The organism is Streptomyces sp. NPDC005784, assembly GCF_042871525.1.
Classification (GTDB): domain Bacteria; phylum Actinomycetota; class Actinomycetes; order Streptomycetales; family Streptomycetaceae; genus Streptomyces.
The window spans coordinates 9,118-66,788 of the sequence record NZ_JBIAIQ010000027.1; the positions used below are offsets into that span (position 1 = coordinate 9,118).

A 57,671-nucleotide genomic window follows, 5' to 3' on the forward strand; every position below is an offset into this window, starting at 1 on the left:
GGGCGGGTGCGTCGCGGGGGGGGGGTTGTTTGGTTGTTGGGGGGGGGGGGGGGGGGGGGGGGGGGGCGCGCCCCCCCCCCCCCCACCACACTGTGGGGACGGGGTTTGCGGAGCCGACGGGGCACAAGGACTCGTGCTGTCACGCGGGGCTGTGGTTCCGTGGCCGACTCATGCGTGGTCTGGCTGAGCGCTCGTTCCGCTCCGCGCCCAGGCGGGCGAAATAGGCGAGCAGGTCGGGGTTGTCGACCGCCGCGGGGTTCAGGACCTGCTCGGCGGGGACACCCTGGAGCAGGCGCTTGACGGGAACCTCGAGCTTCTTGCCGGTCTTGGTGTGCGGGAGAGCCGGTACGGCGATGATCTCGTCGGGGACGTGGCGGGGTGAGGCGCCGGCGCGGATGGTTTCGCGGATCTTCTCGCGCAGGGAATCGTCCAGGCGGACCCCGTCGGCGAGGACCACGAAGAGCGGCATCCAGTAGCCGCCGTCGGGTTCCTCCGCGCCGATGACAAGGGCCTCGGTGATCTCGGGGAGGCGTTCGACGACGTCATGGATGTCGGCACTGCCCAGGCGCACGCCGTTGCGGTTGAGGGTGGCGTCGGAGCGACCGTGGACGATCACCGAGCCGTGCGAGGTGCAAGTGATCCAGTCGCCGTGCCGCCACACGCCCGGGTAGGCGCCGAAGTAGGCGTCGTGATAGCGGCTGCCGTCGGCGTCGTTCCAGAAGTGCAGCGGCATGGACGGCATGGGGCGGGTGACGACCAGTTCGCCGACCTGGTCGAGGACAGGGGTGCCGTCGGCGCCGTACGCAGCCAGGGCCACACCCAGGTTGGGGGCGGACAGCTCCCCCGCCCAGACGGGGGTCGTGGAGGCGCTGCCGGCGAAGCCGGAGACAACGTCCGTGCCGCCGCTGGTGGAGGCCAGCTGGATGCCTGCGCCCACGTGGTCGCGGACCCAGGGGTAGGCGGAGGCGGGCAGGGCGGAGCCGGTGCAGCCGATGACGCGGACGGCCGACAGGTCGTGTGCGGAGGGTTCGATGCCCAGCTTGGCCATGGCCAGCAGGTATTGCGGGCTGGTGCCGAAGACGGTGACCTTGTGGCGGGCCGCCAGCTCCCACAGGAGGTCCGGACGCGTCTGCGGTGCCGGGCTGCCGTCGTAGGTGCAGGTGGTGGCACCGGTCAGCAAGGTGGAGACGACCAGGTTCCACATCATCCAGTGGGTGGTGGTGTACCACAGCAGGCGGTCCCCGGTACCCAGATCGGTGTGCAGGCCGAGGGCCTTGAGGTGTTCGAGCAGGACCCCGCCGTGCCCGTGGACGATGCCCTTGGGCAGTCCGGTGGTACCGGAGGAGAAGACAACCCACAGAGGGTGGTCGAACGGCACCGGGGCGATGGTGAGGTACGCGACGCGGGTGGCCGCGTCCTCCCAGGGCACCGTCAACCTGGTGTGCCTGTCCTCAGCCCGGCCAAGGCCCACGTGGTCCACGAGCACCGTGGCCTTCAGCGTCGGCAGGGCGGCGGCGAGTTCGAGCGAGGCGGCGCGGCGGTCGTGGGTGGTGCCGTTGAAGAGGTAACCGTCCGCGGTGATCAGAACCGTGGGTTCGAGCTGGGCAAAGCGATCGGCGGCGGCCTTGGGTGCGTAGTCCTGCCCGCACACCGACCACACCGCACCCAGGCTTGCGGTGGCGAGGAAGGCGATGACGGCGTGCGGGATGTTGGGCAGATAGCCCACCACCCGGTCGCCCTGTCCGACGCCCAGGTCGCGCAGGCTGGCAGCTACGGAGGCGACCCGGGCGCGCAGCTCCCGGCCCGTGATCTCATAGCCCGCTCCGGTCTCGTCCAGGGCGGTGATCGCGGGAGCGTCGGGCTGCAGGTGGCGCAGCGCGTGATGGGCGTAGTTGAGGGTGGCGCCGGGGAACCAGCGAGCGCCGGGCATGGTCCCCTCGGCCAGCACCTCCTCGTACGGAGTCGTCGCGTCGATGTCGTAGTAGTCCCACACCGCGGCCCAGAACCCTTCGAGGTCGGTGATGGACCACTGGTACAGGGTTCGGTAGTCCGTGGGGTCCTGGATCCCTTCTGCGCCCCGGTGCTGGGCCGCCCATCGGGCGAAGTCCGCAATGCGGCTGTGGGCGGCGGACTTCGGGTCGGGAGTGAAGAAGGGTTCCGGATACGGCGCGGGTTGCGGGGTGGTCATGGTGTGGTGCTCCTCGTCAGGCGGGCCGGGCGTCGGTGGTACGGCGGGCCGTGTGCAGCAGGGGGGCCCAGGCGACGGTGTCCGTGAAGTCGCCGGTGCCGGCCGGGACGGTGTCCATCACGACGCGGTCGGGGCGCAGCAGGACGGCGTCCGACCGGCCGCGTGCCAGCCAGGCGGCCAGGGTGCCGTCGTCGCTCAGGTCGTCGACGTGGATCGTCGGGGCGCCCAGTGCCGTGGCCACGGCCGTCATCTGCGATGTGGCCGGCACAGCCGTCAGGATGGCGAAGGAGTCCCCGAGGACCTCGTCGAGGCGCACTCGCCTGCCGTCGTGCCGCACCCAGGGCTGCGGGCAGAAGGTGCCGGCCAGCACGCGGCCGGTCAGCCTGGGGCGGCGTCGTACGAGTGGACCGGCGGTCAGGGCGGGGCTGAGGTCACGGCTCACCGCCGCGGTCACGCCGGGGATGCGACAGGCCGTGCCCACGACGGCCCGGCGGAGCGCCGCACTGCGGTCCTGTCCGCCGGTCATGGCCCAGCCGACGGCGACCGCGACGCGGATCACGTGGCGGGCGTGCGGCTTGCGCTCGCGTTCGTAGGTGTCCAGTAGCCCCTCGTGTGCGCCCTGTTGGAGCACGCGGGCGAGTTTCCAGGTGAGGTTCTGTGCGTCGCGCAAGCCCGCACACAGGCCCTGCCCGACGAAGGGCGGGGTGAGGTGGGCGGCGTCGCCCAGCAGGAAGACGCGCCCCTGACGCCACCGGTCGGCGAGGCGGGCCCGGAAGGTGTACTGGGCCTGCCGGATCACCTCGAAGTCGTCGGGCGGCGAGGCGGCGTCGGGCGGCAGGTCCACCCAGGGGGCGACCAGCTCGCGCAGGCGCTCCTGCCCGTCCGGGCCGTCCAGGTTTTGATCCTCGGGCAGCCGGAACTCCCAGCGGTAGCGGTCCTCGCCGAGGCGCATGAAGGTGGCCGGCCGGTTGGGGCAGCAGATCTGCTCGGCGCCTTCCCAGCTGCGCACCTGGCGGGTGGTGCGCACGTCGATGACTCTCCAGCTCTCCTGGAAGTGCAGGTCCTCCAGCACGGCGCCGATGGAGTCACGGGTGAGGCTGCCCGCGCCGTCGCAGCCGAGGACTGCATCGGCCCACACGTGCTCCTCCTCGTCGCTGCCGTCGCGGCGGAAGGTGACCCGGACCGGACCCGTCGGATCGTTCGGCCCGTCGGTGGCCTGGGTGACGGACACGACCTCCACCCCGACCTGCAGCTGGCACTCCGGGCGGCGCGCCAGGGCGTCGCGCAGCAGGCGTTCCAGCTCGGGCTGGTCGAACATGCTGGTCTCCGGGAAGCCGTGGTGTCCGTGCGAGGAGCGCGGGAACTCGGCGATCACGCGGTGCTCGGCATCGAGCAGCCGTAGTCCGCGCGCCGGGCGGGCGAGGGCGGCGAACTCCTCGTGGACGCCGACACTCTGCAGGGCTCGGCGGATTTCGTCATCCACGACGACGGCACGCGGCAGGTGGTAGATGCCATGGTGGCGTTCCAGGACGAGGCTGGGCACGCCGCGCTGGGCGAGCATGAGGGCAGCCATGACCCCGACGGGTCCCGCACCGATGATCACCACTGGTCTCGAGGATGCCCTCTTCATGATGCGTCCGTAACGGGGGTCTGCTGCTCGCCGAGGTCGATCCGCCCGTCCGCGGTGGCGATCGTGGCCGTGATGAGATCACCCTTGCGCAGGTAACGCGGGTTCTTGGCCTGGCCCTTGAAGAACGCCTTCCACTTCAGTGCGGGCGGCAGCAGCGCACCGATCTTCTCGGCCGGCTTGGGCGGGGCCTTCAGGGCCGTTCCGCCGGGAGTGCCGGTCAGCAGCAGGTCGCCCGGGACGAGGGTCTGGAAACGGGCGAGCAGGGTGAGCGCCTGTGCGGGCCGCACGATCATGTCGGCAAGCGTGCGGTCCTGGCGTGACACGCCGTTGACCGACAGCCGCAGCCTCAGGTCGAGCAGACGGTCGAAGTCCTCGGGCTCCAGCAGGGCCAGGTACGGCCCCGTCGGTGTGAAGGTTGGGTAGGACTTGCTCTCGTAGAACTGGGTCTTGGTCAGCTGGACGTCGCGGGCGCTGACGTCGTTGGTGAGGACCAGCCCAGCAACGTATGACGGCAGGTCCCGCTCCTCCACGACGGTGCCCACCGGCAAGGGGGCACCCATGACGAGGCCGAGTTCCACCTCGTAGTCGAGAAACTTCACGTGTGCGGGGCGGATGATCGTGTCATGGGGGCCGCTGACCGAGCCGGAGGCTTTGCGGAAGAAGGTGGGCGGGATGTCGCCGGTGAAGCCCGAATCCTTGGCGTGGCTTCGGTAGTTGACCATCTGGGCGACCACCCGGCATGGGGTGGTGATCGGAGGCAACGCCACCAGGTCGGCGACGGGCGTGCCGGTCTCGGCGGAGGCGGCGGCCTTGCGGACCGCGTCCCGGTCGGCGAGCAGTTCGGCGGTGGTGACGGCCTTGGTCTCGATGCGGACGGCGCGTTCGTCCCGGACGACCCACCAGCGTCCCCCACTCTCGGCTTCTCCCCCAGTGGTGCGCAGAACGTTGGTGCTCATGAGCTCATCGCTTTCATCAGGCCCAGCAGGCGTGCGGGGTCGAGTTCGTTGTCGCCACGCAGGGCCGTCATGACCTCGCGCAGCTTGGCGGGGGACGGGTTGGCGCCCAGGAAGTCGCGGGTGACCGGCGGGCCCCACTGGGCCAGGCCGCTCGCCGACATCGGCGCCCAGCCAGGCTCCAGATCGCAGGAGAACAGGTCACCGTCGGCGAAGTGCTCCAGCATGAAGTGGTCGGGGTCGCGCCAGTAGTCGAAGAGCTGACTGCCCTGGATGTGTCGGCCGATGCCCCAGCTGCGCTTGTAGCCGCGCTCGGCGAGATACTCCCCACCGGCGGCGATCGTGTCGAGGTCGGTGACCTGGTAGGCCGAGTGGACGTAGCCGGTTCCGGGCCCAAGGTGCAGGGCCAGCGTGTGGTGATCGACGGCTACGCTCCCCTGGTCGCACCGGATGAATGCCATCGTTGGGCCGCGCCCGCGCTGCCCGTCGAGGAACAGGAAGTCGGACACGATCATCCCGAGGGTGTCCAGGTACCAGTCCAGAGTGCGGGCGAACACCCGTGTCTCCAGCACCACATGGCCCAGCCGCTGGATACGGGACGGCTCACGGGGTGGACGCTGGGTGGCGTTCGTACGCCGGTGATCGGTACCGAAGTTGAGGATCAGCGGCTCCTGCTCGGGCAGGGCGGGCAGCTGCTCGGCGCAGTGCACGACCCGGACCGGCAGGCCCGAGGGATCGAGCAGGGCGACCGACTGACCACCGCCCGGTACGCCGATGCCCCGGACGGTACTGCCGGTGGCGCTGGCCAGCCGGTCCAGGTCGGCCCGCTCGGCCGCGCGGAACGCCGGCCCGATGAACCGGGACGCACGCCCCCGCCGGATGACCATGCAGGGTGAGCCCGCGAAGCTGCCTCGCAGCCACAGCTCCCCCTCGGTGCGGGCGGCGATCGCGAACCCGAAGTCACGCGCGAAGACCTCGGCCCGGTCCAGGTCCGGCTTCTCGAACTCAAGCCAGGCCAGATCCGCCACCTTGATCACGGGATTCCCGGAACGTCCGGGGTGATCTCCACGCAGGGCGCCCTGCTGGCTGTGGAGGTCTTGGTGGGGCGTCTGGGGAGCGGCCCTGTTGACGGGGGTGTGGGACATGGTGTCCTCCAAGCAACACTGCTGTAATGAGGAAATCATCAACTTTGCCGATACTCATCGTCAATAGAGTGGACCCAAATAATTGATAATCTCATCAGTAATGGCAGACTCATCGCGACGGTTGTTACACTCTCCGTATGCCGACGTCAGCCCTGCCCAGGAACCGCTTCGAACGGCGCCGCGCCGAGACCCGTCAGGCGCTCGTCCGTGCGGCCCGGCAGATCCTCGCGGAGACCGGGGACACCAGCGCCAGCATCCAGGCGATCGCCGAGCGTGCGGACGTCGGCTTCGGCTCCTTCTACAACCACTTCGAGTCCAAGACGGAGCTGTTCGACGCCGCGGTGGCGGACGCGCTGGAGGAGTTCGGTCAAGTCATCGACGAGCATGTGGAAGGGGTCGAGGACCCCGCCGAGCTCGTCGCGGCAGGGTTCCGGCTCACCGGCCGGATGGCCGACTCCCACCCCGAACTCATGCGGATCCTGCGCGATCGCGGTCTGGCCCACATCCACTCCGAGAGCGGCTTGTCCGCGCGAGCGCGCCGCGACGTGGAACGCGGCATCGCCTCGGGCCGCTTCACCAGCACCGATCCGACCACGGCCGTGTCCGCTTTGGGCGGAACCCTGCTGTCCCTGGTGGCGCTGAGGCTGGCCCGCCCCGACCTCGACGGCGACGAGGCCGCCTCCGACCTGGCCGAGATGGTCCTGCGCATGCTGGGCCTTCCCCCGGACGACGCGCACGAGGTCACCCGGCGCCCGCTGCCCGACCTCGCCGAACCGTCAACGCCCCTCTGACTCACGCAAAACGGCTCGAACCCGGAGCGCAGCTGTCTGGGGTGCTACGCCGGCCGCAATGAGGAACGCGGTCGCCGCAGCCTCACCCATGGGGTCCTCCCAGGTGGACGCCTCGTTCTGCTGGGCGAGGGCCAGCATCAGTGCTTCCAGCGCTGGGGCGAGAACAGGCGCAGGGACGTGCTCCGCGAACACGCCTGCACGCTGACCACGTCGTAGGGTCGCGATGGCCTCTTCGCGGACTGGTGCCAAAGTGGCGCGGATCGCCACCTCTCCCAGATGGCGGCGGCCCAAGGAGACGAGCATGCGGTACTGGTCGCCCGCCGCCCATGCCGCCAGGGCCATCCGCGCCATCGCCTCCAGCGGATCGACGCCCGGGATACGGGTTGCGGCGAACGCCTGTTGAAGCGCTCGGGCTGCTTCCTGCGTCAGGTCGGCGACCAGCGCCTGCCTGCTGGAAAAGTGTCCGTACAGGGTACGCCGCGCGACACCGGCCGCCAGAGCGACGCTGTCGAGACTCGCGTCGGGGTCGTCCCGCAGTTTCTGCCGAGCGATCGCGAGTATGCGTCGGCGGTTCGAACGAGCATCCCTGCGCTGCGGGGTGCGGCCCAGGGTATCGGTCGTCTGCATGGCTCCCTCTCCACGAGTTCTGGCTGCCGAGAGCCGTGGGCGCCGGCGCTCCCTCAAAACACCGGCGCCCTCACACCCCTGCCCAGGGTGGCTTGATGTCCTGTTGACAGGTGTCAGGGGACGAGGATGAGGCGAATCGGGTCGCCGATCTTGTTCTCCAGACGGTTGACCGCGTCGGCCGCGTCGACGAGCGGAATGTGGTCCGTGATGGAGGGGGCCAGGTCGAGGCGTCCGGCTGCGCTCAGCCGTACCAGCTCGGAGACGGACTCGGGGAAGCCGCCGTAGTGGCCGCGCACCTGCTTGCTCAGGTAGTTGAAGGTCAGGCCCTCGCTGATGGTGAGCGGGTGCGGCGTGATGCCCACGAGGATCAGGGAACCGCCCAGGCCGAGCACGGAGGCGGCCTGCTCGCGGACGGTGGGCACACCGGCGCAGTCGAAGGCGAAGTCCAGGCCTCGTCCGTCGGTGGCCGCGCGGACCTGGTCGGCGAAGTCGGGAGAGGCCGGGTCCAGGGCCAGGTCCGCGCCGAAGGCCAGGGCTCGCTCCCGGGCGCTGGGCAGCGGGTCGACGGCGATGATCGGGGCGGCGCCGACCAGGCGGGCGAGGCGCACGTTGTGTGCGCCCACTCCGCCCACGCCCCAGACGCCGACGGACTGTGCGGGACGGACACCCGCGGTGGCTACGACGGCTGCGTAGGGGGTGGACACCGCGTCGGGGATGATCGCGGCCTGGTCGAAGGGGAGGCTGTCGGGGATGGGGATGAGCGTGTCCTCGCGGGCGATCACGTACTCGGCCCAGCCTCCGTCGTAGTCGATGCCGGCGGTGAGCATCTGGGTGCAGGGTCGGCGACGCACGCAACCGGCGCACTGGCCGCAGGTCTTGCCGGCCTCCAGGGTGACGCGAGTGCCGGGGGCAAGACCGCGCTTGAGGTCGGGGCCGAGGGTGTGGATCACGCCGGAGACCTCGTGGCCGACAGTGACCGTGTCTGAGGTGGCGAACAGCGGAATGAGGGAGCCGTCGAGGAGGTGGACGTCGGAGAGACAGACGCCTGCGGCCTTGACCTCGATGAGTACCTCGCCCGGGCCGGGCACGGGGATGGGGACCTCTTCCACGGCGAACTTCCTGCTGTCCAGGTGGAAGCGTCCGGCGAGCATGGTGTCCATGGTGGTCTGCCTTCTTCGAGCGGCACCGCCCGGTGGTTCGGGCCTCTGGGTGCCATGTGCGATCTGCTGGGCTTGTGGTGGCCGGGAGGCGTGCGGAGTGTCAGGACGGGGCCGCACGTCTCCCGGCGTCGGGGGCACACGCCTTGCGGCGTGCGACGGTCAGGCGAAGACGTCCTGCTGGTAGCGCTCGTCGGCCTCGAGTTGGGCGAGCCACTGCTGGGCGCTCTCGTCGTCGCTGCCGGTCCCCCGGCGGTAGATGGCAGCGAGGGCCTCGCGGACGGCGGGTGCCATACGGCGGCCGTCACCACAGACGTAGATGGACGCGCCGTCCTCGATGGCCTGCCACACCATGTCGGCGGCGTTGGCTATGGCGTTCTGCACGAACCGGGCCGGGTGGCCGGTCACCGCGGAGAAGGCGGTGTGGATCTGTGCGATGCCGGCCTGCTCCCAGTCCTGCATCTCCTGCTTGTAGAAGTAGTCGTGCTCGGGGTGGCGGCAGCCGACGAAGACCTGCGACAGGCCGACCTGCGTGCCGTTTGCGTGCTGACGTGCCCGCTCCTCCAGGAAGCCGCGGAGCGGCGCGATGCCGGTGCCGGGGCCGATGAGGATCAGCGGCGTGGCGGGGTCTGCCGGCGGGGCGAACGTCGGGGAGGGCACACGGACGTAGCCGTAGATGACATCACCGGGCTCGAGGCCTGCCATGTAGGAGGAGCAGGTGCCGTGGTACTGGCCGTCGCCGGACAGGGCCGGCCCCTCCAGCAGACCGACGGTCAGGCGTACGTGCTGCGGGTTGCCCAGCGGGGCGGAGGAGATGGAGTAGAAGCGGGGTCGGATCGGGCCCATCATCTCGAGGAAGACCGCCAGCGGCAGCTCGACCGCGGGGAAGCGCTCCAGCAGGCCCAGCACCGAGATGCGCGTGCCGAGGATCTCCTTCTGGTAGCGCTCTTCGGCCTCCTCGGTGTCGGCCGTGTAGGCCTGCAGCTGCGGCCGGGTCCACGGGCACTGGGTGTACTCGGCGAGCGTCTGGATCTGGGAGCGGGTGGCCACATCTTGCAGCTCCAGGAACTCGCTGAGCAGCAGACCGGCGGTGACCGGGGTGCCCACCGGCAGGTGGGTGCGGCCACCGGCCGGCTGGTTCAGGCGCAGAACCTGGTCGCGGTCGACGCCGAGGCGGGCGAGGGCGCGGTCTACCAGCGCGGGCTCGTTCTTGGCGAAGACGGCCAGGTGGTTGCCGGTGTCGTAGGTGACACCCTCGGGGAGTTCGATGGTGATGGACTTCGCTGACGGGCGCGGCGGCTCGAGGCTGAAGTCCCACAGGCCGGTCGCGTCGGCCACGAGTTCCTCGTTGGCCACCACCGTGAGGGGGTAGGCCTGCTCGGAGACGATGGCGGGGCGCACGTCCGCCTCGGTGAGCAGCTGGACCTGGTAGCGCGGGCCGCTCGCCTGGGAGGTGTCGGCGGCGTACTCCTCGGCCAGAGTGGTCCACAGGGTGTTCATCCAGCGGGTGGCCATGCCATCGAAGTCACCGGCGGCGTCAGCGATGCCGCGTTTGATGACAGGGGTGGCGCCGGCTGCCAACAGGCCTTCCTCGATCCGCTGGGGGAAGGCCTGGTAAGTGGCCACCCACTGGGTGTTGCCGGCGCCCAGCAGGGCGAACCGCACATTGGACAGTGAGCCCGGGGGCAGCCCGGCGGCAAGCAGGTCGTCGAAGCGCTGGGCGTTGTCGGGGGCCCTGCCGTTGTAGCTGGCGGCGGCGACGACGAGCAGGCCCTCGGTGGGTAGGTTGTCACCCAGCTCGTCCAGGCTCATCAGCGTGGTGCCGAAGCCGGAGCGCTCGCCGCGGTCGGCGATGGTACGCGCCAGGTCCTCGCACGAACCCAGGCTCGAGCCGTAGGCGACGGTGAGGTTCACCCCGACGCCGCTGACCGAGGCCTGCGCCTGTGTGTCGTCGGTCTGCAGGTCCGCGGCGCCGAACACGGTCCGCTCGTGCTCCTGACGACGGCGGACGATCAGTTCGAAGTTGCCGGGCTTACGCGTCAGCGCCTCGCGCACGTCCATCTTGTAGTCGTTGGTGTCGGAGAGCTTGAACTTCTGCAGAACCAGCGCAAGCGCCAGGCGGGCCTCGGTGAGCGCGAACTGCCGACCGATGCAGGCACGCACGCCGTTGCCGAACGGCTTGTAAGCGTGCGGGTGCTGCTTGGCACGGTTCTCCGGCAGCCACCGGTCGATGTCGAACTCGTCCGGCCGCTCCCACGCCTTGGGATGGGTATGCAGCGGGCCCTCGAGGATGTTGACCCGCGTGCCCTTCTTCAGCTGGTAGCGGCCGCCGAGGACGGTGTCCTCCAGCGGAGCCTTGCCGAACGCCGGGATGGGAGCCCACAGGCGCAGCGTCTCGTCCAGGATCCGCGGGATGACGTCCAGCTGCATGATCGTGTCGTAGTCCGGGACGGTGTCGCCGGGCAGCAGGCGGTCCACCTCGGCGTAGGCCTGGGCGAGGACGTGCGGGTTGCGCATCAGCGAGTAGGTGGCGAACGAGAGCAGGCCGCTGGTGGTCTCGTGGCCGGCGATCAGGAACGTCAGCACCTGGTCGCGGACGTTGTCGTCGGCCAGAAGCTTGCCGGTGTCCGGGTCGGTAGCCTCCAGCATCAGACCCAGCAGGTCCTCCTCACCGGTGCTCTTCCCCCCGCGACGCTCCTTGATCACGCTCTCGACCAGGTCCTGCATCAGCCGGATGTTGTCGCGGTACTTCCTGTCGTCCGCCTTGCGGAACCTGGTCATCATCGGCAGTTCCTGCGAGCGCCGCAGCGACTCCACCAGTGCGCCCAGCAGCGCGTTGAGGAAGGGGTGCAGCTCCTCCTTGTCGAAGGACCGGAACCGGTAGCCGAACCCCGACAGGGCGATGGTGTCCAGGGTCAGGCGGGTGTAGTCATCGGTGATGTTGACCGGCTGACCCTCCCGGCGCTCCCACTTGCCCGCCAGATTCTGGGCGATCTCCAGCATCTGCCCGTAGTAGGCCTTCATGGCCCGCTGGCTGAACGCCGGCAACAGGACACGGTGCGCCATGCCCCATTCCTCTTCGTGCTGGTGGGCCGTAAAAAGGCCCGCGCCGGCGAAGTCCCGGACGTGGTGCAGCGGTGTCTTCTCGATCTGCTTGAAGAACCGGGTCTCGTCGCAGACCTCGGCCACCAGGTCCGGGTCGTAGACGAAGACCTGCTCGATACCGGCGATGTCCATGGCGTATATGCCCTCGGGGAACTGCTTGGACAGCTCACCGAAGTACGCCACCGGGTTGGTGTCGGGGATCTGCGGCGTGTGGCCGAGGAGGGGGATCCCCCGCGGTGACCGGATGGGACGCAGGTCGGTCACGGGTTGCGTGGCCATGGCTTGCTCCTTCGTGCGGAGAGTGTCGGACGGGGCAAGGGCACCGGGCATGGCGGTGAAGCCGTTGACGGGCAGCGAGACCGCCGTTTTCCATACGCTGTATGGAACTACTTCCAGTGATACCATACGCCGTATGGAAACTCCAAAGAAGGCTCCCCGGGGGACGAGGAAGAGGGACGTACCACTCACCAAGGACGGCATCTGCACCAAGGCACTGGAACTCATCGACGCCGACGGGGTCGATGCACTGACCATGCGTAGACTCGCGGCGGCGCTGGACGCGAACCCGATGTCGCTGTACCACCACGTGCCGAACAAGGACGCCGTGCTGCGCGGCGTGACCGAACGCGTCGGCTCGCAGTTCCGCACGCCGGAGCGGGAGGATGCCCCCTGGCAGGACCGGCTACGTCAACTGGCACTGGACTTCCGCACTCTGGCGCACCGTCACCCCAAGCTGATGGGGTATTCCTTCGGGCGCGCCGACTTCATCCAGCCGGACGACCCGTTCTGGCGTGGACTCACCGACGCACTCGCCGCCGCCGAACTGCCCGCCCCGGAAATCTCGCGCGTCGCCGCCACCCTGCGTGCCGTGTTCACGGGTCTGCTGGCCAGCGAACTGACAGGAGCGCTGCAACGGTGGAGCACCTTCCCGCCAGCAGCGGCCAGCCCCAGCGGGGGTGAGGCACCCACACCCTCGAACGACGTGATCGACACAATGTTCAGCGGTGCGCTGGACGCCGTGATCGCGGGCGTGGAAGCCCACCCAGCGCGAACCCACGCAGAGGGATGACAGAGGAGAGGCAGCCGCGTGGCTCGGAGGGCATGGGCTCCTGCAGAACGAGTTCACCGGCACTACTTGTCGCTGGTGTCTCTCCGCATTGAAGGTGATCTCTGAGCGCACGCTACCTGTCAGCGGGATTCTGGGCGAGGCGGGCTCGAGCCGCTCCCCGCACGTCCACTGGCGTCGCACTCCTCCATGGGATGGGACAGGATGAGACATCTTCCCGCAGGTGGACAAGGGAATGCCGCGGAATCGAATGATCCGGACATCGACCGCTGCCCCACGTCGGGAAGGCTCGTCGCGAACTGCACCGAAGCCATGACGGGGTACACGACCGTCGGCCCCGTAGTTTCGGCTGGATCTGCCGGCGGGTGTGTCCGGACTGGCTGGCCACCCCGAGCCCTCGGAGCGACATGGAGCTTGGGGAGGCAACCCGATGGCCCACACAGAGAAAGTGCCCTCCGCCTGGAGTTCCGGGCCAGGAAGGCACTTTCACGCTTCTGTGTCGGCAACGGCCGCGCCCGAACGAGACAGTGAGGCTATGGGCGCTGCTTCATCCGGTCGACGATCGCCCAGTCCACCACGTGTGACAGCTGGATGTACGTCTTGTCGCCGGACGCCGAAGTGCGTTCGTCGCGGAAGCCCAGGAATTCATAGGATTCCGGGTCGAAGATGAGGTACTTGCCCTCCGCGAACGGACTCTTGGGACAGGAAATCCCCACCCCGGTGCGCCCGGCGGAGTCCTTCACTCCCGAAATCGCCTCGACACCGGGCACCAGGGCCAGCGCCTTGTACGCGGCGGGACGCAGCCCCTGGGGCAGGACCGGCCACTTCAGGAGCTCACCGAGCATGAAGTAGGCGTTGAACCAGTCCTGTGCGGTGAAGTCGCTGGTCGACCTGCTGGACGGTCCGCTGTCGACGATGTCCGGGATGAGTTTCTTCGGGTCGGTGGGCAGCTTCTTCAGTTTGCTCCACTCCCGAGGCGGCCACACGCTCTCGCCCTTCTTCAAGGGCTCCTCCCAGATCACCCGGCCGAGTTCCATGGTCAAGGAGCGCTTGGAGCCGTCCACCGAGTCCCAGTTCACGTCCTCGTAGGTCTTGACCGCGCCGGTCCTGCGTTCCGTCTCCTTGATGATCCGCTTCGAGTAGATGAACTGGTCGTCGCGCGGCGCCACCGGCTTCTCGTGCCTGCCCGTCTGCGCTGCCGCCCCGTTCAGCACGGTCACGGCGCTGACGTTTTCCATCCTCGGCGTCGCCCTGCCCGGTACGCGGTCGGAGTGGTCGCCCCCGTCGGCACCGCCCTCGGTGATCAGTACCGCCGTTCCCGTAACCGCCACGGCGACCACCGCAGCTGTCGCGAGGCGGAGCGCGTGGCGCCGGCTGGGGGCCACGGCGGGGGGCTGTTGCGCGCGCGCGATCGTGTTGAGCAGTCGGTGGCGGGCCTTCGCCCGGGCCGGGTCGGTGAGCGGGGCAGCGTCCGTGTCCCAGTCCCGCAGGAGTTCGAGTTCGTCAGTCATGGCCGGGTACCTCTCGCAGTGTCGTCGGATCGGATCCGCCCAACGCTTCGCGTAGCTTGCCGCGAGCCCGGTGCAGCCGTGACCTGACCGTGCCGATGGGGACACCGAGGGCCTGGGCCACCTCCTCGTAGCCGAGACCGCCCCACGCCACCAGCAGCAACACGTTCCGGTGCCGTGCGGGCAGTGCGGCCAGTGCCGCTGCCAGTTCACGGCGTACGGCCTGTGCCCCCACCCTGGCCGCGGCACGGTCGGCCAGCGGCTCCTCGTGATCGGCCGGAGCCGGGATGCGGGCCATGGCTTTGAAGCGCCGGCCCTCGGCCCGCCGGTGCCGGCCGACCAGGTTGGTCGCTATGCCGAGCAACCAGGGCCGGGCGCCGTCGCCCGTGGCCCGCGAGGGGTCGTACCGGTGCCGCTGCTGGAAAGCGGTGGTGAAGGTCTCCGCCATGAGGTCGTCGGCCGGCTCGCCACCGAGCCTACGGGCCAGATAGCGATGCACCTCATCCGCGTATCGGTCGAAAAGCGCGGCGAATGCTTCGGGCTCATCCCGGGACCGCGCAATCACCGAGGCATCGCTCTCCGCCCCCGTGCGGACGCCTGGCTCGACGGTCATCGGGGCTCCTCTCGTTCAAGGCAACGTGCTTCGAAGGCTTGGGCTTTCATCTCTCCTTCGCCGCTCGCCCCCGGCGAGTTCCCTCGGGCCCCTCGTGAATCGAAAGCAGGCCTCCGGCACTGCCGCGCGGTCAGAGGCCTGCTCCTTGTGTGCGCTTCGCCGATCTGCTGCGTGCCCGGCACTACGCGCCGGAGGCGGCCGCGACGAGGCCACCTGCCCAACTCCTTCCCGGTCCCGAACTGCCCTGCTCGGCACAGGAGGAGAGTCGCTGCCCCGGCCGGAATGAGAAGAGGCCGTTTCATGAGTGCGGAGGTCCGCACCCCGATTGTTCGGAGTGCGGACCTCGACGGGCGCTGCGGGGCAGGTGACCGCTAGCTCCCGGACGGGGTGGCGGAGGTGCGGGACCCGGAGTGGCCCGGCTTCGACGGGGCCCATGTGGGCTTGGCCGTTGCCTCGGCCGGGTCGGGCTCGGCGAGGGTGAGTCCCCAGGCGTCGTCGTCCTCTCCTATGCGGGCCTCGATCTCCTTGATCTGGCCGCTCTTGGCGAAGTAGAGGACCACGACCTGCCGTACGGAACCCTCGTCGTAGAAGTCCGCTGTCACGTCTCCCTTGGCGGCGGTGCCGAAGGCTTTGACCCAGTTGCGGGCCGTGGCGTCGGCGTGCGTGTCGTCGACGGCGAGCGCGGCCAGTCCGTCGACGTCGCCGTCGGCGAGCCGCCACACGGCCTTCTGCACCGTCTCGAGACTTCCCGTGGAGGGGTAGCCGACGACCCGCAGCGGTCGGTGATTGCTGTAGTCCGTCTGATACGTCAGGGCCTCGTCGTGCGACGTGCAGCCCGTCAGGAGCCCGCCCGCGACAGCGGCGGCCAGTGCGAAGCGGGTGAGCGTTGCCTTCCGTGCCATGGTCAGGACCTCGCCTCCGGGCGGAGGATGATGACCCGCTCGATGTAGTTGGGCTTGCCGCGGTACCGCAGGCTGGCAGCCGCGAGGCTGGTCCTGTTCGAGCTGCCGTGCTGGATCAGCTGGAGCCCGTGCCGCCTGCGCTCGACGATGGCCACGTGGTTGTAGCCCCGTTCCTTCTTCCACTTGAAGTGCACCAGATCTCCCGGCTTGGCGGAGAGGACTGTCACGTACTTCGCCCCGCGGTAGCGGATCATGTGCCGGCGGAAGTTCTCGGCGGCGGCCCACCGTTGCGAGGTAGTGGCGGGTGTTCGGCAGCCGACCTTGCCACCCCGCACCGCCCGGACCCGCCCGGCCGACGTCCTTCCGGGGCGGAACCCCTGATCTCGGGTGTCCGTCACAGCGGATCAAGCCCAGGTCGAGCCTCGCCCGTGTGAGGAGACACGCCCTGACCGTGCTCTCGGAGCGTGGAGAAGAGGGTCTTGCGCGTCTCCTCCGCACGGGGAGAGCCCAGCGCGGTGTACAGGGACAGCGCCTGGTGAAGGTGGTCGATGGCCTGCGTCCGCTCTCCGGTGTCCCGTCGGATGAGGGCCGTACCGATGTGGGCGCGGGCCTGTTCTTCCTGTTCTCCGATTCCACGGGCCACTTCCAGCGCTGCCGCGTGGGCTTCGAGGGCTTCGGTGTGCTGTCCGGTGCCGTACAGGGCCTCGCCCAGGCCGTTGAGCGCGCCCGCCTCTCCGTAGGGTTCTTTCGTCCGGCGGAAGTGGGCCAGGGCCTGGTGCTGGTGCTCGGCGGCTTCCTTGTACCGGCCCTGATGGCAGCGCGCGTCCCCCAGGTTGGACAGCGCGTGGGCTTCTCCACCGGTGTGTCCGAGCCGTCGGAAGAGGGCGAGGGCCCGCTCGAAGCGCTCGGCTGCGGCCGAGTGGTCGCCCAGTCGCGCCAGGACGATCCCCATGTTCCCGAGGGTGCTGGCCTCTCCGAACGCGTGGTCCGTCCGCCGGTACAGCGCCAGCGCCTGCCGGTATCGCTCGACCGAGGCTTGGTAGTCCTCGAGTAGCTCCTGGACGATGCCGAGGTTGTTCAGTACGTCGGCTTCGCCGTGGGCGTCGCCGGCCGTGCGGAACAGGCCGACCGCTCTCTCGTGGTGCTCAACGGCCTCGCGGTACCGGCCCTGCAGCTCGTGCAGTACGCCCACGTTGGTGAGGTGCCGCGCCTCTCCCGCCGGATACCCGGCGCTGCGGCACAGTGCCAGCGCATCCATGTGGTGCTGGTGGGCGCTCTCGTAGTCTCCGAGCCGGCGGTGGACCGCGCCGGCACAGGCAAGGACGTCGACCTCACCGCGGGTGTCTCCCACCTCGCGGGCCGCCCGCAGGGCGTGCGTGTGAAGGGTCAGCGCGTCGGCGAAGTGCCCCGAACGCTCGTAGTGGCGGTGGAGTGTGGTGGCGATCCGTACGGTGTGCCGGGACGGCCCGGGCTCCTCGGTCCGTGAGCACAGTGCCACCAGTGTGGGCTGCGCGGTGCGCAGCCACGCGCGGCATTCGTCGGCCGTACGCAGGGGCGGCAGACCGGTGTCGGGTATCTCGACGGCGGGACGCAGATGCCGTTCGGCGGGATACAGCACATTCATGGCCGCTGCCGACGCCGCCAGGCAGTGGTCCAGCAGGCGGTTCAGTGCGGCGTCACGCTCCGCCGGCCCGTCGTGCCGACTCGCGAGTTCCGCGGCGTAGGCGCGGAGCAGGTCGTGCATGCCATGGCGGTCGGGTCCGATCCGGTGCACCAGGTGCGCGCGGGACAGGGCGTCCAGGGACCGTCGCGTGCGTTCCACGGTGTCGCCGGCCAGAGCGGCGGCCGCGTGGACGTCCGTATCGGGTCCCGGGTGCAGGCCAAGGAGCCTGAACAGGCGTTCCTCGTGCTCGGGAAGGCGGTCGTAGGACCAGGAGAAGACGGACCGAACGGCGGCCCGGGGATCTCCGTCGCCGGAGTCGAGCAGGTCCAAGCGCCGCCGGTGATCGCGCAGTTCCTCCGTCAGGTGGGCCAGGGGGTCCTGGGGACGTGACAGGGCCAGTTCGGCTGCCACCCGCAGGGCCAGGGGCAGGCGCCCGCATTGTTCGGCCAGGGCGGTGGCAGAGGCGTGGTCGGTGTCGACGCGTGCCCCGATCAGGTCACGCAGCAGGGTGTGCGCCTCGTGCGGGGAGAGGACGTCGAGGAGCACTCGGTGCGCGCCGTGCAGCGACACCAGGGAGGACAGCGAGTCCCGGCTGGTGACCACGACCTTGCATGTCGGGCTTCCGGACAGCAACGGGCGTACGTGCGCGGCGGAGGCGGCGTTGTCGAGGAGAATGAGCAGCCGACGTCCGTCGACCGCTGTGCGGTAGCGCGCCGCCCGGTCGTTGAGCCGCGGCGGTATCTCCTGGGCGGGTATTCCCAGGGCGGTGAGGAACCCGGCGAGGGCCTGCGCGGCGGAGACCGGTTCGTCCGGATCGTAGCCGCGGAGATCGACGTAGAGCTGTCCGTCGGGGAATTCCTCCCGCATGTGGTGTGCCCAGCGCACGGCCAGCGCGGTCTTGCCGACGCCCGCGATGCCGGAGACGGCGGAGACGACCGCTGCCGCCGCGCATTGCTCCTCGTCCATGCCGTCTGCGGAGATCAGGCACCTTGTGAGCTCGGCCAGTTGCTCCTCTCTCCCGTTGAAGTGGCTTATGTTCATCGGGAGTTGGGCGGGGATCGGGGCGGGGACCGGGATGCGCGTACGGACAGCGGCCGGGTCGGATCCCACGCCCGGCGGCTCCTGCCGTCCGGTGCAGCTCAACATCTCCTCGTAGGCCGCCTGCAGTTCACGGCCCGGGGCCACGCCGAGTTCCAAGGAGAGCTGCCGGCGAATCCCGGTGTAGGTGTCCACCGCTTCGGCGGTTCTTCCGGCGGTGGCCAGGCTCTGGATCAGCGCCACGGCGAGCGGCTCGCACAGCGGGTGCTCCGCCAGTAAGGGCTGCAGGACAGCGGGTACTTCCTTGTGCCTTTCCTGTCGCGGCAGGGCGTGGGCCCAGGCGAGCGCCGCCTGCAGGCGTTCCTGTGTCCAGGCGGTCCGCGTGCGCTCCGCCCACTCCCCTGCCAGCCCTGCCAACGGCGCACCGCGCCACAGGCGCAGCGCCTCCTCCAGGATGTGTGCGCGGCGGGCGTCGGACAGGTGCGGCTCGCGGCCCTGCAGGACGAGCGAGCGGAAACGGAGCAGGTCGACGGTGTGCTCGTCCGCCTCCAGAATGTATCCACCAGAGGATCGCCGGATGCGAAGCGGTGTCCGGGGCGCCTGTGCCTCGCCCTTGCCCGTCGCGAGTGACGCACCGTCAAAGAGCCGCCGCAGACGGCTGATGTGCGAATAGAGGACCGACCGCGCGCCGTCGGGCGCGGCGGTGCCCCAGACCCGTTCCACCAACGTGCTTATGGGGACCGGCCGGCCGGTGTCGGCCGCCAGCGCTGAGAGGACCGCTCGACGACGTGGCTGCCCGACGTCGACCACGTGCCCCGCGACGTGCAGTTCCACAGGTCCGAGTAGGCGCAGGTTCATCGTGCCTCAGGTGGGGTGGGCGATGGAATGGCCGTCCTGCGACGGGGACTTGGTCCACCCCGAGCGGGAGCCGGGATTCCGAACGGCCCTCCGTCATTGGTTCCGGGGCGGTCCCAGGACAGCCGTCACAAGGTTTTCGCAAGGTTCGCCGTTCATCCTCAACCTACATGCCTTCGGGCGGATCACAGCAAGCGCCGCGGCCGCGGGGAACGCCAACACCGGCTCACGCAGGGCTCCCAGGGACAACCTGGCACCCGCCCTGCCAAAGGTCGGGCGAGGCGCGGCCGAGCCGGCGCAACAAGAGAACGGACCATTTATGCGCAAGATGATTTCCCGAGCAAACCGTACAGCTGTCACTGTCGTTGCAGCCGCCTTCATGGCGTCCGCAGTAGTCGTCGCGGGGGCGACGACCGCCTCCGCGGAAGGCTGCAGGGGCTCCCTGTGCGGCGCGGTGAAGAACAGGACCGGCGAGACGATGCACTACACGATGAGTCTCGGCGAGGGCCCCCACTACTGCGACGTATGGAACTGGGGCGGCGGCACCGACAGCGAGTTCAAGCACGCCAAGTGCAAGCAGCTGTCGTTCGGCAACGGAACGCGGGGCGGCAACGGGACCGGCAATGACGTCGACGCCTTCACGTTCGTCGGCCACGGCTACCACGAGCGGTTCTCGCGGGTCGGTACCTGGCACTGGCGGGCGAAGGGGGTCTGGACGAAGGTCCGGACCGGAGAGATCGGCGACTGCGGTATCGGCGACAACAACGAGGTCTGGTGCACCGTGCTCGTGCAGGCCTGAGAGGGCCCCGCAAGGCGGCGGGCACGTGTGTGCCCGCCGCCTTGCGGCGTGACCGTCGAGTGATCCGCCCAGCGCGGATCCCCGTGCCGCACGCGCGTCCGCTCGCGTCGAGCGTGGCGTCAGCATCCGGCCACGACTGCCACGACCGGTGGTCAGAGACCGGCAGCGCGTCGAGGAGGCCCGGCTGCCGCCCCCGGGGGCGTCGTCCCTTCCCGGAGGGGGTGTCCCATCCCAGGGGCATCCCAGGAAAGGGTCAGGGCCTGCCTGGGCAAGCGGAGCATCAGACGGCGGGTGCCCCAGTTCGTGACGTACAGGTGAGCGTCGAAGTAGCGCTCGACCATGCGGCGTGGATTCCCGCTCGGGTCGCCCCACTGGTAGGTATTAGTGAAGCTGGTGGCGCCGACCGCGACGCCGGAGAACGCCGTACCGTCGCCCTCCGAGGACACGGAACGACAACTCCCCGCGAGCGGCCCGTTTTCCGTCCCGTCGGGGGTACACGGGCGTCGAACCCCACTGGAGAGCGGCGTCAGGAGTGCCATGCGCGTCAAGGTCGGATACTTCAGGACCAGGTCACTCAGGAGACGCCTGCGCCGCTGTGCCCGCGAGGTGTTCGGCTGGGAGAGTCTGCGTCCGTCCCAACTCGCTGCCATGACAGCCGTGATGGAGGGGCGCGACACGATCGTGGTGATGCCGACGGGTGCGGGGAAATCCGCTGTCTACCAGGTGCCGGGTGTGCTGCTCAAGGGGCCGACCGTCGTGGTGTCGCCCCTGATAGCGCTCCAGCGGGACCAGGTCGCCCATCTCGCCCGTATCGAAGGATCCGGCGCCTCGGCCGTCAACTCCGCGCAGCGCGCACGGGACAACGAAGCCGCGTGGGAGCGCGTACGCGAAGGCAGCCTGCACTTTCTGTTCGTCTCGCCCGAGCAGCTCGCGAAGGACGAGGTGGTGGAGCAGATCGCCGCGGCCGCTCCCGCGCTGATGGTGGTCGACGAGGCGCACTGTGTGTCCTCGTGGGGATACGACTTCCGGCCCGACTACCTGTCCCTGTGCCATGTGCGCGAACGCATCGGGCGGCCTCCGCTGCTCGCCCTCACCGCCAGCGCGGCGGCCCCCGTGCGGGCGGACATCGTGGAGCGGCTCGGCATGCACGAGGCGCACGAGGTGGTCGCGGGGTTCGACCGCCCCAACATCACTCTGGAGGTCGTACGGCACCGGGAGAACGCGGGGAAGCGCCGGTGGGTCGTGGAACGGACCGCGGCCGAGGCAAAACCCGGCATCGTCTACGCGGGAACCCGGCGGGAGGCCGAACAGTACGCGCAGGAACTGTCGGCGCTCGGATTCGACAGCGCCGCCTACCACGCGGGGTTGTCGGCGGCTGAGCGCTCCCGGACGCACGACCGCTTCCGGGACGACGAACTCGACGTGGTCGTCGCCACCTCCGCCTTCGGGATGGGCATCGACAAGCCGAACATCCGCTTCGTGCTGCACGCATCGGTGCCGGGTTCCCTCGACACCTACTACCAGGAGATCGGCCGGGCGGGCCGCGACGGACAACCGTCGACGGCGATCCTCGCGTACCGGCCCGAGGACCTCGGCGTGCAGCGGTTCCGGACGGGCGCCCACCCCGACCCGCAGACGCTGGGCGGGCTGATCGACGCGGTGCGCGAGAGCCGGGGACCGGTCACGGCGACTGGTCTGCGCGAGCGCACCGGTCTGTCCCAGACGCCGCTGACGTCGATGCTGCACCTGCTGGAGGAGGCAGGCGCCGTGACGACGGAGAAGCGCGGCGGTGTCCGGGCCGTGCCCGGGGCACGGCGGGACAGCTGCGTCCGCGAGGCGGTGCGGATCGCTTCCGCCCGTGTCGATCTGGAGCGTTCCCGGTTGGAGATGATGCGGGCGTACGCGGAGACGAATGGCTGTCGCCGGCGCCACATGCTCGGATACTTCGGTGAGAGTCTGACAGAAGGCGACTGCGCGGCCTGCGACATCTGCACCCGCGCACGGGAGTCGAAGCACGCCCCCGTCCGGACCGGGGATGTCCTGTCCGGTACGGGCCCTGACCTGCTGGAACCCATGGCGGCCGACGGCGCCTTCCCGCCAGGGATGCGGGTGGGGCACAGCACGTGGGGCGAGGGCGAGGTCATGAGCGAAGAGGGGAACAGGATCACGGTCCTGTTCGAGAGCGTGGGCTATCGCACGCTGTCCCTCCCCGCCGTCCAGGCGCGAGGCCTGCTGACGCCGGTGTCGTCCGCCGCGACGAGGGGCTGACGCCACCTTGGCCTCGTCGACACGCGTGGTCGGGCGACCGTACCCGGCCCGGCCCGCAGAGGACCGGACCGTGGCAGCCGACACCGCGTCACCGGCCGGAGTGACGCCGGGCGGCGCCCCGAGGCCCGTGCAGGTGCCGTTCGGGCCGTCAGCTGTTCTGCAGGGTGCTCCGGCGGTCCTGGTCGGGGAGGCGTAGAAGTGCCGCGCGCCGACCGGGGTCAGGGTGTGCAGGACGGTGCTCGCGTGCCGGTGGCTGGCGATGAGTCCTGAGTCGCGCAGGACCGTGGTGTGGTGGCTGGCGTTGGCCGTGGACACCGACACGGCGCGGGCGATCTCGGAGTTGGTCGCGCCGTGCGTCACCGTGCGCAGTATCGCGGCGCGAGTGCGTCCGAGCAGTGCCGACAATGACGCGTCGGCCGGGCGGAACTGAGGCGCGGGACCGGACGGCGCCGGCGGATAGAGCAGGACGGGCGGCAGGTCCGGGTCGGCGAAGGAGACCGGCTTCTGCCGGCAGAAGTACGAGGGGATCAGGAGGAGTCCGCAGCCGCCCAGGTGCAGATCCCGGTCCAGGCCTCCTCCGTACCCGACCTCCAGGACGGGGGCCTTCCACCGCGAGGCGGGCCTCAGTCCGCCGAGGAGCGCCTCGGCTCCGCCCTGCAGCAGATCGCGTCCTCGGCGGGCGCACTCGGGTCGACGCGGGCCTGCATTCGGTCGACGTAGGGGGCGATGACGGCGTTGTGGTATTTACGCAGGACCGCGACCAGTTCCGTGCGTACGTCGTTGTCGGCCAGGCGGTACATGTCGGCCGGTACGTTCCTGAACTGGGCCAGCAGACCGATCTCGTGGCGGACCCTGGCTGGCGGGGTGCCGAGGATCGCGTCGAGTCCGCTGTCCAGCCCCCGGCTCGCCTCGGCCGGAGTGGGACTTCACAGTTTCCAGGCTTCGTCGATCTGGAACCACACAACGGTTCCACCGAAGCGGCTGGGCCCGGCAGCCCACGAATCCGCGAGGGCGTTGACCAGGCAAAGTCCCCTGCCGTGCGCATCGTTGGCCCTGGGGCTGCGCAGCCGGACATCCGCCGGGAAGCCGGGGTTGTGGACGTCGACCCGCAGGGACTCCCCCAGGCGCGACCACTCGACCCGGACCCGCCACGGTTCTTCGGCCTCCCCGTAGAGGATCGCGTTCGTCACCAGCTCGGAGAGCATCAGGACGCAGTCGTCGATCGGGCAGGCCAGGTTGTACGGGGCGGTGAACTTCCGGAACCATCGCCTCGCCCGAGCTACGGACTCGGGTACGGGATAGAGGGTCATGCCCCCGATCGGAGATGATCCGGCAACCGCGGCTTCGGACTCTTCACGCGCATCCGCCATGAGCGCCACTACTCCCTACCGGTGCCGTCACAGTCGAGACAGCGCCGCTTGGACGTAGCACGAACGCGAGCGTCAGTGGCGGAGAGCGCCAGGGCCGAGCGGGAGCCGACGTGCTTCCACCCTTGCCCCCGGCATCCACGGCAGACCGCTTCCCGCGAGACGTGCCGTAACTCCCCGCACTCCTGGCTCACGTCCGTGCCCCTTCCGGTCAAGTGGCATTAGCCACTCGAAGCCACAAGCAGTTCGCGAAGAGAGCCGCGACTTTCTAGCTGATCGGGTAGCCCTGCTCGAACGCCCAACGCCCGGGCGGGTACGTGGCCTCGGCGAACTCCAGAGGCCGATCCTGCATGTCATAGACCACGTGATGGACAATCAGGACAGCAGCTCCGGACCCGAGTTCAAGGTCAGCGGCCTCGTCCTCGGTCGCCAGCCGGGCACACATCCGGTCTTCGGCATAGCTTCCCTGGCGACCCGTCATGCTCTCGACGTACATGAGCGTCCCCTCCTGAATCCGTTCAGGATCAAGGAGCTTGGGCGCCCGCTCGCCGACATCGACACCGAACCACGATGTCGAGATCGTGATGGGGCCGGACTCGTTCTTGGTCACCCGCCGACGATGAACAGCTCGAGAGCCGGCCGCCAGACTCAGCGCATCGGCTACATAGTCGGGGGCCTCCAGCCAACCCGCGGAGGTGATCACCGCGTACTCGCCCGGCGTGTAGATCTTGCCGGTCTGCTTGGCACGACCGTAGAGCTCCCGAGCGCGCCGATTCACCGCGAGGCCCCGCACGTAGGTGCCCGACCCTTGACGCTTCTCAACCAGGCCTTGGTGACTTAGGGCTTCCAGCGACCTCGCCGCCGTGGGGCGTGAAACGCTCCAGTCCGCGGCCAGTTGGCGCTCCGACGGAACTTCGTCGCCAGGCCTCAAGTCGCCTCGCAGAATCTGATCGCGGATGTGGTGTGCGATCTGGAGGTACTTGGGCTGGGTCTCTTCGATCTGCGGCATCGGAGCCCCTCCCTAAGTGGCTATGACCAGTAGCCACTATAGGGTGAGTGGCCAGCAGGGGAACCCGTACGCTGCGAGGGTGACCCGCTTGATCGTGGCAGCAGGAGGAGGGGGCGACGCAGTCGCCGCCGCAATGCTCGACGCAGCCCTCTACGGAGGCGACGGCAGTCCGGCGGTGATCCTCACGTACGCATGGGACCGCCTCCTGATCGACCCAGTGCCAGGCCCCCGAGGCCCGGCGAACTTCACGGGCCTACGACCCCTCACCCCAAGCGTCTGGACCGTCCCAGCCGACGCGAAGCCCATCGCCCCCGCAGGCTCGACCCTCCCTCGCCTAGCAGGCGAACTCCCCCACACCTTCGCGCTGATCGACCCCATGCACGGCGCCGAGGGCATCACACGCCAACTCGAAGAACTCATCGAGCACCTGGCCCCCGAGTCCATCGACCTCCTGGACGTAGGCGGCGACATCCTCGCCAAGGGCGACGAACCCACCCTCCGCAGTCCTCTCGGCGATGCCCTCACGCTGGCCGCGTGCTGCCAAGCCAACGCACCCGTACGGCTCTTGATTGCTGGCCCCGGTCTGGACGGAGAGCTCCCGGCCGAGCTTCTGGCCAACCGCATGGGCCCAGCAGCTCTGACGCTCACGACTGAGCACGTCGAACCAATCAGCTCAGTTCTTGAATGGCACCCCTCCGAGGCAACGGCGATGTTGGCAGCAACAGCCCGTGGAGTCCGCGGCCTCTGCGAAGTCAGAGACGCCGGCCTACCGGTCCCCCTCACCGACGAAGGCCCCACGGTCCACGAAGCAGACCTGGACGAGGCTCTCACCCGCAACGAGCTCGCGCGCGCCATCCTCGCAACAGAGACCCTTACCGAAGCGGAGCAATACAGCCGCGAAGTCTGCGGATACTCGGAGATCGACTACGAGCGCACCAAAGCCAGTTGGCTCGGCAGCCAGCAGGAACAGAAGCTCGACCCGGAAGCCACGCTTCGCCAGCTCGACCAGTTCGAGACCAAGGCCCGCGACCGCGGCATCACCCACACGACGTTCCGCAGGATCACCGAAGCACTCGGCCTCAACGGCAAGCAGCGCCAAGACCTCAGAGCCCTACTGCTCAGCAGCCGCCCGGAGCAGTACTCCGCCCCCCTGTGGCGCGTCCCAACCGAAGCGCCGGATCCCAGCTGATGTGTCTAGGTTCAGTTGATCCTTGACGGATGTATGTCAGTTGATGCTTGCCGGTTCCCAGTGGCCCGTCTCGCAGCGTTGGCCGGGTAATCGACGTGCTACGCCGATTCCAGGGGCTTACGCAGCCGAGTTCACGCAAGACCGGTGAGGGGGGCACTAGGCTGCCAGGAGACGGGCAGGACAACGTCGATGCCGTCACGGCGCGCCAGGGGCAGCAGTCGGCTCATGGTGGTGTCGAGGTCGTCGAGCAGGTAGGGCATGGGGCGCAGTGGCCGGTCCAGGCCCAAGAAGAAGTCGTCCCAGTGCACCAGGATGACCCGCCTGGCCCCGGTCGCGGCCACCACCTCGTCCCAGTAGGCCTGAAGAAACTCGGCAGGCTGCTTTCCCAGCATGCCGACGCCCAGGTATACAACGTCGGCGTGATGACCGCGCAGCGCACCGAGCCGGTAGTTGGCGCTGGCGTGCAACAGCACGCGGCCGTAGGGGTGGGTGACGAGCACCGAGTAGGCGGTGCCGGTCTTCCACGCACCGGCGCGAGCCGGCGGGACCAAGGGCTGGTCAACGGTACCGGGGTAGTGGTCACCCGGACTGTGCACGGAGTCCAGGAAGGTCAGCGTGAAGCTGCCGTAGCTCACGGTGCCGCCATCGCCGACCACCCGCAAGGACGACTCGGGGACCCCCAGGCCGCGCCCGATGTTGGCGGTGGACTCCGACCCGACCAGGTCGGCGCCGGTCTCCAGCGCCCAGACCGGTGCATCGAGGGCATGGTCGTAGTGGGAATGCGCGCACACCACAGCGGCGAGGTTGTCCACACGCAGCCGCTCGATGGCGGCACGGACCAGCGCGCGGTTCGGGGCGATCTTGCCCATGCCCACGCGCATCATCCCCGGGCGGGTGACGAACCCGTCGCTGAGCACCGAGGTCTGCCCGTCCGACAGCAGTACTGAACTGGTGCCCAAAAAGTGAGCGCTCAGCCCCTCACGATGCGCTGCAGTGCGCTGCTGGTAAGGCAGGTAGGGCCGCAAACTCGGGCGGCCGATCGGCACCTTCATGCGAGCATCCTCGGACCCCCGGTACAGGAGTGCCAGCTCTGGACCTCGTGTGCCCTCTCACAAACGATCGCACAGCCAAGCCGAGCAAGCGGTGTCAAGCATCAGGTGAAGCCGCAGTGTCAGCTATCAACCGAGACAGGACACGATCAATGCCGGATTGGCTGGGTGGAATCGCCTTATACCTACGAGGGCTACAAGCGCTACGGCCTGGCCTCAACCGCTCTCCGGTCTCTGCGCCGCGCGTATCCCGGGCTCCAGTGGCACACGGGGGGCGGGCACTTCAGGGAGTCCGAGCCCTTCTGGGATTCCGTCAGCGTGGACATTCCCGGGGGCTATGCCCGACGGGAAAGGTGTCATCACGTGGAACCGTGGCGAGCACGGTAGGCGTGAGCACGACCTCACGCCAGGGGGTAGAAGGAGCTGCTGATGAAGCAGTTCGGTGACACGAGCCCCACCACAACTGCACCACAACGAGCGGGGAACAGCGGGGAGTCACGGTGAATGCGAGCGTCGCTTACAAGGCCACAGTCCAGCCGTTCGCCCAGGTCAGCGACTGAATCAGCCGCAAATGAGCGCAGCTTCCCAAGCTGAGAGCGCGCGACGCGCATCTAGCGGTTCCATCGCAATGTCAAATTCCCCGCCCCGACGCACCACCACTTGCCTGCGTCGAGCAGGACCTCCGCACGTCCGCGCTCTGCGCGACCATACCGACCGTCATCTGCCCTGAGTCTGCTAACGCAGCCCCGGCGCCCCTGATCCTTCCCGGTCTGCCAGTTTTGTTGTAGTTGGTGGTGTAGTCAGAACCTGGACCGCACGGCAGCATGGGCCACCCAGCGGCCAAGGGGGCCGCGCATGGGACGGGGGTGAGGGCGAGGCATGGGGTTAGGCAGAGAGCTCGGCAAAGACGCGGACAGCTCTGCGGCCATCGGCATCTCGTTGATCAGTGCGCCTGCCATACCACTGGGTAGCGCTAACGGCACGCACGGCCAGGGGTCGGATCAGACGGAGACGACACGGCTGCTGAGTGCGGTGGCGTACTTACGGCCTGACTCCCCCGCGGAGTTCCGTGCATGGCGGAAGAACGAGTGGACCAAGCTCAGGAAGAAGATGACGCCCGTCTTCGTCAAGACGTGGCTGGACAAGAGGCGGGAAGCGGAAAAGGACGCCGACGCGGGGTTGCCCGATAAACCACAGCCGAAGGTAATCATCGGGCCCGACTATGTTCGTTGGGTACGCGACCGCGTGGCCGCTGGCCGCCCCGTCCCGGCCTTCGGCTTCGAACTCACCCCCGTCATCGAACGCTGCGCCGCCGCCGAGCATTTGCTGTACATACGGCGGGCTGTCATGGCTCTTGCCATCCTGGCCGGACTCGCCTGCCTGTACACCTCAGCCGCCGAGTGGGCGCTGGCCGTGGTGACGGCGGGCATTTGGGCCGCCTTCTACCTCGACCGGCTCCTCGCCCACCGCCATTTAATACGAGTGACCGGAGAATCCGACGAAACGAGTACCCAAGCGCGCGGCCTGACCCGGAAGAGCCGCCGTGCTCTAGACGCCGTCAGACAGCTCAAGTTCGGCACGGTCATTCCGTACGTCACCGAAATCCGCGCAGATAGCCCCAGGTACCACTTCGTCGGGGCAGGCAAAGTCTGGTACGAGGCCCAGATCGGCATCGACGTCCTACCTGCGCAGCCAAAGCCCAAGAAGGACGGCGCACCTGGCCCCGTCATTCCGAGTCCCCGGATCGAAGACTTTTTCGCCCCAACCGGGTCAGAACCAACCGGCGTCAAGCACTTTACCCCGGACAACCTGCTTGCCCATGTCGTGAGCCAGCTCAAGCGAGGTATCGCACCCAGCCCCGACTTCCACCCAGACAACCGGCTCGAAGCGTATGGCGTCGCCGCGATCTCTGCAGAGCGCTGGAAAGGCATCACTCCCGAACAGTGGACGTCACTGAACGTCCTGGCCGAACAGGGCCCCCGGGCCGTCGGTGCAGGACGCACTCCGAAGGTGGCCCGCCGGTTCCTGTGCGCCCGAGTCATCTCCTGGGACGGTGAACTGGTCGCTTCGGTCTTCGTTGGCTTCGCCTATGAGGACCACTACCTGCGGGTCACTGTCCGCCCCCACGTGATCAACCCTCTCCACCCCACTCTGCGTACCGCCGACGGCTCGGCCGCTGCCTCGGGCTGGTCCTGGCACCGCCGCGCCTGGCTTGCCTCGGCCGTGGACGTGGTGCTGATGATCGCGCATCTGTTCAATCCCGGTAGGGGCCGCCGGCACCCCGAACTCGACGAGCAGAAGGGTCCAGTGAGCCTGCGCGAGGCATACTCAACCCGATACATGGACGACATGCTCCAGTACGACGACGCGCGCCGCTACATCGAGATGATGCAACGGCGCATCTTCGACTCGGTCGAGCAGTTCCTCGTCGATCACAACGTCGACATCGCCTCCTATCGGGAGCAGACCACGGTCATTCTCCAGAACGCCGGCGTCATCAACTACGGCGAAATGGGCTCCGTACAGAACCAACCCGGAGCAGTCGGCTCCCACATGAACGTCCGGCCACCAACGGCAGGAGGCAAAGCGTGATCCGCAGGAACAGCCAACCCCCAGGTGACAACTCCGGCGTCGTGAATTACGGGGCGATGGGGAACGTCCAGAACCAGCCAGGTGCCACCAACTCCCGCCAGAGCCAGACCAACACCGGCACCGGCCCCGATCAACTGAAGGAATTCAGCGCTCTGCTCGACCGCATCCGACAACAACTGGCGGCTGAACAAGGCCGCGTCAACGACTACCAGCAGTGCGTCGTCCTCTTGGACCTCACCGCCCAGCAACGTCTCGACGACACTGGTGGCCGCTCCACCGCCACGACCATGCTGGAACAAGTCCTGGCCAAATGCGATGGCGTGCCCGGACTCGTATCCCTCCTGACCTCTGCCCTATCCCTGATCGCCACCTTCGCCTGACATCGGCCGACCGACCACCGGACCGTCGGCACGGCCCCGTTGCCGTGCCGGAGCTGCAATCGAACGGTGATCGGATAAACCGTGGACCGCCTCTGGACGAGCCCCGCCTCAACGAGCCCGTGTAGGGCCCTGGCCTGCTGCGTTGCCCGGGCACGAAAGGGCCTCCGGAGTCGTGTGCGGCCGTGCCGTCGGTGCCGGACCAACGCCCCTCGTACACCAGGCCGTTCCGGTCGATCAGGAAGTTGTAGCCGTAGCCTTTGCCGACCGCGTCGTTGCGGTAGATCGCTCGAATCACAGCGGCCGGGTCGGGATCGCTGCTTCCGTCGTCGGTGCGGTGCACGATGAGGGTCTGGACCGAGTAGTACTCGGGCGGCCAGATCTCCGTACCGCCGGATCCCCGGAGTGTCTCGTCCGCGCCCCATGCGTCTCGGGACAGCAGCGTGTACGCGGCGGAGGCCGCCGCCGAGTTCGGGCGGGGCACCTCGCTCGACGCGGCGGCGGCTCCGAGCGCGCCGAGGAACACGCGCCGAGGTACTGGGGACGCCGCGTGGCCTGTCCCCCGGGGGCCCGCGGCATGCGAGTCCGGGTCCGTCATCGCGTGATTCCTCCTACGGGGGCGTCGGCGGCCGGGCTGCCCGCTCCCCGGGACCGGAGGCGGGCGGCCGGTGGAACGGAAGGCCGCTGCTACAGGGCACAGGCGGGCTTGGGGCTGTAGAGGCGGGACCAGGTGCTGGGGCCCACGATGCCGTCGGCGCCACCCGTGGTGCCGTTGCACGTCTGCACGTAGTAGACGCCCTGCGCGGTTGCCTGGCCGTAGTCCCCGTCGACGTCGAGCCAGTCCTGGTACTTGCTGTAGTAGTCGATGAGGCACTGCACCTGGCGGAAGCGAGACAGTGGCAAGTCAGTCCATTACAGGACCGGCTGCTGAGAACCGCTGGCCCGGGGGCCTCTGGTGACCGCACTCCAGCCAGGTGCCGTTGGCGTCACTCACTGTGTACTCCAGGACAATCCTGCCCGGGTCGCCGTCCTCATAGGGCCACACCGTGATGCCTCCCTCCCAGACGACGGTGGAGAACCAGGCATGGGGGTCCCTTCGACTTCAGGCGCAGCAGTGAAGACCTCTCCAGGCTTCAGCCAGTAGTCCTCACCGTACGGCTCAACGAGAGACAGAGATCGCCGTCGCCCGCATTCTCCACAGGCAGCCTGCCGCGTCCCACTCGCACCGCGATCTTCAAGCGGCCCAAGTCCTACAGGCCCTTTGCGAGGCAGCCCTGAGTCAGTACACACGGCGTCAGATGCTGACGAGGCTGATGGTCGGACCGTCGCCGCCTGTGCCATCCGCCACCGAGATGTCGAACTCTCTCTCCGGAAAGGCCTGCCGCGCCGCGCTCCGCCAGATGATGGCGATTTGCGCCGCCAGTTCCGAGAGCGCGGCGTACTCGGCGTCCGAGGTCAGCGTGAAGTGGTCCCACAGGTGTACATGGTTCACCACAGACTCAACGGCGCCCAGGTCGCCGGGCAGCCGCTCAAGCCATTGGTCCACGCCCTCGGGGCTGAACTTGAAGCCCGGGAAGACGCAGCCCTGGTATTCGACGAACTTGGGCCAGTACAACGCCATCAGAGCGGTGGCGTCGGCGACCGTGACATTGGCCGCCATAAAGTCCTGGAGGCTGTACCCGTACTTGTCTACTACCCATTCCATGAGCTGTGGGAGGAGTCTGGGATCCATTACATCAACCTGACTTCCGACTGGTGGTACTCACTCAGCCTCTTCCAGGCCGGCGGTGCCGACCGCCCGTTGGACAGCCCGCGCAGCAATGAAGCTCCTGGCAGACGGGTTCTCGACCAAGATCACCAGTGTCCGCCAGGAACTTCGCGTGGTGTGTACCCGTCGTCGATTGATCTGTCCAGCCACACCTGCAGCCGATCCGGCGGCGGGTGGAGCAGCCGCGGTGATCACCGGCTCGATCAGAGCCCAGCGCCCGTCGGACAAGTCGCTCGGACACCGCTTGCGCCCGCTCCCCCGTTCAGCCCAGCACTCCCAGTGTCAGCGACCAGCCGAATCCGACCAAACCCACACCATCAAGTGACGGCCAACAGCCGCGACATGAGGCTGACGAACTGGCGTCGCTGGGCAGCCGTCAAGGGGGCCAACACAGCCTCTTGCGTCTGGTCGATCACGGCGTCGAGCTCAAGGAGGACGTCCAGGCCCTGAGGCGTCATCGTCACGATGTTTCGACGCTTGTGGTCGGGGTCGACCCTGCGTTCGATGAGGCCGCATGATTCGAGCTCGGTGAGCGCCGCGGTGACGTCGCTTCGGTCGATCCCGGTATCGCGGCCGAGGTCGGCTTGGCTCGCGGGCCCCCACTGTTCGAGTGCGGCGAGCAACCGGTAGTGGTATCCGCGCAGGCCGTTGCCGTTGGCTTCGAATCCGGCGGCGAGCAATGCCGCGGAGCGCGCGTAGGTGCGACTGATGAGCCAGGTCGGGCGGTCCTTGAGCCGATCCGGCGTACGGCCGGGCTGAACGGGATGCGCAGGCATGTCTTCAGATTACCAATTGTGGGGACAGCCAACAACGCTTATGTTGGATAGGCCAACATTGGCCGAGTCAACATAGGAGTGGGCACAGCACGCAACGACCCCCTACTCGCCACGCCCCCGTCACCGGCGGCTACGAACGGCCGGCCGACCTGCAACTCGCCCAGCCGCAGCTCGTAGCCCGGTTTCGAATCCATCCACCAAGGAGATCTGACGATGGACCCCACGCCCACCAACGAACCCGATCGCATCCTCGTGGTCGGCCGCAGCCCCAGCGTCCTTGTCGCCACAGTCGACATCCTGCGCGCCAAGGGCTACACCGCCGACGCGACCAACCAGTTCGACCAGATTCTCGACGACTACGACGTCACCGACCTCGACGTACTGGTCTTCGGCGGGATGGTCCCGGCCGACACCAAGCAGTACCTGCTCGGGGAAGTCTCCAAGCGCAACCCGCGGGTGAGCTTCGTCCAGGGACTCGCCGGCATCGCCGGTCTCATCGCCGCCCAGGTCGAGGCCGTCACCTCCGAGGGGCAACGAGGCCCGGACGGTGCGGAGATCACCTACGACGTCGTCCGCCGGTGCGCGCAGCTGACACTCAAGGAACCCGCGCACGTCGCCGTCGAGGCTCTATGGCACACCTCGTTCACGCCTCCCGAGCCCAAGAGCACCTCGATGCTGGTCTTCGACGGCAATCTCGGTGCCGGGTTCCACGAGATCCCGCTGCCCGACCGGGTGCCGTTCGAAGCCTCCTTCATCGCCGTCGCCGTCGACGACCTGGTCCGCGTGTTCACAGTCGGCGCGATGCCCAGCGTGGTCACACGGATGGTCCCTGCCTCGGCGAACGACAAGCGACTCCCCGAAGTCGGCCAAGTCACCACGAGCAGCAATGACCACTGACGCAAGTGCGGGCGGTTCACGCTCCCGGGCCGAGCCGCGAGCCCGCACGATGCCAGGGCAGCGACTGGTGAACCTGCTGGTCCGTGGCCTGCTGCGAACGCCAGGCCTGTCCCGGATCATCGGCACTCGGCTGGTCACCCTCTACGTTGTGGGCCGCAAGTCGCGAAAGCGCTATTCGGTCCCAGTCGCCTACATTGCTCGAGGTGACGGTCTCCTGATCGGCACCTCCTTTGGATGGGGACGCAACCTGCGCACCGGCGAGCCGGTCGCGATCCGGCTCAGGGGCAAGCGTTGCTGGGCCGATGTGCAGACCTATACCAAGGAGTCTGAAGTCGTCTCGGCCTACGCCCGCATGGCGCGGGTCAACCCGACCTTCGCCAAGTTCAACGGCATCCACGTCGGCGAGGACGGCGAGCCGGACCGGGACGACCTCCAGTTGGTCTGGCAAAGCGGTGCGCGAGCGCTCAGGCTGACCCCGCGATGACAGCCTCCAGGCTCAACGGCCGGCAAAGCGGATATCGAAGCTCGGATCGCCCTCTGACAGTCGTCTAGAAATGCGGTTGCCCCGGCCTGAAGGCGTGGCCACTCTCACCGCTCCGGGCCGATGGCACGGTGCTGCTCGCGCCGGTCACTTCCGCTCCACGGCGGCGAGCCGCAGTTCAAGCTGGTCAACCCTGTGCCGAAGCAGGGTGACCTGGGCTTCCAGGCTGACTTCCCGTTCCGCCCTGCGTTGAATGCGCGGTGATGCGGCGGCGCGCTCGATCACCGCTTCCAGCTGGACCAGGCGCTGCGGTCCGTTCGGGCCGTCCACCAGCCGGGACTGGATCTCGCCATTGCGGTACCAGGACCGCAGGGCCGAGCGGGAAACGCCGGTCTCCGCTTCCGCCTTGGCCAGCGTGACCCAGGGTGTCTCGTCCAGCTGCTCGAACAGCTCCAGCTCGTTCTGCCAGCGCGCGAGCCGGTCCTCCCAGTCCGACGGTGTCTCCATCGACCCTCCTTTCAGCATGGTGACCCTATTAATAACAGTGTATTGACATGGTTGAGACGATGAAGGCATGCCATTTGAACGGTTCACGGTGGAAGCCCGCAAAGTGGTCGTCACGGCTCAGGAGGAGGCGAGGCTGCTCAAGCACAACTACATCGGCACGGAGCACATCCTGTTGGGGCTGCTCGACGCGCCCGACAGCATGGCGGCGAAAGTTCTGCACCAGCTCGGGTACGACAAGGAGACGGCGCAAGTCGATATTGCCGCGGTGGTCAAGCCCGGCACGCAGGAGTTGAGCGGTCATATCCCGTTCGCGCCGCGCGCGAAGAAGACGCTGGACCTCGCCCTGCGCGAGGCGGTGCAGTTGCACCACACCTACATCGGTACGGAACACATCCTGCTTGCCCTTGTCAGGGAAGGTGAGGGCGTCGGCGCGAAGGTACTTGCCGAGCGGATCCATCCGATCAGCAAGATCCGTGCCGCGGTGCTGGCGTCGTCGGAGGGATCGCAGGACGTCGCGGCCAACCCATGGCCGGCCGGTACATCTGCCACCGAGGACACCGTGTCCGCCGCCAGCGCGCTGGCCGGTGGCGCACCGGTCGGCAGCCATCACCTGCTTGAGGCGATGCTGCGGGCGGAGAACAGCATGGCGGCCAAGGTGCTGCGCGAACTCGGGGTCGACCCGGACGCGGTCGCTGCCAAGATCGACGAGCTGGATCCGGAGACGACCACGGACGCGAACCCTGAGGAGGCCGCCGCGCGCAAGATGGAGATCCGGCTGGTCGACGACGAGGTGCACTTGATCCTGCGGGACCCGGCAACGGTCACGATGGCCAAGAAGGTCACCGAGCTGTCCAACGGCCCGATCCAGGGCGTAGGACCGGTGGCCGGCATGTTCGTCCCGCTCTGGCGGTCGACCAACCAGATGCTGCTGCAGATGCAGCGTGTGCTGGAACCGGAACCCGGAGAAGAGGACGGATCCGCCGCGAGCAAAGTGGCCAAGGTCGTGCGCACGATCCTCGCGCCCCGGCTCCGCCGGTGAACCGACTGATCAGCGGGCCGGAACCTGTCGGTTGGAGAGGCGAGGACGGGGGCGTGGCGAGCGACGACGCACCGGCGCCGTTCTCGGCGGCGACGAGGGAGTCGTTCACCAGCGCGTTCGCCGCGCCCACCGAGGCACAGCGCGGCGCCTGCCAAGCCGTCGCCACCGGCCGGCACGCGCTGGTGGTCACGCGCTGGTGGTCACGCGCTGGTGGTCACGCGCTGGTGGTCACGCGCTGGTGGTCACGCGCTGGTGGTCACGCGCTGGTGGTCACGCGTCGCCGAGCCGGCCGAGGCCGGCCGGCTGACCACGTTCCCGGCCGGGCGATCGGCGAGTCCAGGATCGCATTCGGGGCCCCGCCGGTGGTGGCCCACGGGCACCACGGGTCGCTGTCCCGCGAGCAGTCAATACGGTGATTCGGAGGCAGCCATGACCATCACCATCGTCGGAGCCGGCTTGGGCGGCCTGGCCCTTGCCCGTGTGCTGCACGTGAACGGCATCGACGCCGTCGTGTACGAACGGGAATCGTCGCGCGGCGCGCGCGGTCAGGGCGGCATGCTTGATCTGCACTCCGGGACCGGGCAGCGGGCGCTGCGCGAGGCCGGCCTGATCGACCAGTTCCACGCGATTGCCCGTCGTGAAGGCCAGGACCTGCGCCTTCTCGAGCCGGACGGCACCCTGCTGCTGCAGGAGGATACGCCCGACGACGCCCCGCTCGACCGACCTGAGGTCGACCGTGCCGATCTGCGCAACCTGCTGCTGGACTCTCTCCCCGAACACGCGGTGCACTGGGGGCACGCGTTCGAATCCGCCGACAACGGCTTGCTGTATTTCGCCGACGGCAGCAGTGCGACGTACGACCTGCTGGTCGGCGCCGACGGCGCGGACTCCCGGGTCCGCACGCTGCTCACCGACGCCCGACCAGCGCACACCGGTCAAAACGTCGTTGAGCTCGGTATTCCCGACATCGACCGCACCCGCCCCGACCTCGCGGCGATGGTTGGGCGCGGCAACTACTGGGTGCTCGGCAACGGACAATCCCTGTCGGCGCAGCGGAACGGCGACGGCCGGGTACGCATCTACCTCAGCTTCTGCAACAGCGCCGAGGACTGGTTCGCGACCAGTGGGGTCCCGTTCGGCGACCCCGCCGCCGCCCGGGCGCGGCTGATCGACCTGTTCACCGGCTGGGACTCCCGGTTCACCGCACTGATCGCAGCCTGCGACGACACGGTGCTGCCGCGGTCGATCAGTACTCTCCCGGTCGGGCTGACCTGGCCGTCGACGCCGGACGTCACGCTGCTCGGCGATGCCGCGCACCTGATGCCGCCGGTGGGGCAGGGCGCCAACATGGCGCTGCTCGACGGCGCCCGGCTCGGCCTCGCGCTGGCCGCGCATCCGGACGACTTTCCCGCCGCCGTCAAAGAATACGAAGGCGAGATGTTCGAACGCACCAGCGCCGCCGGTCGGCAGTCCGCGCACGTCCAGGAAATCCTGTCGTCGCCGGACGCCGGCCGGAAAATGCTCGCGTTCTTCCAACCGGGCTGAAGGTGACCGGGTACGACCAAGCAACCGGCCGCCCAGCCGGCGCGATCACCCGCGGTTCAGGCCTCGGTTGTCTACGGCCCGGTGGAGGTCTACGGCCGGTGGAGTACGGCAGCGCGTCAGCGGCTGCCGGTAATCCAGTGGCTTCTCCGTGGACGAGCCTCATAGGTTGTGCGCTCGTGGCTGATGACCCGATGGTGCACCCGAATCCGCACGACCTCGGACGAGTGTTCAACGAGGTGCCGGAGCTTTACGACCGGGTTCGGCCGGGGTACCCCGACGAGCTGTTCGCGGACCTTGTCGCCGTCACCGGCATCGACCAGAGGTCGTCGGTGCTGGAGGTGGGCTGCGGTACCGGTCAGGCGACGCGGTCACTGGCAGCCCTCGGATGCTCAGTGACCGCCATCGAGCCGGGCGCAGACATGGCCGCACTCGCTCGCCGGCGGCTCGCCACCTTCCGCAACGTCGAAGTCGAGACGTCGGCCCTTGAGGAGTGGGACGAGCGCGGTCGACGCTTCGATGTTCTCGTGGCTGCGTCGTCGTGGCACTGGGTCGACCCGTCGATCGGCTGGCAGCGAGCACACGACGTGCTCCATCCCGGAGGTTGGACGGCCCTGCTAGGCAACGTCGTTGTCCGCCGGCCGGGAGAGCCCGAGGTGTACGCCGAGACCGCCGATCTCCACGAGCGGTTCTGCCCCGGGAATCCCAGCTGGGGTCATCCGCCGCTGGAGGACGACGTGCGCGCCACCGACGAGGGCTGGGGCCTGGTCGACGATCCCGGAGGGCTGTTCGGCCCGACGATCGTGCGCTGGTACCCAACCGTTCAATGGCTCAGCGGGGACGGCTTCGCCGATCTCCTTCGCTCGACGTCGCTGTATCTAAGGCTCGCCCGCGACGTTCGCGAGCCCCTGCTCGATGCCATCGCCGAGCGCATCCGCACGCGGATGGGCGACCGGGCATCACGCCGTTATCTGAGCGTCCTCCGTATCGGACAGCGCGCCAAGTGAGGCCAGGGACCGCGATACGGGCGATCAGCATCTCCCATTCGGCGTCGATGATGAACATATGCCTTGTCTCGGCAAGGGTCGCGTGCAGGTGGGTCCGGGTAGTCACCGCGATAGCCGCCGTCGGCGATCACCATGGTGTGGCCGACGGCGGCCTTCACGCCTGACAGCTCCCACGCCTTGCAGTCGTTGCGGTTGCCGACCTAAGGACCTGGTGGTTTGTCGAGTACCGGTAGTTCTTCGACTGCTCGGCGATGCTGTGGTCGCGGATGGGGACAGGGTGCCGTCCACGATCAGCACCTTGTCCTTGAGGAACCGCTTGCGTTGCTGCATGCCGGCGCCGGTCCGAGGTGGTTGACCATGCGGTCTGCCGCGGATTTCGATACCCCGAAGAGCGGGGCGAGTTGGCGCAGTGTCAGGTTGGTTCGCCAGTACGCGGCGACCAGCAGTACCCGGTCTTGCAGCGGCAAGCTCCATGGCCTGCCCTTGCGGACTCGGTCTGCGACTTCGCGCCGCAACGCGGTGATCGGTGTGCTGAACTGACGTGGACTCAGCCCGGTGAACGGGACTGTCCAGGACGGCTCCGACACCGTGATCACACCAGACACGCCAAGATCACTGACGCCTGGTCGGTCAGGCTTCTGCGAGGAGCCTCGGGAGTTCGCGCATGTCGTCGAAGACCGTGGTGTTCGGTCCTTCCAGCCATCGCGCGGGTGTGAGTCCCCCGGCGTAGCCAAGGGCGCGCATCCCGGCTGCGCGGGCCGCCTGGATCCCGTATTTGCTGTCCTCGACGACGATGCAGGCCGAGGGGTGGACGCCCATCTGCTTGGCAGCGTGCAGGAACAGGTCGGGAGCCGGTTTGCCGTGGGCGACCTCGCCGGCGCTGAAGATGCGGCCTTCGAAGTACGGGTGGATTCCGGTGCGGCCGAGGGTGTGGCGCATCGTGTCGTGGCCGCCGCCCGATGCGACGCAGGTGGGAAGCGTCAGGTTGTCGAGAACTTCGAGGATGCCGTCGACCGGGGTGAGTCCGGCATCGACGGCCGTGCGGTGGAGTTGCTCGAATCTCTCCTGCCAGAGCGCGGCCCGGTTCGGCCCTACAGCGGAGGCTATTTGTTCGAAGTTGGACATGGGCGACCGGCCGATGAACTTTTCGATCACCTCGGCTTCGGTCAGCGGCCAGCCCAGCTCGGCGCCCAGGGCGACATGGGCGCGGACGGCTATGCCTTCGCTGTCGACGAGCACGCCGTCGCAGTCGAAGATGACGAGTTCGATCGGAGTGACCATCTGGACAGGGTAGGGAGGATGCCCCGCTGGTTGCTGCGGAACTCGGCCAGGACCGGGTCCAGGTCTCGGTGGCTCTCGTACCTGCTGATGCCACACTGAGATCACCGGCGCTGTCGGGTGGCGCCTGAAAGCAGATCGTCATCTGAGCCGGCGCTAGAAGGTCAAAGGCAAGTGCCCTGACGACAGACCGTTGTCTCTAGTGATCCTCGAACTGGCTTGCAGCCGCTGCCAGCAGTGTGTAGGGATTTCCATACGCCGCGTACCGTTCCATCATCCGGCCGACCAGGTCGGCGATGGAACTGCTGCGGGCTACCGCCTTGTCGAAGTCCTCGATGTAGTGCCGACTCTGGTCGAGGATGCGTCGCGCGTCGTCGTCAGGTGCATCCGGGTCCCTGTGACCAGCGATGATTGTTTCCGGTCGGAGAGCCTCGAGAGCGTCGAGCGTGGTGAGCCACTCGGTTCGGGTTTCTGGGGTGGAGCGCCACAGCCACATGTGGATGTTGTTGTAGGCGACGTCGCCCGAGACGACCGTGGCCAGATCCGGAACGTGGACCACGGTGTTGAGGACGCCGTCGCTCCGTCCGAGGGCAAGCGGGCGCACAAGATGGCCGTCGATCTCGAGTTCGCTGGCGGTGAGCGCCGTCGGAATGGCTGCCTTCTCGTCGAACTGCCCCCCGAACCAAGCTCTCCAGCTCTCCAGCGATTGGGCTGACCGCTGCGCGTCGCTCACGACCTCTGGGAGGGCCACCAACTGCGCCTGAGGAAACGCCGCCAGCGTGGGCCCGGCACCGAAGAAGTGGTCCGGGTGCCCGTGCGTGATGTAGACCGTCGAGGGGTTCTTGCCCGAGGCCTGTACCCAGGTGGCCAGTCGCTCGCCCTCGGCCGTGGTGATCAGGGCGTCGACCAGGAGGGCGTCAGTACTGCCGGTGATCAGGGTCGCCGTGGTGGCCGGCCATGTGGCCTGCTGCGGTGCGGTCCACCCGGGTGGGTTCGGAATGGGCTTGTAGCCACTGTTGAACACATCGATGGACACGGGCATGGTGTCTCCCTCGTCTGAGACGTTCGCGCGTGTGCCGAAGCCGGTGCAACTTCGCCGGGGTGACACCTGCCTTGTCCACCTTCAGGACGGCGCTTGGCGATGGGCTTCAGCAGCAGTTGGCGATCAACGGCCTCCTGAACGCTCACGAGACATGGCGAGCGGCCTCGGGGACTCGCACAGAGCGTGATCAGCCAGCCGGACTGCTGCCCAGCAGCCCGGCGCCACGCCGACGATGATCAGCTTTCCCGGGCGGAAAGCTGAACGGTGGGCCGGAATAGTCCTGCCCACGGCCGCCGGCTCGTACGCGGTGACGCAGACCCCTCGCTACCAGCACACCAACATCAGCCCGATCACGCATGTCGAGACAGGTGAGGACCGATGCGGCGGCCTGTCCCTTCACATCAGGTGCTTTGCGCGATGCTCCCAGGTGGGCTCACGCGGCGACCATCACGGTGATCTTGCCGAGGCACGCCTCGTAGAAGCCACTGATCACTGCAGCGGCGTCTTCGTCCGACGAAGCCCCAAATCCTGAAACGCCGAAGTCAGTAATCAAGTGACCGTGTGGCACCGACCTGGCAGGCTCCAGCACGACCCGCCTTCCCCTACCGGGAGACCTACGGATGACTTCTCACCTGCACGCGCTCTGCTTCGATGCGCACGACCCGCTCCGACTCGCGCGCTTCTGGGCGGATTTTCTCTGCTGGGAGATGTCCGAGGACCCCTCCGACGGCATCACGCTGCTGCCCAGCGATGACACCGGGTTCCGGCTCCGCTTCCTTCCGACCCGGGAGCGGAAGACGGGCCAGAACCACATGCACTTCGATCTGACGAGCACGTCCCTCGACGACCAGCAGCACGTGGTGGAGAGGGCGCTCGAACTCGGCGCCCGGCACATCGACATCGGTCAACGTCCGGAGGAGGGGCATGTGGTGCTCGCCGACCCGGAGGGCAACGAGTTCTGTGTCATCGAGCCCGGAAACCGCTTCCTCGCCGAGTGCGGATTCATCGGAGCGCTCGCGGGCGATGGATCGCGGGAGGCCGGGTACTTCTGGAGCCGAGCGCTGGACTGGCCGTTGGTCTGGGACCGGGACCAGGAGACCGCGATCCGCTCACCGCACGGCGGTCCGAAGGTCACGTGGGGTGGTCCACCCCTGATGCCGAAGGCGGGGAAGGAACGGCTGCACTTCGACCTCGCTCCACCGGCCGGCAGTGACCAGCAGGCGGAGGTCGACCGGCTCGTCTCCCTCGGGGCGACGCGCATCGACATCTGCCAAGGGGACGTGGACTGGGTGGTGATGGCCGACCCCGACGGTCACGAGTTCTGTGTGCTGACACCCCGATGAGCCCCGGTCTTCGGTGTTGGTGTGCGCGTCGTACCAAAGGCCGAGTTCGCTGACCCATTCCCGGCGACGTCGGCTCCGGCGGGCCGTCGGCGAGGTCGCCGACCACAGTCAGTTGGTTCTGGATCCGGAGAGCTTAATTCCAGCGGAAGATCAGCCGGGCATCTCAGGTACGGGCCGTGCACCCGCGTCGACCAGTAGTCGCAGTGTGGGCAGCGTGCACCAACTCCGACCGTCCGCACTTCGCTTCGAAGCGCGTCATCGGCCGGCTCCGCTGACGTGGTCGTCACCCGGGCGCGTACAAGAACATTGGGAGCCACCGGGAGTGGTAACCGGGGCCGCCTGCCTGGGGATTTCGTGATCGGCAACGAGTTTCGGAGCCGACCCGATCGGGTGACGTGTGGTCATGTCGGTATGTGGCTGCGGTGCGGGGGCCAAACACCGGTAGCTTTATGGGCCCGGGTCCCCTCGGGCTGTCTCCCTGACAGGCGCGGCTCTGGAGGACCCGGCTCCGTCGGGAACCGGGCGAGGTTCCGGGGAGCGGTCGCCCGCCGTGGATCCGCTCTCGTCGCTACAGCCAGTCGCGCGGTTCGAAGATGAAGTACAGGCTCACGCACACCATGCGCATCAGGCCGGCGCTACCGTCTCGCCACGTCTACCGTCTCGTCGGGCATGAAGATCAGATGAATTGAGCGACGAATTCGCTCGGGACGCAGACCGGCCCCTGGGTCCGCGTGAGCGTTTCGCGCACTCCGCCGGACACACTCCTCCGTCATCGTGCGTACCCCTTCTACGCCACTCGGACCCGGCACCCCGCCCCCACCCCGAGGCGCACGCTCCCGACCTGGACGGCCGCGCGGCTGTCGCGTCAACCGCCACCGCCCTCCGTGCACATGACCTACCAACCTGACGAAACGCCGTCGAGGCCGCATACCACTCCGGGAAACGCAAACGCCATCGTGCGGAAACCTCGGCCTCCGGCCGGCCCACACCCGGGACACTCCCTCACGCATAGTGACGAATCGGCGACGCTCCCCGCCCGGCCGGCACCCCTGTGTACGGTCGCATGCCGTACCGCGTGTCGAGACGGACGTCCGCTGACCGGACACCCGGCCGGGAGCGCACTGACGGTACGCGTTCATGTTCTGGGCGAACACGGCACACCGATAAGCGGACGTCACGGTCGGTATCGACCGCCGGTCACCGCGGGCTGTCGCTCCGCGCCCGGCGTGGTGCTCCGGGAGCGGAGTCGACCGCGCGGCACCGTCACGGAAAAGAACCAGCTCCTCCAGGAAAAGGCGTCCGCTTCACCCTTCGCACGCGCGACAGCGTGAAGACCGAGGGCGCCGGGAGACGCTCACCGGGCGAGCCCTTGCGCTCCTTTCCCGGGCGGCCGTGTCAATCATCATTTCGACACGAGCGTCCTGACTGTCGAACGACGGCGAAGGATACTCGCGCGTACTGCACCGTCATTGCCCGGCGAGCCGACTCGACAGGCGGACAGCCCGCACCAATTGGCCATCGAAATCGGATCTCAACACGCCACCCGCCCCGGCCGCCGCGCGAAAGGCCGACTCTCCCTCTTTCGGGCAGCCCGGCGGTCTGAAATCATCCCGCGCGGAGAGTCCGATTTCACCTCGTAGTTCAGGACATGCCCCACTCCACCAGCCCCAGCCGCGACATGTCCCGGCAACAATGACCAGTTCACAGGGGGTGTTCGAGCGATCCTCAAGGGAGGATCCAGCCAATTGGAACACCCCGCAAACCGCACTTGACGCCTCCCGAGCGAGATGTTAAAAAAGCGGCGGAAAACCTGCGTCGCCGCTGGTGGCAGCAGAAGAGAGACGGGGGCACTTCCTGGGGGAGCACGTACGGGGGTTTCCGGTATTCACTGCCGGATCAAGTGTGAATAAGCAGGTCAATCATTTTGAGGCCAGTTCCTCTGTTGCCTTTCGGCATGTCCGCCGAACCTGACGAAGGCAAGAGGAAGTGCGCCTTTCCTTCGCGCACCCGAAGCGGTTCTTGGCGTGTTCTGTACGCCGTTCCGCCCACTTCGCTTGCCATTTTCGGCCTACTGAAGGTGTAGAACGTGAAAGCATATTTAGCCATCCTGCGCATCGGTGACTACCGACTGCTCTGGTCGGCTCTCGTCCTGAATCTCCTCGGGGATGGCGCCACCTACGCCGCCCTCGCGTGGATCACGCTGGGGAAGGCGGGAGCCGCGGGGCTCGGCGTCCTCGGCGTGTGCCTGACCCTCCCGGTGATCCTGGGTGGGGCCGTCGTCGGACCACTGCTCGACCGGTTCTCCCGGCGCAAGCTCTTCATCTACGACTCGGTGTTCCGCGGCTTCGTCGTCGCCCTGATCCCCCTGCTGGCGATGGCGGACGCGCTCCAGACCTGGCACCTGTACGTAGTGGCGCTGATCTACGGACTGCTCAAGATCATTCCCCTGGCTGGCACACCCGCCGTGCTGCCCGAGCTGGTCCCCGAGGACAAGCTCCAGGCGGCCTCGGGCCTGGAGTCCACGGCGATGGGCGCCGCCAACGTCCTCGGCCCGGCCATCGGCGCGGGCCTGATCACCGCCTTCGGCGCACCCTACGTGCTGGTCCTGGACGCCGTGACCTACCTGGTCTTCGCCTTCCTGATCAGCCGCATCAAGGCCCCGATGGGCCGGCCCGAACCGGTGGCGGCGCCCGGCACCAAGGACGCCAGGCCCGGCTGGACCCCGGTGCTCCGGCTCATCGTGCGCGACCGCTTCCTCCTTGTGCTCACGCTGGCCTTCGGCGCCTTCAATGTCTCGGCGGGCGCGCTGATCGTGGCGCTCCCCTGGCTCGCGAAGTTCGAGTTCGGCGGTGGCCCCGGCATCCTCGGTCTGATGCTGGCTGTCATGGCGGCGGGCGAGCTCATCGGCTCCCTCGTCTCGGGCGCGGTGGAGACCTCCGAGCGGCAGATGCTCCGCATCGGTGTGCTCCAACTCCTCTCCGGTGCCGTGCTGTTCCTGCTCCTGCCGACCGCGCTGCCGTGGATACTCCTCGGCCTCGCGCTGAACGGCATCCTCTCCGCGCCGATGACGGTGCTCGGCGGCGTGGTCCGCATGACCCGGGTGCCCAGCGCGATGCGCGGCCGGGCCATGACGCTGATGCGTACGGTGATGGCCGGTGCCCTGCCCGCCGGTTCCGCGCTCGGTGGTGTGCTCCTGAGCGGCAGCCACTACAGCGCTCTCATCCTGGTGGTCTCCGCGCTCGCCGCGGCTCCCGGCGTGCTCACCGTCCTGCTCTTCCGCCGCACCCCGTTCCGGCTGGGGGTGACAGCAGCCGATGACCAGCACGCCAAGCGGGGCTCCGACCTCGACCCTGACGCCGTTCACGCCGCTTCCTGATCCTCGGACCGACGGGGACGGTGACGCCGTACTCCTGGTCACCGACCGTCCCCGCACCCGGGAGTCCGCGTCCGGTCCCCTCAGCACCCTGCGCGTTCCGGGCGCCGGCGGGCCGACGGCCCTTGCGGCCCTCGCCGTCCTGCTGCACCGGCACACCGGGCAGCGCAGCCTGCTCCTCGACGTCGACACGGCCGAGGACGGGGCGGGCTCCCTGACCCTGACCGTGCACCCGGACGAGCCCGTCGCCGCACTGCTCGCCAGGACGGAGCGGGCGCGACCGCAAGGCCCGCTCACGGGCACGGCCGTACGGTACGCGGACGCCCCGGGCCCCGCGCCCGACGGACCGCACGAGCTGTTCCTGACGCGCGACGGGGACGACCTGCTCCTCGGGTACCGCGCCTCGCTCTTCGAGGACGCCACGGCGGCACGTCTGTCCGAGCAACTCCGTTTGATCAACGCCTTCCTGACGGAACATCCGTTATGCCGCACAGGGGACGTGGAGCTGCTCGCCGAGGGCGAGCGGGACCGGGTCGTCGGCGCCTTCAACGACACCGCTCGCCCCTACCCCGACACGGCCACGATCCACGGCCTGTTCATGGAGCAGGCCCGGCTGACCCCGGGGGCCATGGCCCTCAGCTGGCGCACCGAGAAATTGACCTACCGTCAGTTAGATTTGCTGTCGGACGAGTTGGCGCGACGCGTCGTGGCGTCCGGGGCGGCACCCGGCGACCGGGTGGCGCTGCGCTCCGGGCGCACCCCCGACTTCGTGGTCGGCGCCCTGGGCATCCTCAAGGCGGGCTGCGCCTACCTTCCGCTGGAGCCCGACTATCCCGCCGAACGCGCCGCCTGGCTGCTCGCGGACTCGTCCGTGCGCGTCCTGGTCGCGACCGGTGAGCTGCCGGTGGACCTGACCTTCGACGGGACGGTCCTCGCCCCCAGGTCAGGGGTGGCGGACGAGAACGCCACCTCCGACGCGGTAGCTCACCCGGTGGCCGCTCACGACCTCGCGTACGTCTGCTACACCTCGGGAACCACCGGGAAGCCCAAGGGCGTGGAGGTCGTCCACCGCAACGTGGTGCGGCTGGTGAAGGGCGCGGACTACGTGCGCTTCGGGCCGGACGTCAGGATCCTGCCCACGGGCTCGATCGTCTTCGACGCGAACACCTTCGAAATGTGGGGCGCCCTGCTCAACGGCGGTTCCCTGCGTCTCGTGGACAGCGACGTCGTGCTCGACGCGCCTTCTCTCGGACGGGAGTTGGCCGAGCACGGCATCACCACGATGTGGCTCACCTCGCCCCTGTTCAACCAGCTGGCGGAGCAGGACGCGAGCATCTTCCGCCCGCTGCGCGAACTGGTGGTAGGCGGTGACGCCCTGTCGTCCGTGCACATCGGGAAGGTGATGGCCGCCTGCCCCGACGTGGCCCTGGTCAACGGCTACGGCCCGACGGAGAACACCACGTTCTCCGTGACGCACCGACTGGACCGGTCCGACCTCGGACGCATCCCGATCGGGCGCCCCATCACCAACTCCACCGCGTACGTCCTGGACGAGCGGGGACGCCCGTGCCCGGTCGGGGTGCCCGGCGAGCTGTGCCTCGGCGGAGCCGGGGTCGCCCGGGGCTACCTGGGGCGTCCGGAACTGACGGCCGAACGCTTCGTGGCCGATCCCTTCGGTCCTGAGGGGGGCCGGCTCTACCGCAGCGGCGACCTGGCGCGCTGGCGGCCCGACGGCGTGATCGAGTTCCTGGGGCGGCGTGACTTCCAGGTCAAGGTGCGCGGCTTCCGGGTGGAACCCGCCGAGGTGGAGGCGGCCATGCTCGCCCACCCCGACGTGGCCGAGGCGATCGTCGTGGCGCGGTCCCGTCCGGGCAAGGGCGACAAGTACCTGTGCGGCTACTACGCCGGCCCGCGGCCACCGGAGCCCCGCGACCTGCGCGACCTGCTCGCGGCGGAGCTGCCGGGGCACATGGTCCCGTCGTACCTCGTGCCGCTGGCCTCGCTGCCGCTCAACCACAGCGGCAAGGTGGACAGGTCCCGGCTGCCCGACCCCGACGGCGCGCACCTGCTGTCACTGGCGGACTACGTCGCTCCCTCGACCGAGACCGAGCGGCTCGTGGTCGAGCTCGCCGAACAGGCCCTCGGGATCAGCGGCATCGGTGTCCACCACGACCTGCGCGACCTTGGCGCGGACTCGCTCACGGCCACCCTGATCGCAGTGGGCGTACAGGAACGTCTCGGCCGGCAATGCCCGGTCAGCTCCGTCCTGCGCGGCGGTACACCCGCCCGGCTCGCGGAACTGCTGCGGGAGGCCGCGCCCAGCCTCGGCCACTCCATCCCCACCGCGGCCGAGCAGAAGAGCTACCCGCTGGCCCCGCAACAGCGCCAGCTGTACTTCGAGCAGGCCAAGGACCACCGCGCGGTGCACTACAACGTGCCGCTCAGTCTCGACCTGCCCGCGGACACGGACCCCGAACGGCTTGCGCGAGCCCTGTCCGGGCTGGCCGAGTGCCACGAGGCTCTGCGCACCCGCTTCGTCGTCGAGGGCGGCGAGGTACGTCAGCACGTGGAGCCGCACGTCGACGTCGAGGTGCGGGTGCTGGACGAACCTCCTGGCCCTGTCAAGGAGTTCGTGCGCCCCTTCGACCTGGAGCGAGCCCCCCTGTGGCGGGCGGACGTACACCGCACCCCGTCCGGGGTGACGCTGCGCATGGACCTGCACCACATCGTGGTGGACGGGTTCTCCCTCGCACCGCTCCTGGAGGATCTGGCGAAACTCTACGCGGGTGGATCCCCTCGGCCGCCGACGCCCCGCTACCGGGACTACGCGGTGTGGCTGACCGGCCCGGCCGGGACCGCCCTGCGGGAGGCCCAGGAGCCCTACTGGCAGAAGGTCTTCGCCACACCTCCCGACCGGGCGGACCTGCCGACGGACACCTCACGGCCCACGCTGCGCGAACTCAACGGTGATGTGGTCGAGTTCGAGATCGGTACCGAACTCACCTCAGGATTGCGCCGATTGGCCCGGGAGCACGAGGTCACGCTCTTCGCCGTCCTCGCCTCCGCGTACAGCGTGCTGCTCGCCGCGCTCAAGGGAACCAGCGACGTCACCGTCGGCACGCCCGTCTCGGGCCGCACGGCCCCCGGACTCCACCGTACGGTCGGCATGTTCGCCAACACGGTGGTCCTGCGCGGCACTGCCGAGCCGGGCCTGCCCTTCGACACCTTTCTGCGCCGCCTCGCCGACGCCGCCGAGGACGCCTTCGCGCACCAGGACTTCCCCTTCGAGGACCTGGTCGCCAAAGCGGCACCGGTGCGCGACTACAGCCGCACCCCGCTCTTCGACGCGCTCGTCGCGCTGCACAGCGGGCGCTACCTCGCGGTCGACTTCCAGGGCGCCAGGGTCCCCCTGCGCCTGGAGCAGACCGGACAGGCCGTGTTCGACCTCGATCTACAGGTCTACGAGGTCGCCGGCTCGCTGCGCGTGGCCTGGCGGTACGCCTCCGGGCTGCTGCGCCGGGACACCGTCGGCGCCTGGCGGGACGACTTCGTCCGTCTCTTGGACGCGGTCGTCGCCGACCCCTCGGCCACGCTCGGCACCCTCTTGCCCGCACTCGCCCGCGCGCCCGCGACCCCGCCGACGGCGCCCGGTCCCGACCTCGACTTCGACTTCGACTTCTGACGGTTCACAGCACAGACACACGACATCTGACGGTGCACAGCTCAGTGCAGGAGAAACGCATGCTACTGCTCGACCCTGAGGCCAACCGCTCCGATTCGAACCCGCAGACCGCGTACTGGCGGTCCCAGCTGGCCTCGCTCACGCAGACGCCCGGCTTTCTGCCCGACCTCCGTCCTGACCCGGCCGAGAACGCCCAGGCACACCCGGAGCACGGCACCCACGCCATACGCCTCGGTACCACGCTCACCGAACGGCTCGACCGAATAAGCCGCGACCAGCCGGAGATGCTCTCCGTCGTCCTGACTTCCGCCTTGGTGGCCCTGGTCGGCCGGTACACCGGTGAGGAGGTGGTGGCGATAGCCCAGCCGACGCGGGGCGCCGCGCCCGAGTTCGCCGGCGGCCCGCTGCTGCTGCGCGTCGAAACCGGCGGCTCCCTGCGGGAGTTGCTGGGCCGGGTGGCCGCCTCCGTCCGGGAGGCGGAGAGCCGTCAGGACTGCGCGGTGGCCGCCCTGGCCGCCGAGCTGGGCCACGCCGACGCCTTCGCCACCGCGATGACGCTCGACGGGTTCCACGACGCCCCGGACACGTCCCGCGACGGCGTCCGCTTCACCGCCTCCCGTGACGGCGCGGAACTGGTCGTGACGGTCTCCTACGACACCGCCCGCTACGCCGAGGCGTCGATCGAGCGCATCGGCGCGCACTACGCCCTGCTCCTGGAGCGGGCCGCCGCCTCGCCCGACACGGCCGTCGACGAGATCGACCTGCGCACCTCCGAGGACGAGGCCGTCGTCGCGGCGAGCAACGCGACCGAGCACCCCTTCGACACGGACGCCACCCTGCACGGCCTGTTCGCCGCGCAGGCCGCCCGGACCCCCGACGCGCCCGCCCTGCTGAGCGACGACCGGACGGTGTCGTACGCCGAACTGGACGCGCGGTCGAACCAGTTGGCTCGCACGCTGCGGGAACGCGGGGTCGGCCGGGACTCGATCGTCGCGCTGGTCACGGAGCGGTCGCCCGAGATGATCACGGCGATCCTGGCCGTGCTCAAGGCCGGCGGCACCTACCTCCCCGTCGACCCGTCGTACCCGCAGGCCCGCATCGACTACCTGCTCTCCGACAGCACCACCCAACTCGCGCTCCACCAGGCCCGGTTCGCGTCTCTCCTCGGTGACACTCCCGGCCTCGACCTGGACGACGAGGCGTCGCACGCGGCGGACGGTTCGCCCCTGGAGGCGGTGTCCGGCGCGGGTGACGGGGCCTACGTCATCTACACCTCGGGCTCGACCGGGCGTCCCAAGGGCGTCCTGGTGGAGCACCGCAGCGCGGTCAACCGGCTCGCCTGGATGCAGCGCGCGTACCCCATCGGCCCCGACGACGTGGTGCTCCAGAAGACGTCGATCTCCTTCGACGTGTCGGTGTGGGAGCTGTTCTGGTGGTCGTTCACCGGAGCGGCGCTCGCCCTGCCCGCGCCCGGCGTGGAGAAGGACCCGGCCGCGCTCGTGGCCGCACTGGAGCGGCACAAGGTCACCACCACGCACTTCGTCCCGTCGATGCTGACGATGTTCCTCGGGCATCTGGCCCGGTTCGGTGACGGCACGGGACCGGGCGCCCTGCGCCAGGTCTTCGCGAGCGGCGAGGCCCTGGGCACAGCGCAGGCCGTCAGGTTCGCCGAACTCCTGCCCGGCGCACGGCTGATCAACCTGTACGGGCCGACCGAGGCGACCGTCGACGTCACGCACCAGCCCGTCGAAGGGCTCGGCGACCGGGCGCGGCTGCCCATCGGACGCCCGATCGACAACATCCGCCTGTACGTGCTCGACGCGGACGGGCGCCAGACGCCGGTCGGTGTACCGGGTGAACTCCACATCGCGGGCGTGGGTGTGGCGCGCGGCTATCTGGGCCGCCCGGAGCTGACCGCCGAGAAGTTCGTCTCCGGCGACGCGGTGCGCGCGGCGACAGGCGAAGACCGGCTGTACCGCACGGGCGACCGAGCGCGCTGGCTGCCCGACGGCACGATCGACTACCTGGGCCGGGTCGACCTCCAGGTGAAGGTGCGCGGGTTCCGTGTGGAGCCGGGCGAGATCGAGGAGCGGCTGCGCGCCCACGACGCGGTGGGGGACGCGGCGGTCGTGGCCGTCGACGACGGGTGGCAGACGTCGTTGCGCGGGTTCGTCGTCCTGGACGGCGAGGCGTCCGAGGCGCAGCTCAAGGAGCACGTGCGTGCCGCGCTGCCCGAGTACATGGTGCCGGGCCGGGTCGTGTCCGTGGCCGAGCTGCCGCTCACGCCGAACGGCAAGCTGGATCGGGCCGCGCTGCGCCGTCCCGAGGCGTTGCGCAAGCAGGCCCCGGCGCACGTCGCCCCGCGCAACGGGCGCGAGGAGATCCTCGCGGGGATCTGGAAGGACGTGTTGGGCCGGGAGAAGCTCGGCGTGCACGACAACTTCTTCTCACTGGGCGGCAATTCGATCCACTTCGTGTCGGTGCTCGCCAAGTCCCGTGCCGCGGGGCTCGACTTCACCTTCCAGCAGTTGTTCAAGCATCAGACGATCGCGCTGCTCGCCGAGTCGATCGAGGCGGAGGCGGAGTCGGCGACGGTCGCCGAGGACGTCGCCGCGCGTGGCGCGTTCCAGCCGTTCGAGCTGATTTCGGACGCGGACCGGGCGCTGCTGCCCGCGGACGCGGAGGACGCCTACCCGCTGTCGATGCTCCAGGCGGGCCTGATCTTCCAGACGGAGATCACGGGCGGTCTCGGCCAGTACCACGACGTGCTGAGCTACTCGATCACGGGCGCCTTCGACACGGAGGCGTTCACGGAGGCCGTGCAGCTGCTGACGCTGCGGCACCCGATCCTGCGGACGACGTACCACCTGACGGGCTACAGCGAGTTCCTCCAGATCGTGCACCGGGATGTCCCGCCGCCGTTGACCGCCGCCGACCTGCGCCACCTCGACGGGGCCGGGCAGGAAGCCTGGCACGAGGACTGGCTGGCGCGCGAGAAGGCCCGCCGGTTCGTGTGGGAGGAGGGCGGCCTGGTAACCCTGCACGTCCAGGTGCTCAGCGACGAGTTGTACCGGTACACCGTCAGCCAGCACAACTCGGCTCTCGACGGCTGGTCGATCTCGCTGCTGCACACGCAGCTCTTCGAGCTCTACCACCAGGTGCGCGAGGGCCGGGACACGACGCGGCCCGCGGTCGACAACCACCTGCGCAACTTCGTCGGCCTGGAGACGGAGGCGCTGCGGTCGCCGGCGTCGCGGGACTTCTGGCTGAACGTTCTGGAGGGCGCGACGCCCGCCGACGTCCCGCCGAAGGCGGACGCGGTGGCGACCGACGACTTCCAGGTCGTGCTGCGGGACGTATCGCTGCCCGCGGGGCTCACCGAGCGTGTGGAGGCGACGGCCGAAGCTCTTTCGGTGCCGTTCAAGGACGTGCTGCTGGCCGCGCACATGAAGGTGCTGGGCCTCGTGTCGGGCCAGGACCAGGTGATGACGGGCTACGAGCACAGTGGCCGGCCGGAGCTGCCGGGCGCGGAGACGACCCTGGGTCTGCACCTCAACTCCGTCCCGTTCCAGGTCGATCTGAGCGGGGGCAGTTGGGCGGATCTGATCCGCAGGGTCTACCGCGCGGAGCTGGACCTTCTGCCGCACCGCCGCTACCCGATGGCGAAGATGAAGCAGGACCTCTCCACGCAGCGCACGCTGTTCGAGACGACGTTCAACTTCACCCACTTCTACCTGCTGAAGAACCTCCAGCAGCTGCCCGAGTTCTCGATGCTCGACATGAGGGTCGACTCGGAGACGGAGTTCCCCTTCCGTACGGAGTTCTCCCGGCACTTCTTCGACGACGAGGTGCAGCTCTGCCTGCACTACCACACGCACCTGTACGACGAGGAGCAGATCGACCGCATCGGCGGCTACTTCGTCCGTGTCCTCGAACTGATGGCGAGCGAGCCCGACGCGCCGCACGGCGCTGTGCGGTTGCTGGCGGACGAGGACCTGGCGCTGCTCGGCCGCACTCCGGCCGACGAGGTGGACGTCGTCGCACAGGTGTCCGGCGGAACGGCCACCGAGGCCACCGTCGCCCGGATCCGGGAGGCGTGGCAGAGCGTCCTCGGGCTCACGGCCGAGGACATCGGCGCGGACGACGACTTTTTCGCGCTCGGCGGCAACTCCCTGTCGGCACTGCGGGTCGTGCTGGAACTCGACGGCCTGGTCACGCTCTCCGACCTGACCCGGGTCCCCCGGCTCACCGAACTCGCCGCGCTCATCGAAGGGCGCGACCGCGAGGAGACCGAGGAGGAGCTGCTGCACCTGCTCACCTCGAAGGCCGAGGGCGCCAGGGCAGCCGTTGTCTGCGTGCCGTACCCCTGCGGGCACCCGGTGAACTTCAAGCCGCTCGCCGAGGAGATCGAGAAGCTCGACCCGTCGCTCGTGGTGTACGGCCTGGAGCCGCCCGGGCACAGCCCGAGCCACCCGGGCGAGTTCACCGACGTCCTGGAGACGGTGACGCGGATGGCGGACGAGATCGAGCGGAAGGCCGATCTGCCGCTGATCCTGTGGGGGCACTGCGGTGGCGCCGCCGTCACGGTGGAGCTGGCCCGTGTCCTGGAGGAGCGGGGCTTCGACCTGCGGCACGTGTTCATCGGGTCCAAGCTGCTGCCGCCCGCGAAGGACATGCAGGAGTCGATCGACATGATCGAGACCTGGACGGACGACGAGATCATCTCGTACATGGTCGAGGAGACCGGCTACACCGAGCTGGACGGCCTCGACCGGCGCTACACGTCCTTCATGGGCGACCTGTTCCGTCACGACGTGTGCGGTGGCTACCGCTACTTCATCGGCGTGACCGAGGAGGAGCCTGACTGGCGCATCGAGGCGCCCTTCACGGTCGTCGTCGCCGACGACGACAAGGGCCTCACGCACGCCGTCGACGAGTACCGCTGCTGGGAGCGCGTCGCGAACGACGTGAACTTCCGTGAACTGGCGGGTGGCGGGCACTACTTCGTGCGCGGAAACCCCGCCGGCACCGCTGAACTGATCGCGCGGGCGTGGGCGTCCGCCGCCGAGTTGGAGGGCTGACATGCAGATCCCCGTCCTGTGCTTCCCGTTCGCGGGCGCCGGAGCCTCCGCGTTTCGCCGCTGCCAGGAGTACGGCAGCGACACCGTCCTGATCGTCCCGGTCCAACTCGCGGGCCGTGAGGAGCGGTTCGGCGAGCCGCTGTACACCGACGTGGTGTCCGCCGTCGACGACCTGCTGCCCACTGTCCTGGACGAGGTGGCGGGCAGCCCGGCCGTCGCCCTGTTCGGGCACAGCCTCGGCGCGGTCATGGCGTACGAGATGGCCCACCGCATCAGCGCGCTCGGCGGCCCCGAGGTCGTCAAGCTCTTCGTCAGCGGCTCACCCGGGCCGTGGACGCAGCGCGAGACCCGGGCCACCGGACTGACCGACGAGGCGTTCCTCCAGCAGGTCAAGGAGTTCGCCGGGTACACCCATCCGGCCCTGGAGCACCCCGACCTGCGGGAGATGCTGCTGCCTCCGCTGCGCGCCGACGTAGAGATGCACGAGAGCTACCGCGCCCGGTCCGAGATGCCGCTGAACGTACCGATCGTCTCCATCCGGGGCGAGGTCGACGAGCTGGTGGACCGCGCCCAGGCCGCCGAGTGGGACGCGGCGACCACGGGCGGCTGCCGTCAGGTCGAACTCCCGGGCGGGCACATGTACCTGGTCGACTCGCCCGCCGACCTGGTCCGCCTCCTCGACGAGGAGCTGGCCGCCCAGGAGGTGGGCCGATGAGCGCCGTGCTCACCGCCGCCCCGCTCACGGGCAAGGTGGCACTCGTCACGGGCGCGGCCCGTGGCATCGGCCGGGCCTGCGCCCTCGCGTACGCCCGGGCCGGGGCGGACCTGCTGCTGACCGACATCGGGGACGACCTCGCCGGCGTCCCCTACCCGCTGGGCACGGCGAGCCAGTTGGCGTACACCGCCCGGATGTGCCGGGAGGAGGGCGGCGGCGCGGTGTCGACCGCCATGGCGGACGTGCGTGACCTGGAGGCCGTGCGAGCGGTCGTGGAGGGCGCCCTCGACCGGTTCGGCCGCATCGACGTCCTGCTCAACAACGCGGGGATAGCCGCCCCTTCGGGCAAGACGGTCCAGGACATCACGCCCGACGAGTGGGACCTGATGCTCGACGTCGACGTCTCGGGCGCCTGGCGGATGATTCGGGCCGTGGGCGCGGCGATGACGAGCCAGCGCGCGGGCAGCGTCATCAACGTGGCGTCCACGGCGGGCCTGGTCGGCTACCGGCATTTCGCCGGGTACGTCACCGCGAAGCACGCGCTGGTCGGCCTGACCAAGGCGGCGGCCCTGGACCTCGCGCCGTTCGGGGTACGCGTGAACGCGCTGTGCCCCGGTTCGGTGCGTGACGACGACGCGGCCGAGGGCCGGATGCTCACGGAGATCGCCCGGTCCCTGGAGGTGCCGGTCGAGGAGCACGAGGAGACCTTCGTGGCGGCGCAGCCCATGAACCGGCTGATCGAGCCGGAGGATGTGGCCGGGGCCGCGGTGTGGCTCGGCTCGGACGACTCGCGCCAGGTGACGGGCTCCACGGTCACCGTCGACGGCGGCTTCACGAGCCGGTGAGCGCCCGTGAGAAGTACCCGGAGGGGAAGACGATGAACGACACGGGACGACTGTGCCAGGCGCTCGCGCTGCGGGTGCACACGGGCGCCGACCCCGAGCGGCTGCGCCGGAACCTGGCGCTCGCCGCCGACGGCGTACGCCTGTGGGTCGAGGACGTGCCCGGCGGCGCGGCCTCCGAGGCCGCCGCGCGGCACCGCGAGCGGGAACTGTCGCGGCCCGCCGATCCGCGCACCGGACCCGGGCTGCGCACGGTCCTGCTGCGGTACGAGGACGGGGTGGCGGACCTGGTCGTGGTGGCGCACCGGGCCGTGCTCGCCGACCCGTACGACCTGGCGCAGGCACTGCTCGTGGAGCCGGCGCGGCCGGACGCCGTACCGAAGGAGCACGGCGAGCGGCTGCGTACCGCGCTCACCGGGCTCGATCGGACCGAGGCGCCGGAGTGGGGGCTCGGCACGCCGGGCGCCACGACGGCGGGGCTGCACCGCTTCTCGGTCCCGGCCGAGGGCGGCGCACCCGCGTCGCTCACGCTCAGGGCCGCATTGGGTCTGGTCCTCGCGCGCTGCACGGCCGCCGCCGAGGTGACGCTCGGTGTGGACGCCGAGCGGGCGCTGACGTTCACGGTCGACGCGTCCGCGACGGTGGCGCAGTACCTGGAGCAGGTGGACCGGGCCGTGCCCGAGACCGGTCGGGCGCCACTCGCCGGTCTGGTCACCACCGAGGCGCCCGAGGCCCTGACCGGCGAGGGCGTCAAGGCGGAGCCGCTGGCGCAGCGGCCGTTCCTGGACCCGGTGCACGCGCTGTCGGTGCACGTGGCCGACAACGGGTCCGCGGTCCTCGGGGGTGTGGTCCACCACCGCCACTCCGCGTTCGGCGACGCCTCGGTCGCGTGGCTGACCGGCATGCTGGTCACGGCGCACCGGGCGCTGACCGGCGCGGCCCCCGGGACCCGGGTCGGTGACATACCCCTCTTCGACGAGGAGCGGCTGCGCGACCTGGCGGTGCTCGGCGGTCTGGGCCGCGCGCCCGAGGTGCCGGACGAGCGCATCGAGCAGGTCGTACGTGCCCGGGCCCGGCGTACGCCGGACGCGCCCGCGGTGTCGTTCGAGCAACTTGAGCTGACATACCGTCAACTGGTCGAGCGGGGCGACGAGTACGCGGCCGCACTGCGAGACCTGGGGGTCGCGCCGGGGGACCGGGTGGGCGTCTGCCTGGAGCGGTCGCTCGACCTGGTGGTGGTGCTGCTCGCGGTGCTCACGTGCGGGGCCACGTACGTGCCGATGGACCCGGCCTATCCGGCGGACCGTCTTGCGTACACCTGCGAGGACGCCGAACTCACGCTGGTCGTCACGGAGTCGGAGACCTTCCCGCAGCGGGACGGTGTGCGGACCGTACGGCCCGACGCGCTCGCGGGGGACGGCCGGGAGCCGTTGGAGCCGTTCGACCTCCCGGCCGATGCTGCCGCGTACGTCATCTACACCTCGGGCTCCACCGGTCGCCCCAAGGGTGTCGTGGTCCCGCACCACAACGTCGGCGCGCTGATGCACGCCACACGGGACGACTTCGGGCTCGGCGGCGACGACACCTGGACGCTCTTCCACTCCAGCGCCTTCGACTTCTCCGTGTGGGAGATCTGGGGCTGCCTGATGACGGGCGGGCGCTTGGTCGTCGTGCCGTACTGGGCCTCGCGCGACCCGGCCGAGTTCGCGATGCTGCTCGCCGCCGAGCAGGTGACGGTGCTCAGCCAGACGCCGAGCGCCTTCGCCCAGCTCATGACCGCCGACCGGGAGAAGCGGGTCTCGGACTCGGTGCGCCTGGTCGTCTTCGGCGGGGAGCCGCTCGACACGAGGCCGTTGCGCTTCTGGCTCGACCGGCACCCGGAGTGGGCGTGCCGCCTGGTCAACATGTTCGGGATCACCGAGACGACCGTGCACGTCACGGCGCAGACCGTCACCCGCCGCGAGGCGCTGGCAGGTTCGCGCTCGGTCGGGGCCGCTCTGCCCGGCTGGCACCTGTACGTCCTCGACCCCGAGGGCCGCGAAGTGCCCCCGGGGGTCTCCGGCGAGATCTACGTGGGCGGTCTGGGGGTGGCCGGGCGGTACCTCAACCGCCCGGAGTTGACCGCCCAGCGCTTCCTGCCGGACCCGCACGCGCCCGGCCTGATGTACCGCAGCGGCGACCGCGGGCGGCTGCTGCCCGACGGACGTCTGGAGCACCTCGGGCGCCTCGACAGCCAGGTGAAGCTACGCGGCTTCCGCATCGAGCTGGACGAGATCAGGGCACGCCTGCTGGACGCGCCGGCGGTGGCGGCCGCCACGGTCGTCCTGAGGCAGGCGACCGACGCGTCCGACACGGCGGGCGCCCGTCTCGACGGGTACGTCGTCCTGCGCGACGGGGCCGACGGCGA

Annotated in this window: 44 protein-coding genes and 1 pseudogene (1 of these 45 running past the window's edge); 21 read left to right on the forward strand and 24 right to left on the reverse strand. The window is 69.1% G+C overall.

Translation table 11 applies throughout. The annotated features are described in order from the left end of the window. Window positions 1-139: 139 nt before the first annotated feature. From ACFYR3_RS32080 to ACFYR3_RS32095, 4 genes are read right to left on the reverse strand one after another with little or no spacing between them, the layout of a single operon-like run. Window positions 140-2,188, reverse strand: a complete 2,049-nt coding sequence (locus ACFYR3_RS32080; RefSeq protein ID WP_389285439.1) for an acetoacetate--CoA ligase — start codon at window positions 2,186-2,188, stop codon at window positions 140-142. 16 nt (window positions 2,189-2,204) lie between these two features. Further along, window positions 2,205-3,818: a bifunctional 3-(3-hydroxy-phenyl)propionate/3-hydroxycinnamic acid hydroxylase gene (locus tag ACFYR3_RS32085; protein WP_389285441.1), complete on the reverse strand. Its 1,614-nt coding sequence runs from the start codon at window positions 3,816-3,818 to the stop codon at window positions 2,205-2,207. Then, complete coding sequence (locus tag ACFYR3_RS32090; protein WP_355853006.1) at window positions 3,815-4,774, reverse strand: fumarylacetoacetate hydrolase family protein; 960 nt, start codon at window positions 4,772-4,774, stop codon at window positions 3,815-3,817. The genes ACFYR3_RS32085 and ACFYR3_RS32090 overlap by 4 nt, the downstream gene beginning before the upstream one ends. Further along, on the reverse strand, window positions 4,771-5,916 hold the full coding sequence (locus ACFYR3_RS32095; RefSeq protein ID WP_355853009.1) for a VOC family protein: 1,146 nt from the start codon (window positions 5,914-5,916) through the stop codon (window positions 4,771-4,773). Before ACFYR3_RS32095 ends, ACFYR3_RS32090 begins: the two co-directional genes overlap by 4 nt. Before the next feature lie 137 nt (window positions 5,917-6,053). Between ACFYR3_RS32095 and ACFYR3_RS32100 the strand changes: the two genes are divergently transcribed. After that, on the forward strand, window positions 6,054-6,707 hold the full coding sequence (locus ACFYR3_RS32100) for a TetR/AcrR family transcriptional regulator (RefSeq protein ID WP_355853012.1): 654 nt from the start codon (window positions 6,054-6,056) through the stop codon (window positions 6,705-6,707). On the opposite strand, the gene ACFYR3_RS32105 is transcribed toward ACFYR3_RS32100, so the two are convergent. The 3 genes from ACFYR3_RS32105 to ACFYR3_RS32115 all read right to left on the reverse strand — a co-directional run bounded on the left by ACFYR3_RS32105 (window position 6,693) and on the right by ACFYR3_RS32115 (window position 11,875). Next, on the reverse strand, window positions 6,693-7,334 hold the full coding sequence (locus ACFYR3_RS32105; protein WP_355853015.1) for a TetR family transcriptional regulator: 642 nt from the start codon (window positions 7,332-7,334) through the stop codon (window positions 6,693-6,695). The two genes, ACFYR3_RS32100 and ACFYR3_RS32105, sit on opposite strands and share 15 nt — an antisense overlap. 113 nt (window positions 7,335-7,447) lie before the next feature. Then, entirely contained in the window at window positions 7,448-8,494 is a 1,047-nt protein-coding gene (locus tag ACFYR3_RS32110; protein WP_355853018.1) for a zinc-binding dehydrogenase, read from the reverse strand. Between the two features lie 159 nt (window positions 8,495-8,653). Then, window positions 8,654-11,875 (reverse strand): cytochrome P450, encoded by a 3,222-nt coding sequence (locus tag ACFYR3_RS32115; RefSeq protein ID WP_389285445.1) that lies wholly within the window; start codon window positions 11,873-11,875, stop codon window positions 8,654-8,656. Between the two features lie 133 nt (window positions 11,876-12,008). On the opposite strand from ACFYR3_RS32115, the gene ACFYR3_RS32120 reads away from it, so the two are divergent. Beyond that, a complete protein-coding gene (locus ACFYR3_RS32120) occupies window positions 12,009-12,665 on the forward strand; it encodes a TetR family transcriptional regulator (protein WP_355853024.1) in 657 nt (218 codons plus the stop codon). A gap of 530 nt (window positions 12,666-13,195) precedes the next feature. On the opposite strand, the gene ACFYR3_RS32125 is transcribed toward ACFYR3_RS32120, so the two are convergent. From ACFYR3_RS32125 to ACFYR3_RS32145, 5 genes are all read right to left on the reverse strand, one after another. Beyond that, a complete protein-coding gene (locus ACFYR3_RS32125; RefSeq protein WP_355853027.1) occupies window positions 13,196-14,173 on the reverse strand; it encodes a CU044_5270 family protein in 978 nt (325 codons plus the stop codon). Beyond that, window positions 14,166-14,783, reverse strand: coding sequence for an RNA polymerase sigma factor (locus ACFYR3_RS32130; RefSeq protein WP_355853029.1), 618 nt, complete (start codon window positions 14,781-14,783; stop codon window positions 14,166-14,168). The genes ACFYR3_RS32125 and ACFYR3_RS32130 overlap by 8 nt, the downstream gene beginning before the upstream one ends. A 371-nt stretch (window positions 14,784-15,154) precedes the next feature. Further along, window positions 15,155-15,685, reverse strand: a complete 531-nt coding sequence (locus ACFYR3_RS32135) for a hypothetical protein (protein ID WP_389285448.1) — start codon at window positions 15,683-15,685, stop codon at window positions 15,155-15,157. A 2-nt stretch (window positions 15,686-15,687) separates the two neighbouring features. Continuing rightward, window positions 15,688-15,939, reverse strand: a complete 252-nt coding sequence (locus tag ACFYR3_RS32140) for a hypothetical protein (protein ID WP_355853035.1) — start codon at window positions 15,937-15,939, stop codon at window positions 15,688-15,690. A 140-nt stretch (window positions 15,940-16,079) separates the two neighbouring features. Beyond that, window positions 16,080-19,220 carry a tetratricopeptide repeat protein gene (locus ACFYR3_RS32145; protein ID WP_389285450.1) on the reverse strand — a complete coding sequence of 1,047 codons (3,141 nt, stop codon included), beginning with the start codon at window positions 19,218-19,220 and terminating at the stop codon, window positions 16,080-16,082. A 400-nt stretch (window positions 19,221-19,620) separates the two neighbouring features. Between ACFYR3_RS32145 and ACFYR3_RS32150 the strand changes: the two genes are divergently transcribed. The 3 genes from ACFYR3_RS32150 (at window position 19,621) to ACFYR3_RS32160 (ending at window position 22,738) form a co-directional block, all read left to right on the forward strand. Continuing rightward, a complete protein-coding gene (locus tag ACFYR3_RS32150) occupies window positions 19,621-20,040 on the forward strand; it encodes a hypothetical protein (protein ID WP_355853041.1) in 420 nt (139 codons plus the stop codon). 537 nt (window positions 20,041-20,577) lie between these two features. Continuing rightward, a complete protein-coding gene (locus tag ACFYR3_RS32155) occupies window positions 20,578-22,308 on the forward strand; it encodes a RecQ family ATP-dependent DNA helicase (RefSeq protein ID WP_389285452.1) in 1,731 nt (576 codons plus the stop codon). Between the two features lie 259 nt (window positions 22,309-22,567). Beyond that, window positions 22,568-22,738, forward strand: a complete 171-nt coding sequence (locus ACFYR3_RS32160; RefSeq protein ID WP_355853047.1) for a hypothetical protein — start codon at window positions 22,568-22,570, stop codon at window positions 22,736-22,738. Window positions 22,739-22,931: 193 nt separating this feature from the next. On the opposite strand, the gene ACFYR3_RS32165 is transcribed toward ACFYR3_RS32160, so the two are convergent. From ACFYR3_RS32165 to ACFYR3_RS32175, 3 genes are all read right to left on the reverse strand, one after another. After that, entirely contained in the window at window positions 22,932-23,108 is a 177-nt protein-coding gene (locus ACFYR3_RS32165; protein ID WP_389285454.1) for a hypothetical protein, read from the reverse strand. A gap of 126 nt (window positions 23,109-23,234) precedes the next feature. Beyond that, window positions 23,235-23,618, reverse strand: coding sequence for an ATP-binding protein (locus ACFYR3_RS32170; protein ID WP_355853051.1), 384 nt, complete (start codon window positions 23,616-23,618; stop codon window positions 23,235-23,237). A 325-nt stretch (window positions 23,619-23,943) separates the two neighbouring features. Next, window positions 23,944-24,684 (reverse strand): GntR family transcriptional regulator, encoded by a 741-nt coding sequence (locus tag ACFYR3_RS32175; protein WP_389285456.1) that lies wholly within the window; start codon window positions 24,682-24,684, stop codon window positions 23,944-23,946. Between the two features lie 133 nt (window positions 24,685-24,817). Here ACFYR3_RS32175 and ACFYR3_RS32180 point away from each other — a divergent pair, with 133 nt between their 5' ends. Further along, window positions 24,818-25,873: a DUF1152 domain-containing protein gene (locus tag ACFYR3_RS32180; RefSeq protein WP_389285519.1), complete on the forward strand. Its 1,056-nt coding sequence runs from the start codon at window positions 24,818-24,820 to the stop codon at window positions 25,871-25,873. Window positions 25,874-26,004: 131 nt separating this feature from the next. Here the strand turns inward: ACFYR3_RS32180 and ACFYR3_RS32185 are convergent, their stop codons facing one another. Then, window positions 26,005-26,925 (reverse strand): MBL fold metallo-hydrolase, encoded by a 921-nt coding sequence (locus ACFYR3_RS32185; RefSeq protein WP_355853056.1) that lies wholly within the window; start codon window positions 26,923-26,925, stop codon window positions 26,005-26,007. 1,107 nt (window positions 26,926-28,032) lie between these two features. On the opposite strand from ACFYR3_RS32185, the gene ACFYR3_RS32190 reads away from it, so the two are divergent. Both ACFYR3_RS32190 and ACFYR3_RS32195 read left to right on the forward strand, forming a co-directional pair. After that, window positions 28,033-29,514, forward strand: coding sequence for a hypothetical protein (locus tag ACFYR3_RS32190; RefSeq protein ID WP_389285458.1), 1,482 nt, complete (start codon window positions 28,033-28,035; stop codon window positions 29,512-29,514). Then, window positions 29,511-29,894: a hypothetical protein gene (locus ACFYR3_RS32195; protein ID WP_355853080.1), complete on the forward strand. Its 384-nt coding sequence runs from the start codon at window positions 29,511-29,513 to the stop codon at window positions 29,892-29,894. Before ACFYR3_RS32190 ends, ACFYR3_RS32195 begins: the two co-directional genes overlap by 4 nt. A gap of 684 nt (window positions 29,895-30,578) precedes the next feature. On the opposite strand, the gene ACFYR3_RS32200 is transcribed toward ACFYR3_RS32195, so the two are convergent. From ACFYR3_RS32200 to ACFYR3_RS32210, 3 genes are all read right to left on the reverse strand, one after another. Then, window positions 30,579-30,794, reverse strand: a complete 216-nt coding sequence (locus ACFYR3_RS32200; protein WP_355853083.1) for a peptidoglycan-binding protein — start codon at window positions 30,792-30,794, stop codon at window positions 30,579-30,581. A gap of 391 nt (window positions 30,795-31,185) precedes the next feature. Beyond that, window positions 31,186-31,623: a hypothetical protein gene (locus tag ACFYR3_RS32205; protein ID WP_389285460.1), complete on the reverse strand. Its 438-nt coding sequence runs from the start codon at window positions 31,621-31,623 to the stop codon at window positions 31,186-31,188. A 353-nt stretch (window positions 31,624-31,976) separates the two neighbouring features. After that, window positions 31,977-32,435: a MarR family transcriptional regulator gene (locus tag ACFYR3_RS32210; protein WP_355853089.1), complete on the reverse strand. Its 459-nt coding sequence runs from the start codon at window positions 32,433-32,435 to the stop codon at window positions 31,977-31,979. Between the two features lie 213 nt (window positions 32,436-32,648). On the opposite strand from ACFYR3_RS32210, the gene ACFYR3_RS32215 reads away from it, so the two are divergent. Next, window positions 32,649-33,332, forward strand: coding sequence for a hypothetical protein (locus ACFYR3_RS32215; RefSeq protein ID WP_355853092.1), 684 nt, complete (start codon window positions 32,649-32,651; stop codon window positions 33,330-33,332). Between the two features lie 67 nt (window positions 33,333-33,399). Next, window positions 33,400-33,816, forward strand: coding sequence for a hypothetical protein (locus ACFYR3_RS32220; protein ID WP_389285463.1), 417 nt, complete (start codon window positions 33,400-33,402; stop codon window positions 33,814-33,816). Between the two features lie 144 nt (window positions 33,817-33,960). On the opposite strand, the gene ACFYR3_RS32225 is transcribed toward ACFYR3_RS32220, so the two are convergent. Continuing rightward, the gene (locus tag ACFYR3_RS32225) at window positions 33,961-34,320 is read right to left on the reverse strand and encodes an excisionase (RefSeq protein ID WP_355853098.1); all 360 of its coding nucleotides are present in this window, start codon (window positions 34,318-34,320) and stop codon (window positions 33,961-33,963) included. A gap of 67 nt (window positions 34,321-34,387) precedes the next feature. On the opposite strand from ACFYR3_RS32225, the gene ACFYR3_RS32230 reads away from it, so the two are divergent. The 4 genes from ACFYR3_RS32230 to ACFYR3_RS32245 all read left to right on the forward strand — a co-directional run bounded on the left by ACFYR3_RS32230 (window position 34,388) and on the right by ACFYR3_RS32245 (window position 37,908). Beyond that, window positions 34,388-35,359 carry a Clp protease N-terminal domain-containing protein gene (locus ACFYR3_RS32230; protein ID WP_389285465.1) on the forward strand — a complete coding sequence of 324 codons (972 nt, stop codon included), beginning with the start codon at window positions 34,388-34,390 and terminating at the stop codon, window positions 35,357-35,359. Window positions 35,360-35,412: 53 nt separating this feature from the next. After that, window positions 35,413-35,775 (forward strand): hypothetical protein, encoded by a 363-nt coding sequence (locus ACFYR3_RS32235; protein ID WP_389285467.1) that lies wholly within the window; start codon window positions 35,413-35,415, stop codon window positions 35,773-35,775. Between the two features lie 13 nt (window positions 35,776-35,788). Further along, window positions 35,789-36,904 carry an FAD-dependent oxidoreductase gene (locus tag ACFYR3_RS32240; protein ID WP_389285469.1) on the forward strand — a complete coding sequence of 372 codons (1,116 nt, stop codon included), beginning with the start codon at window positions 35,789-35,791 and terminating at the stop codon, window positions 36,902-36,904. 224 nt (window positions 36,905-37,128) lie between these two features. Next, window positions 37,129-37,908 carry a methyltransferase domain-containing protein gene (locus ACFYR3_RS32245; RefSeq protein WP_355853107.1) on the forward strand — a complete coding sequence of 260 codons (780 nt, stop codon included), beginning with the start codon at window positions 37,129-37,131 and terminating at the stop codon, window positions 37,906-37,908. Between the two features lie 17 nt (window positions 37,909-37,925). On the opposite strand, the pseudogene ACFYR3_RS32250 reads toward ACFYR3_RS32245, so the two are convergent. The 4 genes and pseudogenes from ACFYR3_RS32250 to ACFYR3_RS32265 all read right to left on the reverse strand — a co-directional run. Beyond that, window positions 37,926-38,513 (reverse strand): annotated as a pseudogene (locus tag ACFYR3_RS32250) (transposase family protein); the annotation flags it as partial. A 25-nt stretch (window positions 38,514-38,538) separates the two neighbouring features. Further along, entirely contained in the window at window positions 38,539-39,189 is a 651-nt protein-coding gene (locus tag ACFYR3_RS32255) for an HAD family hydrolase (protein WP_355853110.1), read from the reverse strand. 196 nt (window positions 39,190-39,385) lie between these two features. Next, on the reverse strand, window positions 39,386-40,228 hold the full coding sequence (locus tag ACFYR3_RS32260; protein WP_355853113.1) for an MBL fold metallo-hydrolase: 843 nt from the start codon (window positions 40,226-40,228) through the stop codon (window positions 39,386-39,388). A 433-nt stretch (window positions 40,229-40,661) separates the two neighbouring features. Beyond that, window positions 40,662-40,817: a hypothetical protein gene (locus tag ACFYR3_RS32265; RefSeq protein WP_355853116.1), complete on the reverse strand. Its 156-nt coding sequence runs from the start codon at window positions 40,815-40,817 to the stop codon at window positions 40,662-40,664. Window positions 40,818-40,848: 31 nt separating this feature from the next. Here ACFYR3_RS32265 and ACFYR3_RS32270 point away from each other — a divergent pair, with 31 nt between their 5' ends. The 7 genes from ACFYR3_RS32270 to ACFYR3_RS32300 all read left to right on the forward strand — a co-directional run. Further along, on the forward strand, window positions 40,849-41,571 hold the full coding sequence (locus tag ACFYR3_RS32270; protein WP_355853119.1) for a VOC family protein: 723 nt from the start codon (window positions 40,849-40,851) through the stop codon (window positions 41,569-41,571). 2,086 nt (window positions 41,572-43,657) lie between these two features. Beyond that, the gene (locus tag ACFYR3_RS32275) at window positions 43,658-44,947 is read left to right on the forward strand and encodes an MFS transporter (RefSeq protein ID WP_355853122.1); all 1,290 of its coding nucleotides are present in this window, start codon (window positions 43,658-43,660) and stop codon (window positions 44,945-44,947) included. Then, window positions 44,886-48,626 carry an amino acid adenylation domain-containing protein gene (locus ACFYR3_RS32280; protein ID WP_389285472.1) on the forward strand — a complete coding sequence of 1,247 codons (3,741 nt, stop codon included), beginning with the start codon at window positions 44,886-44,888 and terminating at the stop codon, window positions 48,624-48,626. Before ACFYR3_RS32275 ends, ACFYR3_RS32280 begins: the two co-directional genes overlap by 62 nt. Window positions 48,627-48,685: 59 nt before the next feature. After that, complete coding sequence (locus ACFYR3_RS32285; RefSeq protein WP_389285474.1) at window positions 48,686-53,707, forward strand: amino acid adenylation domain-containing protein; 5,022 nt, start codon at window positions 48,686-48,688, stop codon at window positions 53,705-53,707. A 1-nt stretch (window position 53,708) separates the two neighbouring features. Next, complete coding sequence (locus tag ACFYR3_RS32290; protein WP_355853131.1) at window positions 53,709-54,422, forward strand: alpha/beta fold hydrolase; 714 nt, start codon at window positions 53,709-53,711, stop codon at window positions 54,420-54,422. Beyond that, window positions 54,419-55,267 carry an SDR family oxidoreductase gene (locus ACFYR3_RS32295; protein ID WP_355853134.1) on the forward strand — a complete coding sequence of 283 codons (849 nt, stop codon included), beginning with the start codon at window positions 54,419-54,421 and terminating at the stop codon, window positions 55,265-55,267. Before ACFYR3_RS32290 ends, ACFYR3_RS32295 begins: the two co-directional genes overlap by 4 nt. Before the next feature lie 32 nt (window positions 55,268-55,299). Next, window positions 55,300-57,671, forward strand: partial view of an amino acid adenylation domain-containing protein gene (locus ACFYR3_RS32300; RefSeq protein ID WP_389285476.1) — the 5' portion only. The gene runs 397 nt beyond the window's last position; the window shows 2,372 of its 2,769 coding nt (coding positions 1-2,372); its start codon is at window positions 55,300-55,302; its stop codon lies beyond the right edge, outside the window.

Bases quoted from the DNA above. Each gene is read 5' to 3' on its own strand.
- ACFYR3_RS32105 (WP_355853015.1), bottom strand. From the start codon at position 7,334: ATGCAGACGACCGATACCCTGGGCCGCACCCCGCAGCGCAGGGATGCT.
- ACFYR3_RS32230 (WP_389285465.1), top strand. From the start codon at position 34,388: ATGCCATTTGAACGGTTCACGGTGGAAGCCCGCAAAGTGGTCGTCACG.
- ACFYR3_RS32090 (WP_355853006.1), bottom strand. From the start codon at position 4,774: ATGAGCACCAACGTTCTGCGCACCACTGGGGGAGAAGCCGAGAGTGGG.
- ACFYR3_RS32155 (WP_389285452.1), top strand. From the start codon at position 20,578: ATGCGCGTCAAGGTCGGATACTTCAGGACCAGGTCACTCAGGAGACGC.
- ACFYR3_RS32285 (WP_389285474.1), top strand. From the start codon at position 48,686: ATGCTACTGCTCGACCCTGAGGCCAACCGCTCCGATTCGAACCCGCAG.
- ACFYR3_RS32205 (WP_389285460.1), bottom strand. From the start codon at position 31,623: ATGGATCCCAGACTCCTCCCACAGCTCATGGAATGGGTAGTAGACAAG.
- ACFYR3_RS32080 (WP_389285439.1), bottom strand. From the start codon at position 2,188: ATGACCACCCCGCAACCCGCGCCGTATCCGGAACCCTTCTTCACTCCC.
- ACFYR3_RS32190 (WP_389285458.1), top strand. From the start codon at position 28,033: ATGACGCCCGTCTTCGTCAAGACGTGGCTGGACAAGAGGCGGGAAGCG.
- ACFYR3_RS32290 (WP_355853131.1), top strand. From the start codon at position 53,709: ATGCAGATCCCCGTCCTGTGCTTCCCGTTCGCGGGCGCCGGAGCCTCC.
- ACFYR3_RS32180 (WP_389285519.1), top strand. From the start codon at position 24,818: ATGCTCGACGCAGCCCTCTACGGAGGCGACGGCAGTCCGGCGGTGATC.
- ACFYR3_RS32160 (WP_355853047.1), top strand. From the start codon at position 22,568: ATGAGTCCTGAGTCGCGCAGGACCGTGGTGTGGTGGCTGGCGTTGGCC.
- ACFYR3_RS32215 (WP_355853092.1), top strand. From the start codon at position 32,649: ATGGACCCCACGCCCACCAACGAACCCGATCGCATCCTCGTGGTCGGC.
- ACFYR3_RS32295 (WP_355853134.1), top strand. From the start codon at position 54,419: ATGAGCGCCGTGCTCACCGCCGCCCCGCTCACGGGCAAGGTGGCACTC.
- ACFYR3_RS32125 (WP_355853027.1), bottom strand. From the start codon at position 14,173: ATGACTGACGAACTCGAACTCCTGCGGGACTGGGACACGGACGCTGCC.
- ACFYR3_RS32135 (WP_389285448.1), bottom strand. From the start codon at position 15,685: ATGGCACGGAAGGCAACGCTCACCCGCTTCGCACTGGCCGCCGCTGTC.
- ACFYR3_RS32150 (WP_355853041.1), top strand. From the start codon at position 19,621: ATGGCGTCCGCAGTAGTCGTCGCGGGGGCGACGACCGCCTCCGCGGAA.
- ACFYR3_RS32130 (WP_355853029.1), bottom strand. From the start codon at position 14,783: ATGACCGTCGAGCCAGGCGTCCGCACGGGGGCGGAGAGCGATGCCTCG.
- ACFYR3_RS32280 (WP_389285472.1), top strand. From the start codon at position 44,886: ATGACCAGCACGCCAAGCGGGGCTCCGACCTCGACCCTGACGCCGTTC.
- ACFYR3_RS32085 (WP_389285441.1), bottom strand. From the start codon at position 3,818: ATGAAGAGGGCATCCTCGAGACCAGTGGTGATCATCGGTGCGGGACCC.
- ACFYR3_RS32095 (WP_355853009.1), bottom strand. From the start codon at position 5,916: ATGTCCCACACCCCCGTCAACAGGGCCGCTCCCCAGACGCCCCACCAA.
- ACFYR3_RS32170 (WP_355853051.1), bottom strand. From the start codon at position 23,618: ATGACCCTCTATCCCGTACCCGAGTCCGTAGCTCGGGCGAGGCGATGG.
- ACFYR3_RS32260 (WP_355853113.1), bottom strand. From the start codon at position 40,228: ATGCCCGTGTCCATCGATGTGTTCAACAGTGGCTACAAGCCCATTCCG.
- ACFYR3_RS32255 (WP_355853110.1), bottom strand. From the start codon at position 39,189: ATGGTCACTCCGATCGAACTCGTCATCTTCGACTGCGACGGCGTGCTC.
- ACFYR3_RS32120 (WP_355853024.1), top strand. From the start codon at position 12,009: ATGGAAACTCCAAAGAAGGCTCCCCGGGGGACGAGGAAGAGGGACGTA.
- ACFYR3_RS32240 (WP_389285469.1), top strand. From the start codon at position 35,789: ATGACCATCACCATCGTCGGAGCCGGCTTGGGCGGCCTGGCCCTTGCC.
- ACFYR3_RS32140 (WP_355853035.1), bottom strand. From the start codon at position 15,939: ATGATCCGCTACCGCGGGGCGAAGTACGTGACAGTCCTCTCCGCCAAG.
- ACFYR3_RS32165 (WP_389285454.1), bottom strand. From the start codon at position 23,108: ATGTACCGCCTGGCCGACAACGACGTACGCACGGAACTGGTCGCGGTC.
- ACFYR3_RS32115 (WP_389285445.1), bottom strand. From the start codon at position 11,875: ATGGCCACGCAACCCGTGACCGACCTGCGTCCCATCCGGTCACCGCGG.
- ACFYR3_RS32185 (WP_355853056.1), bottom strand. From the start codon at position 26,925: ATGAAGGTGCCGATCGGCCGCCCGAGTTTGCGGCCCTACCTGCCTTAC.
- ACFYR3_RS32225 (WP_355853098.1), bottom strand. From the start codon at position 34,320: ATGGAGACACCGTCGGACTGGGAGGACCGGCTCGCGCGCTGGCAGAAC.
- ACFYR3_RS32270 (WP_355853119.1), top strand. From the start codon at position 40,849: ATGACTTCTCACCTGCACGCGCTCTGCTTCGATGCGCACGACCCGCTC.
- ACFYR3_RS32100 (WP_355853012.1), top strand. From the start codon at position 6,054: ATGCCGACGTCAGCCCTGCCCAGGAACCGCTTCGAACGGCGCCGCGCC.
- ACFYR3_RS32210 (WP_355853089.1), bottom strand. From the start codon at position 32,435: ATGCCTGCGCATCCCGTTCAGCCCGGCCGTACGCCGGATCGGCTCAAG.
- ACFYR3_RS32175 (WP_389285456.1), bottom strand. From the start codon at position 24,684: ATGCCGCAGATCGAAGAGACCCAGCCCAAGTACCTCCAGATCGCACAC.
- ACFYR3_RS32110 (WP_355853018.1), bottom strand. From the start codon at position 8,494: ATGGACACCATGCTCGCCGGACGCTTCCACCTGGACAGCAGGAAGTTC.